Origin of the sequence: Proteiniborus sp. DW1, from assembly GCF_900095305.1 — a bacterium.
In the GTDB taxonomy this organism is placed as follows: domain Bacteria; phylum Bacillota; class Clostridia; order Tissierellales; family Proteiniboraceae; genus Proteiniborus.
In genome coordinates, this window is record NZ_FMDO01000052.1 from 1 (window position 1) to 57671 (window position 57671).

General features: G+C 33.0%; 55 protein-coding genes, 1 tRNA gene, 1 riboswitch and 2 other annotated features (1 of these 59 running past the window's edge). Of the genes, 12 read left to right on the forward strand and 44 right to left on the reverse strand.

Features of this window, described 5'->3' with window-relative positions; all coding sequences use genetic code 11:
* From DW1_RS12690 to DW1_RS12780, 19 genes are all read right to left on the reverse strand, one after another.
* The coding region (locus DW1_RS12690) for a GTP-binding protein (RefSeq protein WP_242942501.1) at positions 1 to 204 on the reverse strand (204 nt) is incomplete at its 3' end.
* A gap of 146 nt (positions 205 to 350) precedes the next feature.
* Positions 351 to 426: transfer RNA gene (locus DW1_RS12695), tRNA-Thr, on the reverse strand.
* Between the two features lie 72 nt (positions 427 to 498).
* On the reverse strand, positions 499 to 1143 hold the full coding sequence (gene sigH / locus DW1_RS12700) for an RNA polymerase sporulation sigma factor SigH (protein ID WP_074351025.1): 645 nt from the start codon (positions 1141 to 1143) through the stop codon (positions 499 to 501).
* A 74-nt stretch (positions 1144 to 1217) separates the two neighbouring features.
* Positions 1218 to 1739, reverse strand: a complete 522-nt coding sequence (locus DW1_RS12705) for an NYN domain-containing protein (RefSeq protein WP_074351026.1) — start codon at positions 1737 to 1739, stop codon at positions 1218 to 1220.
* Between the two features lies 1 nt (position 1740).
* Positions 1741 to 2496 (reverse strand): 23S rRNA (guanosine(2251)-2'-O)-methyltransferase RlmB, encoded by a 756-nt coding sequence (rlmB, locus tag DW1_RS12710; protein WP_347499786.1) that lies wholly within the window; start codon positions 2494 to 2496, stop codon positions 1741 to 1743.
* 326 nt (positions 2497 to 2822) lie between these two features.
* Positions 2823 to 3587, reverse strand: a complete 765-nt coding sequence (gene thyX / locus DW1_RS12715; RefSeq protein ID WP_074351030.1) for an FAD-dependent thymidylate synthase — start codon at positions 3585 to 3587, stop codon at positions 2823 to 2825.
* A gap of 15 nt (positions 3588 to 3602) precedes the next feature.
* Positions 3603 to 4034 (reverse strand): Mini-ribonuclease 3, encoded by a 432-nt coding sequence (locus DW1_RS12720; RefSeq protein ID WP_074351032.1) that lies wholly within the window; start codon positions 4032 to 4034, stop codon positions 3603 to 3605.
* Between the two features lie 4 nt (positions 4035 to 4038).
* Positions 4039 to 5439, reverse strand: coding sequence for a cysteine--tRNA ligase (cysS, locus tag DW1_RS12725; protein WP_074351034.1), 1401 nt, complete (start codon positions 5437 to 5439; stop codon positions 4039 to 4041).
* Positions 5426 to 6097, reverse strand: a complete 672-nt coding sequence (gene cysE, locus DW1_RS12730; RefSeq protein WP_074351036.1) for a serine O-acetyltransferase — start codon at positions 6095 to 6097, stop codon at positions 5426 to 5428. The genes cysS and cysE overlap by 14 nt, the downstream gene beginning before the upstream one ends.
* 195 nt (positions 6098 to 6292) lie before the next feature.
* Positions 6293 to 6510 (reverse strand) — a binding site (T-box leader).
* A gap of 99 nt (positions 6511 to 6609) precedes the next feature.
* Entirely contained in the window at positions 6610 to 8091 is a 1482-nt protein-coding gene (gene gltX / locus DW1_RS12735; protein ID WP_074351038.1) for a glutamate--tRNA ligase, read from the reverse strand.
* 500 nt (positions 8092 to 8591) lie between these two features.
* Positions 8592 to 9539, reverse strand: a complete 948-nt coding sequence (locus DW1_RS12740) for an ROK family protein (protein ID WP_074351040.1) — start codon at positions 9537 to 9539, stop codon at positions 8592 to 8594.
* 171 nt (positions 9540 to 9710) lie between these two features.
* On the reverse strand, positions 9711 to 11435 hold the full coding sequence (locus tag DW1_RS12745; protein ID WP_074351042.1) for a proline--tRNA ligase: 1725 nt from the start codon (positions 11433 to 11435) through the stop codon (positions 9711 to 9713).
* A 325-nt stretch (positions 11436 to 11760) separates the two neighbouring features.
* Positions 11761 to 11976: a binding site (T-box leader), on the reverse strand.
* A gap of 63 nt (positions 11977 to 12039) precedes the next feature.
* Positions 12040 to 13215 (reverse strand): ABC transporter permease, encoded by a 1176-nt coding sequence (locus DW1_RS12750; RefSeq protein WP_083605676.1) that lies wholly within the window; start codon positions 13213 to 13215, stop codon positions 12040 to 12042.
* Positions 13205 to 13936, reverse strand: a complete 732-nt coding sequence (locus DW1_RS12755; RefSeq protein ID WP_074351114.1) for an ABC transporter ATP-binding protein — start codon at positions 13934 to 13936, stop codon at positions 13205 to 13207. Before DW1_RS12755 ends, DW1_RS12750 begins: the two co-directional genes overlap by 11 nt.
* Before the next feature lie 47 nt (positions 13937 to 13983).
* Complete coding sequence (gene ispF, locus DW1_RS12760) at positions 13984 to 14460, reverse strand: 2-C-methyl-D-erythritol 2,4-cyclodiphosphate synthase (RefSeq protein WP_074351044.1); 477 nt, start codon at positions 14458 to 14460, stop codon at positions 13984 to 13986.
* Between the two features lie 17 nt (positions 14461 to 14477).
* A complete protein-coding gene (ndk, locus tag DW1_RS12765) occupies positions 14478 to 14873 on the reverse strand; it encodes a nucleoside-diphosphate kinase (RefSeq protein ID WP_074351115.1) in 396 nt (131 codons plus the stop codon).
* Between the two features lie 66 nt (positions 14874 to 14939).
* On the reverse strand, positions 14940 to 15635 hold the full coding sequence (gene ispD / locus DW1_RS12770) for a 2-C-methyl-D-erythritol 4-phosphate cytidylyltransferase (RefSeq protein WP_074351046.1): 696 nt from the start codon (positions 15633 to 15635) through the stop codon (positions 14940 to 14942).
* Positions 15636 to 15735: 100 nt separating this feature from the next.
* On the reverse strand, positions 15736 to 16830 hold the full coding sequence (locus DW1_RS12775; protein WP_074351116.1) for a PIN/TRAM domain-containing protein: 1095 nt from the start codon (positions 16828 to 16830) through the stop codon (positions 15736 to 15738).
* A 192-nt stretch (positions 16831 to 17022) separates the two neighbouring features.
* Positions 17023 to 17499: a CarD family transcriptional regulator gene (locus DW1_RS12780; protein WP_074351048.1), complete on the reverse strand. Its 477-nt coding sequence runs from the start codon at positions 17497 to 17499 to the stop codon at positions 17023 to 17025.
* 260 nt (positions 17500 to 17759) lie between these two features.
* Here DW1_RS12780 and DW1_RS12785 point away from each other — a divergent pair, with 260 nt between their 5' ends.
* Positions 17760 to 18155 carry a nucleoside triphosphate pyrophosphohydrolase family protein gene (locus DW1_RS12785; protein WP_074351050.1) on the forward strand — a complete coding sequence of 132 codons (396 nt, stop codon included), beginning with the start codon at positions 17760 to 17762 and terminating at the stop codon, positions 18153 to 18155.
* A 62-nt stretch (positions 18156 to 18217) separates the two neighbouring features.
* Here the strand turns inward: DW1_RS12785 and disA are convergent, their stop codons facing one another.
* From disA to fusA, 8 genes are all read right to left on the reverse strand, one after another.
* Positions 18218 to 19297, reverse strand: a complete 1080-nt coding sequence (gene disA / locus DW1_RS12790) for a DNA integrity scanning diadenylate cyclase DisA (RefSeq protein WP_074351052.1) — start codon at positions 19295 to 19297, stop codon at positions 18218 to 18220.
* 8 nt (positions 19298 to 19305) lie between these two features.
* Positions 19306 to 20664, reverse strand: a complete 1359-nt coding sequence (radA, locus tag DW1_RS12795; protein ID WP_074351054.1) for a DNA repair protein RadA — start codon at positions 20662 to 20664, stop codon at positions 19306 to 19308.
* A gap of 109 nt (positions 20665 to 20773) precedes the next feature.
* Positions 20774 to 21232: a hypothetical protein gene (locus tag DW1_RS12800; protein WP_074351056.1), complete on the reverse strand. Its 459-nt coding sequence runs from the start codon at positions 21230 to 21232 to the stop codon at positions 20774 to 20776.
* A gap of 102 nt (positions 21233 to 21334) precedes the next feature.
* Positions 21335 to 23761, reverse strand: coding sequence for an ATP-dependent Clp protease ATP-binding subunit (locus DW1_RS12805; protein WP_200800529.1), 2427 nt, complete (start codon positions 23759 to 23761; stop codon positions 21335 to 21337).
* Between the two features lie 17 nt (positions 23762 to 23778).
* A complete protein-coding gene (locus tag DW1_RS12810) occupies positions 23779 to 24801 on the reverse strand; it encodes a protein arginine kinase (RefSeq protein WP_074351060.1) in 1023 nt (340 codons plus the stop codon).
* 1 nt (position 24802) lies between these two features.
* Positions 24803 to 25318, reverse strand: a complete 516-nt coding sequence (locus DW1_RS12815) for a UvrB/UvrC motif-containing protein (protein ID WP_074351062.1) — start codon at positions 25316 to 25318, stop codon at positions 24803 to 24805.
* Between the two features lie 18 nt (positions 25319 to 25336).
* Positions 25337 to 25795 carry a CtsR family transcriptional regulator gene (locus DW1_RS12820; RefSeq protein ID WP_074351063.1) on the reverse strand — a complete coding sequence of 153 codons (459 nt, stop codon included), beginning with the start codon at positions 25793 to 25795 and terminating at the stop codon, positions 25337 to 25339.
* Positions 25796 to 25939: 144 nt separating this feature from the next.
* Positions 25940 to 28009: an elongation factor G gene (fusA, locus tag DW1_RS12825; RefSeq protein WP_074351065.1), complete on the reverse strand. Its 2070-nt coding sequence runs from the start codon at positions 28007 to 28009 to the stop codon at positions 25940 to 25942.
* 521 nt (positions 28010 to 28530) lie between these two features.
* Here fusA and hisC point away from each other — a divergent pair.
* Positions 28531 to 29613: a histidinol-phosphate transaminase gene (gene hisC, locus DW1_RS12830; RefSeq protein WP_074351067.1), complete on the forward strand. Its 1083-nt coding sequence runs from the start codon at positions 28531 to 28533 to the stop codon at positions 29611 to 29613.
* Positions 29614 to 29885: 272 nt separating this feature from the next.
* On the opposite strand, the gene DW1_RS12835 is transcribed toward hisC, so the two are convergent.
* The 3 genes from DW1_RS12835 to DW1_RS12840 form a co-directional block, all read right to left on the reverse strand.
* Entirely contained in the window at positions 29886 to 30605 is a 720-nt protein-coding gene (locus DW1_RS12835; protein ID WP_074351069.1) for a beta-ketoacyl-ACP reductase, read from the reverse strand.
* A 186-nt stretch (positions 30606 to 30791) separates the two neighbouring features.
* On the reverse strand, positions 30792 to 31016 hold the full coding sequence (locus DW1_RS15595) for an N-acetyltransferase (RefSeq protein WP_347499800.1): 225 nt from the start codon (positions 31014 to 31016) through the stop codon (positions 30792 to 30794).
* Positions 30938 to 31210: a hypothetical protein gene (locus DW1_RS12840; protein ID WP_143474424.1), complete on the reverse strand. Its 273-nt coding sequence runs from the start codon at positions 31208 to 31210 to the stop codon at positions 30938 to 30940. Before DW1_RS12840 ends, DW1_RS15595 begins: the two co-directional genes overlap by 79 nt.
* Positions 31211 to 31570: 360 nt before the next feature.
* Between DW1_RS12840 and guaD the strand changes: the two genes are divergently transcribed.
* Entirely contained in the window at positions 31571 to 32866 is a 1296-nt protein-coding gene (guaD, locus tag DW1_RS12845; RefSeq protein WP_074351073.1) for a guanine deaminase, read from the forward strand.
* A 63-nt stretch (positions 32867 to 32929) separates the two neighbouring features.
* Here guaD and DW1_RS12850 read toward each other — a convergent pair whose 3' ends face one another.
* The 5 genes from DW1_RS12850 to DW1_RS12870 are packed head-to-tail and all read right to left on the reverse strand — an operon-like array spanning position 32930 to position 37684.
* Entirely contained in the window at positions 32930 to 33571 is a 642-nt protein-coding gene (locus DW1_RS12850) for a lactate utilization protein (RefSeq protein ID WP_074351074.1), read from the reverse strand.
* Between the two features lie 13 nt (positions 33572 to 33584).
* Positions 33585 to 34445 carry a tRNA 2-thiocytidine biosynthesis TtcA family protein gene (locus DW1_RS12855; RefSeq protein ID WP_074351076.1) on the reverse strand — a complete coding sequence of 287 codons (861 nt, stop codon included), beginning with the start codon at positions 34443 to 34445 and terminating at the stop codon, positions 33585 to 33587.
* A 31-nt stretch (positions 34446 to 34476) separates the two neighbouring features.
* Positions 34477 to 36138: a hypothetical protein gene (locus DW1_RS12860; protein ID WP_074351077.1), complete on the reverse strand. Its 1662-nt coding sequence runs from the start codon at positions 36136 to 36138 to the stop codon at positions 34477 to 34479.
* Position 36139: 1 nt separating this feature from the next.
* A complete protein-coding gene (locus DW1_RS12865; RefSeq protein WP_074351079.1) occupies positions 36140 to 36925 on the reverse strand; it encodes an ABC transporter ATP-binding protein in 786 nt (261 codons plus the stop codon).
* 54 nt (positions 36926 to 36979) lie between these two features.
* Complete coding sequence (locus DW1_RS12870) at positions 36980 to 37684, reverse strand: RDD family protein (protein WP_074351081.1); 705 nt, start codon at positions 37682 to 37684, stop codon at positions 36980 to 36982.
* A gap of 59 nt (positions 37685 to 37743) precedes the next feature.
* Here DW1_RS12870 and DW1_RS12875 point away from each other — a divergent pair, with 59 nt between their 5' ends.
* Entirely contained in the window at positions 37744 to 38694 is a 951-nt protein-coding gene (locus tag DW1_RS12875) for a stage II sporulation protein M (protein WP_074351083.1), read from the forward strand.
* Here DW1_RS12875 and DW1_RS12880 read toward each other — a convergent pair.
* From DW1_RS12880 to DW1_RS12915, 8 genes are all read right to left on the reverse strand, one after another.
* Positions 38691 to 40004: a DUF58 domain-containing protein gene (locus DW1_RS12880; RefSeq protein WP_074351085.1), complete on the reverse strand. Its 1314-nt coding sequence runs from the start codon at positions 40002 to 40004 to the stop codon at positions 38691 to 38693. The genes DW1_RS12875 and DW1_RS12880 overlap by 4 nt on opposite strands.
* A gap of 302 nt (positions 40005 to 40306) precedes the next feature.
* Positions 40307 to 41272: an AAA family ATPase gene (locus DW1_RS12885; RefSeq protein ID WP_074351086.1), complete on the reverse strand. Its 966-nt coding sequence runs from the start codon at positions 41270 to 41272 to the stop codon at positions 40307 to 40309.
* Positions 41236 to 42300 carry a hypothetical protein gene (locus DW1_RS12890; RefSeq protein WP_074351088.1) on the reverse strand — a complete coding sequence of 355 codons (1065 nt, stop codon included), beginning with the start codon at positions 42298 to 42300 and terminating at the stop codon, positions 41236 to 41238. The genes DW1_RS12885 and DW1_RS12890 overlap by 37 nt, the downstream gene beginning before the upstream one ends.
* Complete coding sequence (locus DW1_RS12895) at positions 42284 to 42964, reverse strand: hypothetical protein (protein WP_074351090.1); 681 nt, start codon at positions 42962 to 42964, stop codon at positions 42284 to 42286. The genes DW1_RS12890 and DW1_RS12895 overlap by 17 nt, the downstream gene beginning before the upstream one ends.
* Positions 42965 to 42986: 22 nt before the next feature.
* A complete protein-coding gene (locus DW1_RS12900; RefSeq protein ID WP_074351092.1) occupies positions 42987 to 43943 on the reverse strand; it encodes a hypothetical protein in 957 nt (318 codons plus the stop codon).
* 284 nt (positions 43944 to 44227) lie between these two features.
* Positions 44228 to 45172: a DnaJ C-terminal domain-containing protein gene (locus DW1_RS12905; protein WP_074351094.1), complete on the reverse strand. Its 945-nt coding sequence runs from the start codon at positions 45170 to 45172 to the stop codon at positions 44228 to 44230.
* Positions 45173 to 45204: 32 nt separating this feature from the next.
* On the reverse strand, positions 45205 to 45792 hold the full coding sequence (lepB, locus tag DW1_RS12910; RefSeq protein ID WP_074351096.1) for a signal peptidase I: 588 nt from the start codon (positions 45790 to 45792) through the stop codon (positions 45205 to 45207).
* Positions 45793 to 45810: 18 nt separating this feature from the next.
* A complete protein-coding gene (locus DW1_RS12915; RefSeq protein ID WP_074351097.1) occupies positions 45811 to 46329 on the reverse strand; it encodes a GNAT family N-acetyltransferase in 519 nt (172 codons plus the stop codon).
* Between the two features lie 446 nt (positions 46330 to 46775).
* Here DW1_RS12915 and DW1_RS12920 point away from each other — a divergent pair, with 446 nt between their 5' ends.
* From DW1_RS12920 to DW1_RS12955, 8 genes are all read left to right on the forward strand, one after another.
* Positions 46776 to 48110 carry a hemolysin family protein gene (locus DW1_RS12920; RefSeq protein WP_074351099.1) on the forward strand — a complete coding sequence of 445 codons (1335 nt, stop codon included), beginning with the start codon at positions 46776 to 46778 and terminating at the stop codon, positions 48108 to 48110.
* A gap of 361 nt (positions 48111 to 48471) precedes the next feature.
* Positions 48472 to 48573: riboswitch (SAM riboswitch) on the forward strand.
* 84 nt (positions 48574 to 48657) lie between these two features.
* Complete coding sequence (locus DW1_RS12925; protein WP_074351101.1) at positions 48658 to 49935, forward strand: O-acetylhomoserine aminocarboxypropyltransferase/cysteine synthase family protein; 1278 nt, start codon at positions 48658 to 48660, stop codon at positions 49933 to 49935.
* 11 nt (positions 49936 to 49946) lie between these two features.
* Positions 49947 to 50837, forward strand: coding sequence for a homoserine O-succinyltransferase (locus DW1_RS12930; protein WP_083605679.1), 891 nt, complete (start codon positions 49947 to 49949; stop codon positions 50835 to 50837).
* Positions 50838 to 52097, forward strand: coding sequence for a homoserine dehydrogenase (locus tag DW1_RS12935; RefSeq protein WP_074351103.1), 1260 nt, complete (start codon positions 50838 to 50840; stop codon positions 52095 to 52097).
* Positions 52094 to 53296 (forward strand): aspartate kinase, encoded by a 1203-nt coding sequence (locus DW1_RS12940; RefSeq protein ID WP_074351105.1) that lies wholly within the window; start codon positions 52094 to 52096, stop codon positions 53294 to 53296. The genes DW1_RS12935 and DW1_RS12940 overlap by 4 nt, the downstream gene beginning before the upstream one ends.
* Positions 53297 to 53308: 12 nt before the next feature.
* Complete coding sequence (metF, locus tag DW1_RS12945) at positions 53309 to 54202, forward strand: methylenetetrahydrofolate reductase [NAD(P)H] (protein ID WP_074351107.1); 894 nt, start codon at positions 53309 to 53311, stop codon at positions 54200 to 54202.
* 19 nt (positions 54203 to 54221) lie between these two features.
* Complete coding sequence (locus tag DW1_RS12950) at positions 54222 to 54866, forward strand: vitamin B12 dependent-methionine synthase activation domain-containing protein (RefSeq protein WP_074351109.1); 645 nt, start codon at positions 54222 to 54224, stop codon at positions 54864 to 54866.
* Between the two features lie 5 nt (positions 54867 to 54871).
* Positions 54872 to 57259 carry a homocysteine S-methyltransferase family protein gene (locus DW1_RS12955; protein WP_074351110.1) on the forward strand — a complete coding sequence of 796 codons (2388 nt, stop codon included), beginning with the start codon at positions 54872 to 54874 and terminating at the stop codon, positions 57257 to 57259.
* A 328-nt stretch (positions 57260 to 57587) separates the two neighbouring features.
* On the opposite strand, the gene DW1_RS12960 is transcribed toward DW1_RS12955, so the two are convergent.
* Positions 57588 to 57671, reverse strand: the 3' portion of a protein-coding gene (locus DW1_RS12960; RefSeq protein ID WP_074351111.1) for a vitamin B12-dependent ribonucleotide reductase. Its footprint extends 2247 nt past the window's final position; only the last 84 of its 2331 coding nucleotides appear in the window; its start codon lies off the right edge, out of view — the gene reads right to left on this strand; the stop codon is at positions 57588 to 57590.

The window sequence follows — 57671 nt, forward strand, 5'->3', positions numbered from 1 at the left end:
GTGTGATGTTGATATTGTAATTCCTCTTTCTCTTTCTTCTGGTGCTTTGTCTATATTTGCATAGTCAATGAATTCACCTGTGCCGTATCTTTTGCTTAGTACTGCTGTTATTGCAGCTGTTAATGTTGTTTTACCGTGGTCAACGTGTCCTATTGTTCCAATATTTACGTGTGGCTTATTTCTTTCAAATTTTGCTTTTGCCATTTTCTTTTCCTCCTTAAATAAAGATTTAAAATACAGCTAATATGTATTAGCATTGATAAATAAATATACCCAAGATATCTATTATGTTAAAAATGTTTTTTAGCCTTAGTAAACTCATCCGGGTGTTTCGTGATGACATTTCTAATTGGAGCCCACGACCGGACTCGAACCGGTGACCTCTTGCTTACCATGCAAGTGCTCTACCTCCTGAGCTACATGGGCATTTATAGCCATCACTTAGATAATTTTACTATCAGCTTGATTTTATGTCAATAGGGAAAATATTGAATATGTTTATACATCTTTTACTTCTAAGTATCTCTCTAGCTTCCTCTTCACTCTTTGAAGAGCATTATCAATAGATTTTACATGTCTGTTTAAATCTACTGCTATCTCCTGATAAGATTTGCCTTGAAGATACGACATCAACACTTCCCATTCTAAATCACTTAGTATCTCACCTATTTTGCTTTCAATGCTTTCCAGCTCTTCTCTGCTTATGATCAGTTCTTCCGGATCAGTTATCTTAGCCCCTGTAATTACATCTAAGAGCGTTCTATCTGATTCCTCATCATAAATAGGCTTATTTAACGATACATAAGAGTTTAACGGTATATGTTTTTGCCTAGTTGCAGTTTTTATTGCAGTAATTATTTGCCTAGTTATGCATAACTCAGCAAAAGCCCTAAAGGAGGTGAGCTTGTCCTGATTATAGTCACGTATAGCCTTATATAGACCTATCATTCCTTCTTGAATGATATCCTCCTTATCTGCTCCAATTAAAAAGTATGATCTTGCCTTAGCTCGTACAAAGTTTTTATACTTTTTTATAAGATATTCTAGTGCCTCAGGGTCACCATCTCTAGCATCTTCAATTATTTTTTCATCATCCAAAGCTTCATCTGATAAGTCTTTATACATACTTAGTCCCACTAGCATCCCCTCCAGCAATTTGATAAAACCCTCTACGCATACAATCATTATATATTTATTTAGTATTGGAGTCAAGCTATTTACTTATTCTTTCTGAGTTTTTCAAGTTTTTCTAAAGTCTCTTTATCTAATCTTCCAATTAAAAGATCATTTGTCTCATTAGTTACTTTATTCTTTTTTCTAATCATCTCTTTGTAATGTTCCACTTCAAGCTTCAGTTCTCTAGCTGAAATTCGAGTTCCTCCTCTACCTATTACCACTTGTTGTTCGATCCAGTCAGATGTAGCCACTCGTACTTTTTTTGCCCTTCCAATTGCATCTAAAGTTCTTTCTATGTAGTGGTCTGCACTTTCCTTTTCCTTTGTATATACTATCTCAATACCTTTAAGAGTTTCTTTCTTTTCCATGCTTCCTTTTACAAGATGTGCATCAAAAACTATTATTACCTTTATACCTGTATATGACTGATACTCCGCCAGTATATCAATCAATTCATTTCTTGAAATCTCTAAGCTCTGCTTTGACAACTCTCTTAGATTGCTCCAGTTGTTTATGATATTATACCCGTCAACAAACAAATATTCCTTTGCGCTACCTCTCATGTCATTCTTTTAAGCCCCTTTGTCTCAGCACTTCATACATCATAACTGAAGCTGCAACTGAAGCATTTAAGGATGATATTTTTCCGTTCATCGGTATCTTAACTAAAAAGTCGCATTTTTCTCTTATCAATCTACCTATTCCCTTTCCTTCACTACCTATTACTATCGCTATAGGACCTGATAAGTCTCTATTAAAATAATCCTGCTCCCCATCCATATCGGCTCCGTATATCCATACTCCTCTCTCTTTAAGCTCTTCAATTGTAGAGGCAATATTAGAAACCTTTGCAATATTCATGTATTCTACTGCTCCTGCTGAAGCTTTTATAACTACTGGTGTTAGACCTACGGCTCTTCTCTTAGGTATTATAACACCATGAGCTCCTGCACATTCTGCTGTACGGATAATGGCACCCAAATTATGAGGGTCCTCTATTTCATCTAGTATTATTATAAAAGGGTCTTCGTTTTTGTCTTCTGCAGCTTTCATTATATCATCTACTGTTTTATATGAATATGGAGTTACTAGTGCTATAACTCCTTGATGGGCTTTGGTTTCTGACATTGCATCTAGTTTTGCTTTTTCTACATATTGTATCACTATTCTTTTTTCTTTTGCCATACCGATTATTTTTTGTATGGAGCCCTGTTCTGAGCCTTTAGCAATTAGTATTTTATCTATTTCTCTTCCGCTTTTTATGGCTTCTATTACTGGATTACGACCTTCTACATAGCCTTCTTCTCTCAATTTCTTCACCTCTTACCTTTATCCTTGAATTTTCACTAAAATACTAAAATATTGTAAATTAGAATCCGTATGTTGAAAAATTAGATAAAATACTAAGCGAACATTTGCAGGGCACGACTATAATTCTTAGCGAATAGAGGTGAAAAATCCGTTAAACAAACAAACTAAGGTAAGGTCAGCATACGCTGACATAAGGAGTTACGACGAAATCAAAGATTTCTGTAACTCCATTAACCGAAGCAAGTTTGCAAGTTGTAGGATTTTTTACCGGAATGAGCTATAGAATTATTCGTGACCGAAACCGTGAGCGTGTATTTTGTCTAATTTTTCCTAGCCTACAGATATTTAAATTTCTCCCTTACTTCTTTTATCTTCCCACAAGTCATTTTTCCCTCTGGGCATGGACCATTAACACAACCTGGACCTGAGTATTTAAATAATGATGGGGCAACTGCTTTTACTTGTCTTAGCATTTCTATAGCTAGCTGTCTTATTTCCCATTGTGCTCTATTGCAGCATCTTTTATTAAAAAAGTTAAATAATGCTCTTGCATTCATTGTAAATACAATCTTGGTTTCACAGGCATTAGGAAATACATACCTAGCATCTTCGATGGCCATTTTCTCTGCATCCTTTCTAGCCTTTACTTCACTATAACCTTCTTGAATCAGCTTTTCATAATGCTTAGTAAATAATAAGTCTGTCAACTCATTATAATATTTTTGGTCTTGCTCCATAGCTTCTATGAATTTTGCTTTTGCTTCGGGTATGGCTTCTATTGATGGTGGAATTATATACTCAAATTGCTGCAGTTTTACATATCTCTGAGATTGTTGAGAATACGATGCTCCAATTCTATGTCTCACTAATTGATGAGTCAAAACCCTACTTATGCCCTCAACTCCAAAAGTAAAAGAAACATGTTCAATTGGTGATTCATGACCTAACTCCATAAGCATTTCGATAAAATCCTGTGTTTTTCTATCATCTAGTTTTTCTTCAATATCTTCTACTCCTACTGCTGAATAACATAGCTTTGCAGCAGCAGCTATTAGTTTTTCTGCATCCTGTGTATATCTTAGCAGACTTACCCTAAGCATTTTCACTCCCCCTTATTATTTACATTCATTCTCGTTTATTATCATACTAAAAATCTCCAAAATTCTCTCGTTTCTTCCATTAAGATACAAAAAGCCTATAAGAGTTTCAAAGCCAGTTGCATATCTATAGTCTAGCAAGTTAGCATTCTTAGGTGCAGAACCTGATTTTGCATTTCTACCTCTTTTAACCATTTGCCATTCTTCTTCTGTAAGCTTATCCTCTAGAAAATGAGTTACATCTGCCTGTGCTTTAGCTTTTACATATTCAATAGCTTCTTTATGAAGCTCATTGACAGACATATTCTTAGTTCCTATTAAGAATGTTCTTATAAAAAGCTCATATACTGCGTCTCCTATGTAAGCAAGCTGTAAGGGAGATAGCATTTTAATGTCTACTCCCCAGCCTTTACATATATCTTTAAGTCCATTAAATAAATCTTTGCCCATTCTATTATCTAACCCTCTTCCACTTTACTCCATCTTTTGTGTCCTCTAGGATTATACCTTTTTCTTTTAAGTCATCTCTTATTTGATCGGCTAATTTAAAGTCCTTGTTTTTTCTAGCTTCTATCCTTTTCTCTATTAGCTCAGCAATTTCCTCATCCAATAGCTCTTCTTCTTTATTTAGTATATTTAATATCCCACTGAGCTCCATCAATACATTATGAGTATATACTACTAACTCTTTAGGTGAATCATGATTTAATTTAGTATTACCTACTTTTATTATCTCAAATAGTGATGATATGGCATCAGCTGTATTTATATCGTCCTCCATACTGTCAATAAACTTTTTCTTTAGCTCAATTATTTCTTCTTTGATTATATTATCTTCATTTGTTAATACTTTTTCTTCAGTATTGTTAATTAAATATTCTAGGTTTTTCTTTCCATTGTATAACCTATCTAGACCATTTTTAGCCTGCTCCACAAATTCTCTGCTAAAGTTTACAGGCTTTCTGTAATGAGCTGAAAGTATGAAAAATCTCAATACTTCTAAATCAAATTCCTTGCTAATTTCTCTTACTGTAAAGAAGTTCATTGAGGATTTTGACATCTTTTGATTTTCCACATTTATCATTGCATTGTGAAGCCAATAGTTAGCAAATGGTTTCCCTGTAAGGCTTTCGCTTTGAGCTATTTCATTTTCGTGGTGTGGAAATTGCAGGTCCTCTCCGCCTGCATGTATGTCTATAGTATCTCCTAAATACCTTCTTGCCATTACAGAACACTCTATATGCCAGCCTGGTCTACCTTTTCCCCAAGGACTATCCCATGCAGGCTCTCCAGGCTTAGCTCCCTTCCATAAAGTGAAGTCCATAGGATTTCTTTTGATTTCATTAACTTCTACTCTAGCTCCTGATACTAAGTCTTCAATGTTTTTCTTGGAAAGTTTACCATAGTCATCTAGCTTAGTTATATCAAAGTATACGTCTCCATTAGCACTATAGGCAAAATCTTTTTCTACAAGCTCTGTAATAAAGTCTATTATGTCTTTAATATGCTCAGTGGCCTTTGGATGATTTGTAGACTCTTCCTTTAATAATAATCCCTTTGCATCCTTTAAATATTCATCTATAAATTTTTCTGCAATTTCTTTTACAGTAGTTCCTTCTTCATTAGCCTTATTTATAAGTTTATCATCTATGTCGGTAAAATTCACTAAATAATCTACTGTATAGTTCTTATATTCTAAATATCTTCTTAATACGTCAAATACTACTAGTGGCCGCGCATTTCCTACATGAATATAATTATACACAGTTGGCCCACATACATAAATAGTAACTTTGTCTTGTTTGATTGGCTTGAATTCTTCTTTTTTTCTTGTCAGCGTATTATAAAGTTTCATTATTTTCCCTCCCTGTTAATTTGAATACCTGCTCTTCTAATTTATTTATTCTTTCCCTCAAACTTTCTAACTCCTGTGCCACTGGGTCAGGAAGTCTTATTTGATCAAGATCTATGCAGTTTTCTGCTAATGGGATCCTCTTGTTTTCCTTTACTACCACTCTACCTGGAACTCCAACTACTGTACAATTTGGCGGTACTTCTTTTAGAACTACAGAGCCAGCTCCGATTTTAGAATTATCACCTACTCTAAATGGTCCCAGCACTTTAGCTCCACTACTTACAACTACATTGTTTCCTATGGTAGGATGTCTTTTCCCTACATCTTTCCCTGTTCCTCCAAGAGTTACTCCTTGATATATTGTTACGTTATTCCCTATTTCAGCAGTTTCACCTATGACTACACCTATTCCATGGTCTATGAAAACACCTTCTCCTATTTTAGCTCCAGGATGTATATCTATTGCGGTTAGAAATCTAGCTATTGTTGATATAAATCTGGCAATAAAGTAGAGCTTTCTTTTATAGAACCAATGGGAAACTCTGTGAAACATTATAGCATGAAGTCCTGGATAACAAAGTAGTACCTCTAATAAACTTTTCGCTGCTGGGTCTCTTTCCATTACGGCTTTAACATCTGCTTTCAAATGTTTGAACATAGATTCTCCCTTTCCTTTCTAATACTTAATCTTAGTTGGACTAGGTCCTTTCACAGTCTTGAAACTCAAATCTGTTCTCTCCCATTCAGTCACATAAATTTGATGCTCGCCCAGTTTGACCTACCAGCGATTTTCCGAAAAAAGCGTTCGGAAAATCGGGTTAGGTCATAAAAATAACCGCCTCAATACTATTTGTAAAGAGACGGTATAATCCCGCGGTTCCACTCTAATTGAGCATATATGCCCCACCTTGTAAAAGCAATAACGGCGCTTCCCCGGCTAACCCTACTAATATTTCAGGCAACAGTTCAAAGGTGCACTTCAATCTAAAATTGACATAAGGCTTCTCTCAGCTTATAAAAGCCCCTCTCTGTATGTGTATTAGATTTACTTTACCTTATCATAACCTTTATCTCTAATTCAATGTTATGATGTTATTATAATAGTTTACTAAATGTAAGTAAATTTATCAATACTTAATCAATAATCTTAAACATAAAATTATTCAAGCATTATTTAATGTGGTTTTTTACATATTCTATGCGGCTAAGTATATTTTGTTTCCCTAAAATTAGAATAATCTTATCTAAGTCTGGTCCATGAAGCTGGCCTGTTAAAGCGGACCTTATTGGCATAAATAGATTTTTGCCCTTCACTCCAGTGCTTTTCTGTATTTTTTTCATTATTGTAGTAGAAAATTCTTCATCTATTTCGTCTATTTGCGATAGTTCTTCTTTAAATGCTTGTAGCAAAGAAGGAACTTGTTCTCCTTTAAGCATTTCAATAACTTCTTCATTTTCTGGTTTTATTTCATTGTCAAAATAGAACTGAGCTTTTTCTACTATCTCTCCCACATAAGATATTCTTTCTTGAAGTGTTGATACTATAAGCTTTATCCAATCATATCTGCTATCCACATCCTCTTCACTAATATAGCCTGCATTTAAAAGATGTGGTATAGCTAGTTTTGTGATTTCATCTATATCTGCATTTCTTATATAATGTCCATTTACCCAATCTAGCTTATCTTTATCAAAAATTCCACCTGTATTTGAAACTCTCTCAAATGAAAATTGTTCAATTAACTCATCCATTGTAAAGAACTCTTGATTACTCTCTGGACTCCATCCTACTAATGCTAGATAGTTTATAATCCCTTCTGGCAAATATCCTTTAGCTCTAAAGTCTTCTACTGAAACATCTCCGTGTCTTTTGCTAAGTTTTTTCTTTTCTTTATTCAATACTGTTGGTAAGTGTACAAATTCTGGTGTTTCCCATCCAAAGGCTTCAAATAAATATGCTTGCTTTGGCGCTGATGGAAGCCATTCTTCTCCCCTCACTATATGAGTTATTTTCATTAGATGGTCATCTACTACTACTGCAAAGTGATAAGTAGGAAATCCATCAGATTTAATAAGGACTTGATCATCTAAATCCTTGGTGTTTATTGTTATCTTTCCTCTTATTAGGTCATTAAATACTATATCTCTGTTCTTTGGAAACTTAAGCCTAATTACGTATTCTTCTCCTGCTTCTATTCTTTTCTTTGCTTCTTTGATGCTTATATCTCTACAATGTCCATCATATCCTAGCATTAGCCCCTTTTCCTTCTGTTCTTCTCTAATCCTTTCAAGTCTTTCCTTGTCGCAGAAGCAATAGTAAGCATGTCCTTTTTCTAATAACTCATTTATGTATTTCTTGTATATGTCAAGTCTTTCTGATTGAATATATGGCCCATATTCACCTTTTTGAACTATTTTACCGTCTTCTATAAAGACTCCCTCATCATGTACTACGCCAGCCCATAAAAGTGAATTTATTAAATTCTCAATGGCATCGTCTACATATCTTGATTGGTCTGTGTCTTCTATTCTAAGTATATATTTTCCACCCTTATTCTTTGCAAACAAATAATCATATAGTGCCGTTCTTAATCCTCCTATATGTAAATACCCTGTAGGACTAGGTGCATACCTAACTCTCACTTGAGACATACTAAAACCTCCTATATATTTTTCCTGTTCATATTTGTATATTATATAATACTAGCTTTTTAGTATCAAGAAATATTGTTTTCTTTGTATCTAATATATTAAAACCTCCTAATAAGGTAGAACACAAGTAATAATATAATAATATGTACCAACCACCATCCTACTGATAAAAACGAAAACCTGCTTCTATAATGTAACCTTCTCCTATTTCTCTCCATTTTTCTCCTCCTAATAACCTAATAGATAGTATTAGGATTTACAAAACAGATAATCTATATTCTCAGGTATACCAAAACAGTTGAAAAGTTAAGTAAAATACTAAGTAAACATTTGCAGGACATAACTATAATTCTTAGCGAATACAGATAGTCAATCCATTAAGCAATCAAATTAAGGTAAGGTCAGCATAGGCTAACATAAGGAATTACGACGAAACCAGAGATTTCTGTAGCTCCATTAATCAAACTAGTTTGCAAGTTATAGGATTTTTTACAAAAGCTTTAACTATATTTACATAACATTGCCGCCCCTATTATGCCTGCATCATTGCCATGTTTAGCTATGACAACTTTACTATGTGGCATGTCTTTAAATAAAATCTTATCATGGATTTTATTATTTATAAGCTCTAATAAATAGTCACCAGCCTTAGATACTCCACCACCTAGAGCTATTACTTCTGGATCTAGAAGATTTATTAAATTTGTAATGCCTATTATTAAATAATCCACTAATCTATTAACAGAGTCTAATGCTAGTTTATCTCCAGATTTAGCACAATCAAATATTAACTTGGCATTAAGTTTATCTAGGTCATCTCCAATATAATTTCTTATATTAGTATTCTCCTTTGTTTCCTCCATTAATTTTCTAGTATATTTTATCAATGCAGTTGCTGAGGTAAAGGTTTCAAAACAGCCATTCTTCCCACAATTACAATTATAAAAGTTCTCACCTATTACCATATGACCTATTTCTGAACTAAGATTATTGGTTCCACTATAAAGCTTTCCGTTAATAATAAATCCTCCACCTACTCCTGTACCAAGGGTTATTAAAATAGAGTTTTGAGTATCCTTTAGAGCTCCGTTTTCAAGCTCTGCTAAAGCAGCTACTGAAGCATCGTTATCTATATAAACTGGTTTATTGAGTTCCTTCTCTAGAGTCTTGCCCAATGGTACATCCTGCCACCCTAAATTTACGCAATTCATAACATTTCCTGTTTTGTTATCAGCTAAGCCAGGTACTCCTACACCTATTCCCATAACTTTTTCACAGTCTGGAGCTTGGTTAGAAACATCCTTAATCAACTCAATTATATCTTGTATCACAGTATTCCATCCTCTAAAAGGTAAAGTTTGACAGCTTTTCTGGAATAAAATATTCCCATCATTAGAGACTACTCCAGCAGTAACATTTGTTCCCCCTATATCTACCCCAATATACATAACCACATCCCCCTTATATAATTTTATTTAAGAATTATTTTATCATAAGAATATGTTGATTAATAGATATCTATAACATGAGTCTTCTCAACCTCGCAGCTTAATTTTTTTATTCTCTAACTCTTATAAATTTAATCATAAAAGCTACCGCCTAATACGGTAGCTTTTATTCTATAATTCTAGTCCTTGTTGTTTAAATTCTGCTCTTACCCTGTCCATTATCTCACTTGTGTTTACTTCAACTTTTTCTCCTTCTCTCCTTAATGAGAATTCTACTATTTCTTCGTTTGCTCTTTTACCAACTGTAATTCTAATAGGTATACCAATTAAATCTGCATCTTTAAACTTAACTCCTGCTCTTTCGTTTCTATCGTCAATTAATACTTCTAGTCCAGCCTTTGAAAGCTCATCATACAGTCTTTCACCTAGAACGACTTGCTCTTCACTCTTAACATTTACTACAGTAATTATTACATGATATGGGGCTACTGATAATGGCCATATGATTCCATTTTCATCATGACATTGTTCTATTACAGCAGCAGCTGTTCTGGTTACTCCTACTCCGTGTGAACCCATAAATATTTTTTGTTCTTTACCATTCTCATCTAAGAAGGTAGCATTTAGTGCGTTACTGTATTTTAGCCCTAGTTGGAATATGTTACCTACCTCTATTCCTCTATCCATCTTAAGTGGCTCTCCACACTTAGGACATTTATCTCCTTCTTGAACTAGCAGTATATCTTCTACTACCTCTCCTTCAAAATCTCTACCGTAGTTTATATTCTTAATATGATAATCTGTTTCATTAGCACCTACTATGAAATTGGTCATCTTTGTAACTCTTGAATCAACTATGATTTTAATGTCCTTTTTCAAATTCATAGGTCCAGCAAAACCTACCTCTGCTCCTGTAACTTCCTTTACTGTTTCTGCATCTGCCATCATTAGCTCGTGCTCTGGAATACCTAGTACTTTAACTAGTTTGATCTCATTAAGTTCTCTGTTCCCTGGGATAACTACTGCTACCACTTCGTCTTTTGCCTTGTATAATAATGTTTTTGCAAAGTTTTCATGAGATGTATTAAAGAACTTTGACACTTCTTCTATTGTTTTAGCATTTGGTGTATGAACCCTTTCCAATTGAAGCTTTTCTTCAGTAGTGGACTTAACTTCATATAGACAATTTGCTTTTTCATCTGTGGCAGCATAGTCACAACTATCACAATAAGCTATTGCACTTTCACCATACTCTGACATTGCCATAAACTCATGAGAGTCACTTCCTCCCATGGCACCAGAGTCACCTTCAACTACCTTGAATTTTAATCCACATCTTGTAAAGATTTTCTCATAAGCCTTCCACATATCATAGTAGGATTTTCTCATACCTTCTTCATCTATATCAAAAGTATATGCATCCTTCATTATGAATTCTCTTGCTCTCATAAGACCAAATCTTGGTCTTTTTTCATCTCTATATTTAGTCTGTATTTGATAAAGGCTAAGTGGTAGCTGCTTGTAAGACTTTATTTCATGTCTTATGAGATCTGTAAATATTTCTTCATGTGTAGGTCCTAGACAAAATTCTCTTTGATTTCTATCATATAATCTAAACATCTCAGGACCAAAATCGTCCCATCTACCAGACTCTTTCCATAGTTCTGCAGGTTGTATAGCAGACATTAAAACTTCTTGAGAATCTATGGCATCCATTTCTTCTCTTACAATTTGTTCAATCTTTTTTAATACTCTAATTCCAAGTGGTAAGTAAGAATATACTCCTGATACTAGCTTTCTAATCATTCCTGCTCTTAGTAAAAGCTGATGACTAGGAAGCTCTGCCTCTGAAGGAACTTCTCTTAATGTTGGCATATAAAGTTTTGACATTTTCATATATATCACTCTCCATTATTAAATTAAATTCAATGACTATTTGACGTACATAAACGGTCAGAAAATTTTTTGCAGTTACTTCTCACAAATTTATTTGTTCAACTGCCCTCCATAAATTTAGTGCTTGGTGCGTTTGACCTACCATCGATTTTCCGAAAAAAGCGTTCAGGAAATCGGGTTAGACATTTCGCAGTCAAGCTGCACAAATTTATTTGCTCGCTGTCGCTCACATAAATTTGGCGCTTGGTGCGTTTGACCTACCATCGATTTCCTGAGAAAAGCGTTCAGGAAATCGGGTTAGGTCATAAAAAAACCTTCATCCCAAAAAAGGGACGAAGGTTATATCCGCGGTACCACCCTAATAGATTATAAAATATATAATCCACTCGAAATAAATAACGGTAAAAAACCGTCTAGACTTTTATTTTCCCGTCTAGAAGCTCTGGGATGGGTTCAATATTCATTGGGTTAGAAATCTCTCAGCCTAGGACTTCCTCTCTGTATACCTTAAATATCTACTATTTCCCTTCAACGCTTTTAATATTTATTTATAAGATTAAAGCTAATATTACTAAAAAATATTTGCTTTGTCAATTATTTTTTATTATGCTCTAAATATTACAGACTCTTTCTTGAACATGTTTACTGTTAATAAAAGTGAAGCTATTATGTATACTAGTGTCCAACCTAATACTATTAGTATATGTACTGGATCGATTATCTGAACTAATGCTTCTTTAATGATGGCAATAGTATTTATTATAGGAATATGGAAATACACCTCGGGTATTGCTTTTCCATCTAAGTACATTGTCATATAAGCAGGTATTAGTAGTATTACCGATAATGGAGCCAAATATGTTTGAGCTTCTTTAAAGTTTCTTGCATAGAAACTTATAGTAAGTTCTAAACCACTAAATACTAAGTTTAATCCCGCACAAAATAGTCCTATGACTAATATATGACTTAACGGCAATACTACCCCTGTTCCTAAAAAACTAGGATTCATCTTAGACGCGATAAAAAAGCCTATTAATGATGCAGCAGTACCAATTACTCCTGATATAAATACTGCAATGAATTTTCCACCTAGTATAGATAATCTACTGGCTTGAGTAGTCAACAATGGTTCTAATGTTTGTCTTTCCTTTTCTCCTGCTCCTAAGTCTGTAGCAGCAGCTAATCCACCTATTGCAGAATATACAGTTATTAGCATAGGGAATATCATAGAAAAGATCATTACTCCCATTCCACCATCCTTAGAAACAGATGTATTCTTTATGGCTACTGCCTTTAATTCTTCAAGATCTATTCCTAAGGCATTAAGTCTTTCATTGGTAATAGATTGGGAATAGGCTTCTATAATACGGTTGAGTCTTGATGTAGCCATATCTGACTTTTGACTAGACTGGTCATAAATAACTTCTACATTTCCCATTGTTCCATTTTCAATTTTATTATCAAAACCTTCTTCAACTTTTACTATAGCTCTAACTGTTAACTCCTCTAAAGCTTTATCTGGGTCGTCAACATCAATTATGTTTATTTGACCTGTCTCTTTAAAGTACTCTTCTAGTTTCGTTTCACCATTGCTTATAATCGCAATATCTATAGGCTTCTGTTCATCATTTATCAGCTCACTAGTTCCAAATCCTAATGCAAATGCCATAATAGGAAATATCAATATAGGTATTATTATACTTGAAAATATAGTCTTTTTATCCCTAAAGGTATCTTTAAGCTCTTTTTTAAGCACAATCATAGCATATCTAATATTCACTTTTCTCACCTACCAACTCAACAAATATATCTTCTAGGTTATTACCTTTAAACTTATGTTTTAACTCATCTAGAGTGGAGACTTCAACTAGTTTCCCTTTATTTATTATTCCTACTATATCACACAATTTTTCAACTTCACTCATTGAGTGACTAGAGAAAAGAATAGTTTTCCCTTCCTTTTTCTGGTCTAATATAAATTCATGTACTATTCTTACAGATGTTACGTCTAATCCTGTTGTTGGCTCGTCAAGTAGCATTATTTGTGGATTATGAACTATACTCCTAGCTATAGATACCTTTTGCTTCATACCTTTTGAAAACTTTCCAACTCTTCTATCTATATACTCTTCCATTTCCAGCTTTTTAGATAACATATCTATTCTCTTAGATATATCCGATTTATTCATGCCATTAAGAAGTCCAAAATACTCAATATTCTCTCTAGCTGTTAATCTATCATAAAGCCCTGTATCTCCACCAAATAGTATTCCAATCTTCCCCCTTATATTATCTGGTTCCTTAATCAAGTCTTTTCCATCAATTAATGCTGTGCCTGATGTTGGCTTTATCATAGTAGCTATCATTCTTAGTGTAGTAGTTTTGCCTGCACCGTTTTCGCCAAGCAGACCAAATACAGTTCCTTGGTCTACTGTGAAAGAAATTCCTTTAACAGCCTCCACTTCTTTATATCTCTTGGTTAAGTTTTTAACCTGTATCAAGGTGATTCCTCCATTTCTAATAAATTTATATACTCTAAATGAAATCATTAGATTTTTACTAGAAGGCATACAGCTTGTGATGATATCCCCTCTTCTCGCCCCTCAAATCCTAGCTTCTCAGTTGTTGTAGCCTTTATATTTATATTATTTAATGAAGTATTAAGCACTGAAGCTATTTTCTCTCTCATATCATCTACATATGGTGCTAGCTTAGGTTTTTGGGCTGCAACTACACAATCAATATTCCCAACTGTATATCCAAACTCTAACATTAATTCATATGTCCTTTTAAGTAATTTCATACTATTTATATCTTTATAGGATTCATCTGTATCTGGAAAGTGCTTGCCTATATCCCCTAATGCCAATGCTCCTAAAATACTATCCATTATTGCATGTACTAATACATCTGCATCAGAATGTCCTAGTAATCCCTTTTCATGGGGTATATCTACCCCGCCAATTATTAACTTTCTTCCTTCAACTAATTTGTGCACATCATAACCTATACCTATTCTCACTATATTGCCCCCTTAAATGCTTAAAACCATATTGAAATTTCTCTCTCAGCAGATTCTGGTGAGTCTGATGCATGAACAATATTTTCAGTAATTGAATTTGCATAATCGCCTCTTATGGTTCCTGGCTCTGCTTCCATTGGATTTGTTTTCCCGTTTATATTTCTAACTAGTTTTATGGCATTATTTCCTTCCACTACCATTATTAAAATACTTCCCCTCATCATATAGGAAACTAATTCTTCATAAAACGGCTTTTCCCTATGCTCTATGTAATGTTTTTCAAGGGTGGCTCTATCTGCACGAAGCATCTTGCATTCTGTAATTCTTAAGCCTTTTCTTTCATATCTACTTATAACCTCTCCTATTAATCCTCTATCAACACCATCTGGCTTTACAATCACAAATGTTCTTTCCATAATTATAATCATCCTTTCTTCCTGTATATATATTTAATATCAGGACATTATACAGCCTTCTCTATATTATGATAATAACAACTGAGCTAATTTTAAATCCTCTGGTGTAGTGATTTTTATGTTAGAATAAGAACCTTCAATGATTTTTACTTTATACCCTAATTTTTCAACTAGCATACTGTCATCAGTGCCAATTATTTTACTTTTTATTGCATAATCATAGGCCTTTAGTATAATATCATAGGAAAATGATTGAGGAGTCTGGACTGCCCATAACGTACTTCGTTCAGGAGTATCTATGATATCTCCTTCCACATTGACTTTTTTTATTGTGTCTTTTACAGGAGTTCCTATGACACAAGCTTTGTGTTTAATTACTCCTTTAATACTATTTATTATATCTTCATCTCTTACAAATGGTCTTACTCCATCATGTATTAGAACAATATCACAGGACCCATTCACTGCTAAAAGTCCTTTATATACAGAATCCTGCCTTTCAGTCCCCCCTCCTACTATATTAGTTACCTTTCTAAATCCATATTTCTTTACTACTTCATTAAAACAATACTCTTTCTCTTCTTCTCTTGCTACAACAACTATTTCATCTATATATTCATTATTGTCAAATTTCTCTATAGTATAAGCTAAAATCGGTTTGTCTTTTAAGAGAATAAATTGTTTATTAATACTAGAATTCATTCTCTTGCCTATACCAGATGCTGGCAAAACCACCGATATATATTTCCCATTATAAGACAATCAAATCACCTCTATGACATTATAGCATAATATACAAAGATACAACAGGAAAACCCAGCACATGCCGGGTTTTAACTAGTACTTATCATAATATATTTTATTATACCGCTTTATCAGTCATTGACTTAGGCTTTGCGAATATCATTCTACCTGCTGAAGTTTGTAAAACACTAGTTACTAGTACTCCTATGGTATCACCAATATGTTTTTTACCTCCATCTACAACTATCATAGTACCATCATCTAGGTAAGCAACACCTTGACCCGATTCTTTTCCATCTTTTATGACTTGAACAATCATCTCTTCTCCTGGAAGAACAACTGGCTTAATAGCATTTGCTAACTCGTTTATATTTAATACCTCAACTCCATGAAATTCTGCTACTTTATTTAGATTATAATCATTAGTAACTACCTTCCCTTTAATGAACTGTGCCAGCTTCAACAGCTTAGTATCTACCTCTGCAATATCCTCAAAATCCTTTTCATGTATAACGACTTCTATGTCTAATTCCTTTTGTATTTTATTTAAGATATCGAGCCCCCGTCGTCCTCGATTTCTTTTAAGGGAATCAGAGGAATCAGCTATTCTTTGAAGTTCCTCCAATACAAATTCAGGTATTATAAGCGGTCCCTCTACAAAACCCGTTTTACATATATCTGCTATTCTACCATCTATTATAACGCTAGTATCTAGTATTTTAGGTAGTACAGGATTTACTCCCTTAGGAGCCTTTTCTTTAGCACCGCTTCTCTTTAATGAGTTTATAGCATTTGCAAAATCTTCTTTTTTCCTTGTTGGAACCATAACTCCAAAGTATGCCAAAACAATATAAAATAATATAGATAGTACAGGTCCTACATAAGGAATCATATGAAACAAAGGACTTACAAGATTAGCTATTAATAGTCCTGAAACAAGCCCTACTACCCCAAGGATTATATCTGATGCAGGAATCCTTTGTATTTCACCTTCCATAATAGATATAATTTTCCTACCTAGTTTCATCATCTTAGGAGAAGCAATAAAGAATATAATACCAAATATTAGTCCTAATCCCACGTAGCTATGAGGTTTTATCCCTAGCTTTTCTAGAAAGCCAAGTAATTTTAAAGATTCTAAAAGTGCCATTATTCCTACTCCAAGGGATATCCCAAGAACTGTTAAAATAGCTCTAATAATTCTACTTACTATTTTTGATTTATCTACCATTTATATTTCACCTCCTCCTTTAGTTATTACCACATTATTAGTTTACTATAACTAATTTACCACAAATTACAATAATAAATACATCTTTTCGTATTTTGTCATAAAAATTTAATAATATGAAGGCAACTTTTTCAAAGTAAAGAAAGAAAAAGCAAGCGTCTATGAATGAGACGCTTACTTTACAATGTTTTCAATCAAATCCTCAGCTTCCACTTGTTCTATATCTTTTGCCAACACAATTTCACTTACCAGCATTTGTTTTGCGTTATTAAGCATCTTTCTCTCTCCAGTAGACAATCCCTTCTCTCTATCTCTGATTATGAGGTTTCTCACAACACTGGCAATCTCATAGATGTCTCCGCTCTTAATCTTATCCATATTAGCTCTATATCGTCTATTCCAATTCTGAGGCATTTTAGTCTTATGGTCACCCAATACAGCAAGAACTTGCTCAATTTCCTGATCGTTAATCACTTCTCTTATCCCGATATCCTCAACACTATCTATGGGAACCATTACCTTCATGTCTCCCATTGGCATCTTCATTACATAATACTTTCTTTTCTTGCCTAATATCTCTTTTTCCTCTATTGCTACTATTATCCCTGCTCCATGCATTGGATAAACTATTTTATCACCTATATTGAACATAAAGCACACCTCCTAAAATGAAGTGATTATTAGCTAGGATGGGATTATATTTTATCCTGTAGCTAGTCAACTCTGAATCAAACCATAACGTCCTAATATACATTATACATTATTATCCATGGAATGTCAAATTAATTATTTTACCACATACTTAGAAAGCTTGTCAATACGATTTAGGTTATTCATGAGCGAATTGACAAAATCCTTATTATAAAAGTATAATAAGAATAATAGTATTTTCAAATAATTGAGGTGATTTAATGGAAAATGATAATGTATGCAATAATCTTCAAGAAGCAGTTTCTGATGTTCTAATAAGGCATAAGAGTATTTTAGATATAATAACTAAGCTTGAGGAATCAAACTCAAGAGTCAATAGGGCTGTTGTTAAATCGGCAACTTCCTGTGGATGCATATCCATAAATGCTACTAAGCAGGATTATAGTTTGGGATCACTTAAAGATGCTAAACTCACTATGAAAAGCCACATAGAAGGAGAACTGTGTGATAATTGCAAAGAAAAAATAGAAGAGGAAATTGGGAATCATATGTTTTACATAGCCTCATTGTGCAACACTTTTAATCTAGATTTAAGTAAAATTACTTTGTCCGAAATCAATAAGTTAAAAACTCTAGGTATTTATAGTTTATTATAAAAATCTATTATGAAAGTCAAAAACCACATTCATTACTATTGAATGTGGTTTGTTCGCTAAAACTATATATGCCTATCTACCATGGATTGCTCTTGCAATCTTCTAAGTCCTTCTTTAATAGAACGTGCTCTAACTTCTCCTATTCCATCAACTGCATCTAGTTGAGAAATAGAGGCTTTTAGTATCTCCTCTAGAGATCCAAACATCTGTATAGTGTTTTCCAGTACACCTCCAGGTATTCTAGGAATTTTACTAAGTATCCTATATCCCTTAGGAGATACTGTTAAATCTAATGTGTTTACTCCCTCATCATATCCTAAAAGCTTCGCTATTATAGCTAGGTCCAATAATTCTTCTGAATTTAATGCTTTTATTTGATTGATTATAGATTCTATACTATTATTATCCTTGCTAATATAATAATCTTTAATAATATTGATTCCATCTTCTTCTACCCCATTTGTCAGTTCCTCTAGCTGCATTTGGATAAGCCTACCTTCATTACCTAGCTCCAGAATATATCTTTCAATTTCTGCTGTAATTCTCATAACCATTTCTGTTCTCTGTAAAACCTTAGTAGCATCAAATACTGTAGCTAGATTTTCAAACTCTAAGGCACTTAAGTTAATCATAGCCTGTTTGAGCACTACCTTATACTTTTCAAGGGTTTGTATTGCCTGATTTGCTTTATTTAATATTTCGTTAACGTCTTTTAGAACATATTTATAATTGCCTTTATATAGCGAAATCACATTCCTTCTTTGCGAAATAGCTATAACCAATTCACCTGTTTGTTTTGCAACTCTTTCAGCAGTTCTATGTCTTGTCCCTGTCTCTCTAGATAAAATAGAAGAATCAGGTACAAGCTGAGCATTTGCTACAAGAATCTTTTTGATATCACTACTCAATACAATTGCTCCATCCATTTTTGCAAGCTCATATAGATTAGCAGGCGTTATATCGCTATTAATCTTAAATCCTCCGTCAACAATATTCATTACACCTTCTTTTTCACCAATAACAATTAATGCCCCTGTTTTTGCTCTTACAATATTTTCTAATCCATCTCTCAACGTAGTTCCAGGTGCAACAATTTTCAGTGATTCTGCCATAAAGTCCTTTTTTATAACTTCATCCCTCATATATAGCTTTATCCTCCTAATACATTATCTAAAGCATCTACAATGTTGGATACTCCTACTACCTCTATACTATTAATATTAACCAGTCCTTTAAGATTAGATTTAGGTATGATTGCTTTATTGAATCCAAGCTTACTAGCTTCTCTTAATCTGTTTTCTATAAAACTTACAGTTCTTAGCTCGCCTGTCAAACCTACTTCACCTATTGCTATAGTTTTAGAATCTATTTCTTTATCCTTGAAACTAGATGCCAATGCACATACTACTCCCAAATCTATGGCAGGCTCTCTTATCTGAATTCCTCCAACTATATTAATATATGCATCGTAGCTTTGCATTTCTAATCCTGCTTTTTTTTCTAATACTGCCATCATAAGAACTACTCTATTATAATCTATCCCTGTGGCTACTCTTCTAGGCATACCGAAGGCAGTGCGGCTTATTAGAGCTTGAACCTCTACCAGCATTGGTCTCGTTCCCTCCATACTAGGAACTACTATAGTACCAGCAGTATGTAGGGGCCTACCTGTTAATAGCATTTCTGAAGGATTTTTTACCTGAATAAGTCCTATATCCCTCATTTCAAATATACCTATTTCATTTGTAGACCCAAATCTATTCTTAACTCCTCTTAGGACCCTATAGGTATGATGTCTTTCTCCTTCAAAATATAAAACAGTATCTACCATATGCTCAAGAACCCTAGGTCCTGCTATGGAACCTTCCTTTGTTACATGTCCTACAATAAAGGTTGCCATGTCTCTAGTTTTAGCTAGTTTCATTAAGATAGCAGTAGTTTCTCTAACCTGACTTACGCTTCCAGGAGCTGATTCTAAGCTAGGATTATAAACTGTCTGTATGGAGTCAATTATTAACAAATCAGGGTTTAAGTTATCTATTGCACTTGTAACAATATCCATATTAGTCTCCGATAGTAAGTATAACTCCTTTGCCTGTACACTAAGCCTATCCGATCTTAATTTAATCTGCCTTGCTGATTCTTCCGCTGATACATATAAAACCTTTAAACCCATTCTAGAAATATTGTTTGCCACTTGTATAAGGAGAGTAGATTTGCCTATGCCAGGATCTCCTCCTACTAGTGTAAGAGAACCCTTGACTAGTCCCCCACCTAAAACTCTATCAAGTTCCTCAAGTCCTGTTGTAGTCCTTGACTCTTCATCAGTCTCTATATCTACTATTTTTTCAACCTTAGCTTCAATATTCATTTTAGGCGATTTAGTACTTCTATCTGAAACCTCTTCCAAAAAGGAATTCCATTCATTACAGGCTGGACATCTCCCGAGCCATTTATGAGCCTCATACCCACACTCTTGGCAAATGTATTTCACCTTAAGCTTCGCCATACCTCCCCCTACTTTCTTGTATATTTTATTATATTATGCCACTTTTTACATTTTATTATAGACAATGCAATTAAGGCAGTATACTTTTCAACTGTTCTATAAATAATTTCTAGTCTAAATTGTTTTTTAACATCTGATCTAAGTCAGCCTTTGAAATTATGCCTTTGCTAAGTAAGACTCTTTCTATAATTGAGAGTTTATTCTTTACCTGAGCCAATTCTGTTTCCAATGAAATCCCTTGACTGAGCTTAGTTTCCTTAATCTCTTCAAATTCTATTATTTCTAAAACATGAGTATAGTCTATAGTTTTGTCCTTAAAGGGATTTCCTTCTGTATAGCTATAGCTTATTTCTCCCCTTCTCGCAGTAAAGCTAAGCTTTTCATCTGGGATACTTAGTTCAAAGCTGTGATTTTCTAATAGCTTCTTAAGCTTATCATTCTCTTCGTCTTTTACGATTGTTTCACATTTTATTCTAATGAGATTTTTTCCTGATACTTCACTTTTTATATAATCCCTACTATATTTGTCAACTAAAAGCTCCATATTATCAATAAATATTTTTTTCATTTGCTTTCTCCTTCCTATACTGTGTTCTATGAAAATATTATCAGATTTCTGTATTTTTGGCTATCGGATTAGGTCATAAAAAATAGTAAGGGAAGGTCCTTACTATTTTTTATTGAATGTCAATTTTTCACCATTGAAATCAATTAATATAGTATCATCTCTGCTAATGTTGCCCTTTAGCATTTCCTCTGAGAGCTGATCTTCTACTAGCTTTCTAATGGCTCTTTCAAGAGGTCTAGCCCCAAAGGAAGGATCAAAGCCTTCTTTACCTATAAAGTTCTTTGCTTCTTCTGTTATATCAATGTGTAAATTAAGTCTCTCAAGTCTCTTCTCTAAATCTTTAACCATTACATCAACTATTTTATTAATGTGCTCTTCTCCAAGAGGATGGAACACAACAACTTCATCTATTCTGTTAAGGAATTCTGGTCTAAAAGTTCTCTTAAGCTCATCAGTGATATTATCCTTCATTTTCTCATATTCAGCCTTTTCTACATCTGTAGGTGCTGCAAAGCCAAGAGTTTTTTGTTTCTTTAATGTCGAAGCTCCTACATTAGATGTCATTATGACTACTGTATTCTTAAAGCTTACTACTCTTCCCTTAGAGTCAGTCAGTCTTCCATCATCTAGAAGTTGAAGTAGTACATTAAATACATCTGGGTGAGCTTTTTCTATTTCATCAAATAATAGCACTGAATAAGGTCTTCTTCTTACCTTTTCTGTAAGTTGTCCTCCCTCATCATATCCCACATAACCTGGAGGTGAGCCAATTAGTTTAGATACCGAATGTTTTTCCATATACTCTGACATATCAATTCTAATAACTGCATCTTCATCGCCAAATAAGGCTTCTGCCAAGGATTTTGCAAGATAAGTTTTTCCAACTCCTGTTGGCCCTACAAATATAAACGAACCTATAGGCTTCCCTGGGTCTTTAAGACCTACTCTAGCCCTTCTAACAGCACTAGATAGAGCCGAGACAGCCTGCTCCTGACCTATTACTCTTTTGTGTAGAATCTCTTCAAGGTTTAGAAGCTTTTCTGACTCTTCCACAGACATCTTTTTAACAGGAATTCCAGTCCATATGGATACTACATGTGCAATTTCTTCATAACCCACCTCACTGGAAGCAGATTGTTTTTGTTGCTTCCAACCATCCTGTTTTTGCTTTAGCTCCTCTCTTATTCTTTTTTCTTCATCTCTTATCTTAGCAGCCTTCTCATAATCCTGTGAACTTACTGCTGCCTCTTTTTCTTGAGATAACTCTTCTAGTTTTGCTTCTAATTGATTTAAATCTGGCGGAGCCGTTACTGTCTTTATTCTAACTCTGGATGCTGCTTCGTCAATAAGGTCTATTGCTTTATCTGGTAAGAATCTGTCAGTAATATACCTAGCTGAAAGCTCTGCAGCTGCTTTTATGGCCTCATCAGTGATTTTAACCATATGATGAGCCTCATATTTGTCTCTTAGCCCCTCTAATATTTTTATAGTATCTTCAACTGTAGGCTCTTCAACCATAATTGGCTGAAATCTTCTTTCAAGGGCAGTATCTTTTTCTATATGTTTTCTATATTCATCAATGGTTGTAGCACCTATGGTCTGTATTTCACCTCTTGCTAATGCAGGCTTTAATATATTTGAAGCATCAATAGCACCTTCTGCTGCACCAGCACCAATTATTGTATGCATCTCATCAATGAATAAGATTATGTTTTTAGCTTCTCTTATTTCTTCCATAACCTTCTTTAGTCTTTCTTCAAATTCACCTCTATATTTTGCTCCTGCAACCATAGAAGCTAAATCAAGAGTAACTACTCTCTTATCCTTTAGTAGTTCTGGAACCTCTCCACTATTGATAAGCTGAGCCAATCCTTCTGCAACGGCTGTCTTTCCTACACCTGGCTCTCCAATTAAGCATGGATTGTTCTTAGTTCTTCTACTTAAAACTTGTATTACTCTCTCTATTTCTTTATCTCTGCCTATTACTGGATCTAGCTTTTCCTCACCAGCTAAGGCAGTTAAGTCTCTACCAAATTTATTTAGGGTAGGAGTATTACTTGCTTTATGAGGACCGCTTCCTTGCCCCTGTCTACTATAATTTCCATTTAGCATGTTGATTACCTCTTCCCTTACTTTATCTAAGTCTATTCCCATTCCTTTAAGTATAACTGCAGCAACACCCTCTGTCTCTTTCATTAATCCTAGAAGAAGATGCTCTGTTCCTATATAGTTATGTCCCAAATCCCTTGCTTCTACAAAGCTTAGTTCAAATACTCTTTTTGTTCTAGGAGTATATCCTTGAACTTCTCCACCTTGATTACCATATCCAATTATATTTATAACGAAATTTCTAACAGTTTCTAAGTTAACTCCCATATTTGTAAGAACATTTGCAGCAATTCCATCCTTCTCTCTAATTAAGCCCAATAGTAAATGCTCTGTACCTACATAATTATGTGCCAACTGTCTAGCTTCTTCTTGTGCTAGGTAAATGGCTTTTTGTGCTCTTTCAGTAAATCTACCAAACATAGACATATGCATCCCTCCTACATCTTGATCTTTTCTCTGATTATCTCTGATCTTTTTATATCCCTTTCAGTAACAGTCAATTCATGTTCTGACTTGTTTTGTATGTTTGCAGGCTGAGTCTCTATCATGAGATTATTGATAGTGTTTAAGTCCACACCTTTTAAAATGCCCATATTAATTCCCAATCTGACATTAGATAATAACTCCATGCTCTCTTTAGAAGAAATTATCCTAGAATTTTGTAGTATACCAAGTGATCTAAACACCTTGTCTTCAATTTCAACTTTTCTATTATTTAAGAGGCTTAGCATGGCATATCTTTCTTTTGTAATTATTTGAAGGACAATACCTCTAAGCTTCCCCATTATGTCTTCTTCACTTTCTCCCAGTGTAGTTTGATTAGATATTTGGAATAGGTTGCCTAGAGCACTACTACCTTCACCATAGAGCCCTCTAACTGTTAGACCTATTTGACTAACCGCTTGAAGAACTTGATTTATATAACCTGTTAATACAAGGCCTGGTAAGTGCACCATTACTGATGCCCTGAGACCTGTTCCTAGATTAGTTGGGCAGCATGTCATATAGCCATATCTTTCATCAAAGCCATATCTAATACTAGATTCTAGTATATCGTCTATTTCATTACCTATCTTCCAACCTTCCTCAATATTAAGTCCAGGAAGTAGTACTTGGATTCTTATATGATCCTCTTCATTCATCATAATAGTGACTCTTTCATCTTTTCTCAGCAAAAATGCACTTAAGTTAGGTTTTTCTAATAAACTTGGACTTATTATATGTTTTTCCACATATATACTTCTTTGCAGTGGAGATAATTTCTCTATTTCATATAATTCAAAATCATTGTCTGTATTATCAGTAATTATTGCATCTTTGACACTTTCTATTACCTTTTTTGCTTCTGGTACAGTCATTAAATGTGGAAATCTAATATCTTCCATATTTCTAGCAAGTCTTACTCTACTACTTAGGACTACATCCTTTTCTTTTCCTTCTCCTTCTAACCAGCTAATCATATCAATCACTGCTCCTCTCAAGTTTCATTTGAATATCTTTTATTCTATCTCTCAACTGAGCAGCTTTTTCAAACTCTTCTTTATTTACAGCTAAATCTAATTCCATTTTTAGTTTATCAATCATTTTCTTTGCATTAATATTTTTACCAGCTTTTTTCGGAATCTTTCCAGCATGAGAATCATGACCATGAATATTTTTGATTAAAGGAACTAGTTTTTCTCTAAAGGTGGCATAACATTTACTACAGCCAAACTTACCTATTTGTCTAAACTTCCCATATGTTAATCCGCAGTTATCACAGGCTAATGACTTAATCTGTTCAATCTTTATAGGCCCGTCATATGAGCTATCAATAAGCCCAGCCAAAATATTTTGTATGGAAAATGATGTGTCAAAACTAAAACTATTGTTCTTTTTAGCACACTCTTCACACAAATGTGATTCGGTTACATTATTATTGACTATTTTTTTCATGTGAACAGTCGCATGATTTTTTCCACATTCTTCACAAAGCATTTTCTTCCCTCCCATATCTTATTTTAATAATACAAGCAGCATATTTTTTAGTATATCCGCTCTAATAACATTTTTGTCACAGTTTACACTATTTAAAGTTCTATCGGAAAGAACGACCTTCATAATATTGTATTCTCTTTCAGTAATAATATCTTCCTCAAGAAAACTCTCAATTATTCCATATGCTTTGGACTTAGTTATAGAGTCTCCTATTATGTTTAGTATGAGATCTTGTATATATTTATCCCTATTAATATTTACTTTTACAATCTTTATATACCCTCCACCACCTCTTCTACTCTCAATAAAATAGCCTTTATCTGATGAAAACCTCGTAGTTAATACATAGTTTATTTGAGACGGGGCACAATCAAAATACTGTGCCAATTCATTCCTTTGTATCTCAACAACTCCATTATTAGCGTCTTCTAACAGTTTCTTAATAAAATCTTCTATTAGGTTACTTAATTTTGACATTGCTTCACTCCTTCTCTGACTTTGACTTTCTTTGTCCTTAATAATATTTTATCCTATTTTTAATTTTTTTCAATATTTATTTTGATTATTCACCAGAATTAGTACAGGAGCGCTACATGTAGCGCTCCTGTACTAATTCTAGCTTTATTCTTTTTCTGCCTTTGCTTCAGCTATTATTTTTTCACTTATATGTGGAGGTACTTCCTCGTATCTAGCAAATTCCATTCTAAAACTTCCTCTTGCCTGAGTCATTGACCTTAGGTCTATAGCATATTTGAACATTTCAGTTTGTGGAGCTTCAGCAGTTACAAGCTGATTTCCATCTTCCTGCTGCTCCATACCTAATATTCTACCTCTTCTCTTGTTCATATCTCCCATTATATCTCCCATATACTCCTCAGGAACAAGTATTTCGACCTTAACAATTGGTTCTAATAACACTGGCTTTGCCTGCTCCATTCCTTTCTTAAATGCAAGTGAAGCAGCAATTTTAAATGCCATTTCATTTGAATCAACAGGATGATATGAACCATCAAATAGTACTGCTTTCATATTAACTACAGGATATCCCGCAAGAACACCTTTTTCAATAGACTCTCTTAGCCCTTTTTCAACTGCTGGAATATATTGTTTAGGCACTGCTCCTCCAAATATCTCTTCACCAAATTCAAAGTCTAATTGTGAAGGCTCAAATCTTATATGAACATCACCATACTGTCCTGCACCACCAGACTGTTTCTTATGCTTTCCTTGAACACTTGACGTACCTTTTATAGTCTCCCTATACGCAACTTTTGGCTCCTTCAATTCTACATCAACACCAAATATATTCTTCAACTTGTTAGTAATAACTGCAAGCTGCATGTTTCCTTGACCACCTATTAGCAGTTGCTTTGTCTCTGTATTTCTTTGAACTATAAATGTAGGATCTTCTTCTGTCATTCTTTGAAGCGAAGAACCTATCTTTTCCTCATCACCTTTAGCTTTAGGCTCTACTGCTAAGAATAAACATGGCTCTGGATATTTAATTTTTTCATACTCTATAGGAGCATTTTTATCACAAAGTGTATCACCAGTCTCTGCAAATTGAAGCTTAGCTGTAGCTCCTATATCTCCCGCAACTAGTTGATTAACTTCTATTTGATTTTTACCTCTTAATAAGAATAGGCTACCTATCCTTTCTGTTTCGTCTTTATTCACATTTAATATATCCATATCTTTTACTAGTTTTCCTGAACATACGTTAAACAATGAAATCTTGCCCACAAATGGGTCCACTATAGTCTTAAATACAAATGCTGAAAACGCTTCGCTCTTGTCTATTTTTCTTTGAATCTTGTCTGTTGTGCCTGGTTTAACTCCTTCATAAACACCAATATCACTTGGTGAAGGTAAGTAAGCACTTATCACGTCAAGTAGAGTATGAATTCCAATATTATTTTGAGCAGAACCTATAATAACTGGCACTAAGTCGCAACTTATAACTCCCTTCCTAAGCCCAGCATGAATCTCTTCGGCTGTAAAAGCTTCACCTTCAAAGTATTTTTCCATTAATACTTCATCTGCTTCTGCTACTGACTCCATAAGCATCTCTCTAAGTGGTTCTATAGTGCTTTCCATACCATCTGGAACCGGTGCGTCTACACAGTCTTTTCCATTGTATACCCTACCAACTAAATCAACTATATTAACAAATCCCTTAAAGGAATCTGATTCGCCTATTGGAACTGCAAAAGGTACTATTTTATTTCCAAACTTGTCTCTAAGCTCATTAATAAGCTTATCATAGTTAATATTTTCCTTATCCATCTTATTTAGAAAAATAATTTTTGGCTTATTAGCTTTCTCTGTGTAACTCCAAGCCTTCTCAAAGCCTACTTCAATTCCTGATGATGCATCTGCAACTAGTACTGCACCTGATGACACTCTTAAAGCACTGTTCACTTCTCCTACAAAATCAAAATATCCTGGAGTATCTAAAATATTGTATTTCGAATCCTTCCATTCCACAGGGATTATAGAAGTTCCTATAGAAAATTGTCTTGCAATCTCCTCTTTGTCATAGTCGGAAGTAGTATTTCCATCTTCTACTCTACCCTTTCTCTTAGTAACTCCTGCTGCAAATAATATGGCTTCTGTTAATGTAGTTTTACCACAACCTCCATGACCTAAAAAAGCTACGTTTCTTATTTTGTCAGTTTGATATTCCTTCATCTAACTTCCCCCTTGCATGATTATAATTTTGACTTTTTCAGACAATTGTTAATATTTATAATTCTACACATATTTTTAAATACCTTCTTTTTTATTTTTTTAATATCATTAACTTTTATTACTTTCATATAGAAAATATCCCCATTTTCTTCATTTTTATTCTAAAATTTTTTTATTTTTAAGCAAGAAGAAAAGAGAAAAATCATTGATTTAATTTTTTAATTGATAATTGTAAATACTTAAACGGCTTTCTACAGGAACAAGAATGTATTTTTGTATACAAGCTTCATTAAATCAACTAAAAAAGTTTAGAAATGACATAGAACAAAGGCTAATTTTGATAAATCAATTTAAAGCAAATATATGTCAAGAACAATAATTAGCTTTATAGGTCTCTTATGATTGTTTGTCTATTTCATCTTGTTAATAAAATGAAATATCTAGAAAAACTTTTTCATAGTTATGTTATAATTATATTTAAATAAAACAAATTACTTTATTTATTAAAGGGGGCGTTGTATTTGTCAATCCAATTTAGAGAAGAGTTAGCTAATTTAAGTCCTTATAAGCCAGGTAGACCTATAGACGACGTAAAAAGAGAATATGGGCTACAAGATGTAATTAAGCTTGCATCAAATGAAAACCCGTTTGGTTGCTCTCCAAAAGCAATCGAGGCAATTAAAAATTCTTTGAATAACCTAGGTTTATATCCAGATGGCAACTGCACATTATTGAAAGAAGCTCTTTCAAAAAAACTAAACATTAGTGTCAATAATATAATCTTAAGTAGTGGTCTAGATGAAATGATGGACCTATTAGCTAAAACCTTCTTCAACAAAGGCGATGAAGCAATAATGGCTGATATTACTTTCCCTAGATACATAGCTACTACAATGATGATGGGAGCAAAGCCTGTTATAGTACCTTTAGTTAATTGGACTTATGACCTTAATGGAATACTTAATGCTATAACAGAAAAAACAAAGCTTATTTGGTTATGTAACCCAAATAATCCTACTGGAACAATGTTTACCGAAAAAGAATTAATTGACTTCTTAGATAAGGTTCCTGAAAATATAGTTGTTGTTTATGATGAGGCTTACAGAGAATTTGTAACTAGAGATGATTACACTAAAGACAGTCTTCCTCTGCTAAAAAAATATGCTAACTTAATTATTTTGAGAACGTTTTCCAAGATTTATGGGCTTGCTGCATTGAGAGTAGGATATACTATGGCAAGTGAAGAAATAATCACGAACATCAATAAAGTAAGAGGACCTTTCAATGTAAACACTTTAGCACAAGTTGCGGCTATTGCAGCTTTAGAAGACGAAGATTTTCTAAGAAAAGCATATGAAGCAAATGTTGAAGGTAAAGAGTATCTATATAAAGAATTTGATAAGTTAAACCTAGAATATGCTCCGTCTGAAACAAATCATATATTTGTAAATGTTCAAAAAGATGGAAGCGAAGTCTTCGTTGAGCTTCAAAAAAGAGGAGTTATTATAAGACCTCAATTTGGTCAATGGATAAGAGTTAGTATAGGTACTATGGAGGAAAACAGAGTATTTATTGAAAAGCTAAAAGAGGTTTTAGGAAAATAAATGAAATAATATGAATTTTATTCGAAAAGCCTGTGCAAACATTTTTTGTACAGGCTTTTTCATGACTTATTTAGAATTTGATTGTTTTTAATATAAACCCTGATATTATAGATTCTGTTCTATGTTAATGACTCCTATACAAGGTTTACAAAAAAACATATGTCTCTCACATATTAGTGTGTGACTATACATTAAATGGCCTTTTTGTTACTGTCAAATAGAGATGATTTGAAGTAAAGACTATAGTAACATTTCAAAATTAAGATTTATTATTATAATCTCATTCCACCATTTACGCTTAACACATGACCTGTTATATATGAAGCTTCATCAGAAGCAAGGAATAATGCTGGATATGCAATTTCTTCTGGTTGTGCTAATCTTCCAAGCATTGTCTGCCCTGCAAATTTATCTAATAAATCTTGTGGAACTGTCTTTAGTATATCAGTCATTGTATATCCTGGTGCAATTGCATTAACTCTTACATTGCCACCCTTCATAGCGAATTCTTTTGCCCAGGTTTTAGTAAGTCCGATAATTCCAGCTTTTGTAGCAGCATAGTTAGCCTGCCCTATGTTCCCATACTCGCCTACAACTGAAGAAATGTTTATTATAGAGCCACCACCATTTGCTTGCATATGTGGTCCTACATGTCTAGTTAAATTAAATACCCCCTTTAAATTAACATCTACTACTAAATCCCACTGTTCATCAGTCATCTTTCTAGTCAATGCGTCTCTAGTAATTCCTGCATTATTTACTAGCACATCAATCTTCCCATACTTCTCAACAACATAATCAAAAAACTCTTTACATTTTTCGGTATCTGTAACATTTAAAATATATCCTTCAACATTTGGATTAGAATATGTAAGCTCTCCCATATCTACTGCTATAACTTTTGCACCTTCTTTAGCAAATAGCTCTGCCATAGCCTGACCTAATCCTCTTGCCCCTCCTGTTACTATAGCTACCCTATCCTTTAATCTCATTCATAATACCTCCTTTTAATTTATAATTATATTTTACTATTATTTTATTAAAATGTCTCGGATTATTTAGCAAGCACAAGCTGTATGCCTAATACCTCTGAAATTATATTATTCGCTAGAACTACTTTTAATTCTATACTTATTTATAAAATGCAGGAAGACTCTTCTCTGATATTCTTTTAATGTTTATAAGTCTTTTTTGTAAATCCTATAGGTTTTATATATTCTTCCTCCAAACTTTTCTATATCCCTCTGCATTATTTTATTGTATTCCCAAACTGTAGAGCCTTCTCCATATTTATAGCCCTTCTTTTTAGCTGCATCAAAAAGTTTCATATATATTGCTGATGGTACTCCTTTTCTCCTAAATTCAGGTATGACAAATAGTACAAAAAGCCTTGCTCTATCAATCTTTTTCTTATAGTAATTGCTTTTTTATAGTCAGATATTAATTGTGGTACCCAGCATTCATCTCCCTTATATATTTTCCAAGGAAGCATAATGAAGTCTTTTTCCTGCTTTCTAGTAGTGACATTCTTTATGGTTATCTCACCCATTATCTTCTCCCCTTTTTGCCCAATACTGCTCCTGTTTATGGCTCTCATATTTTAATCATCAATTCCTAAATAAAGTTCATGATACTATAATAATAATGAATAGATAATATTTCATATATACTTAGTATAATTTCTACAACTTTTGCTATATTCCTTCAAAGGATAATTGTATATACAAAATAATAGGCCTCATTAAATGGCTATTAATCCGCAACAATGGCCTTTGTGCATATTTCACTATATTTTTTTGTACACTATGGTGAAAAACTTACATTTAATGCAAAACGGCTGTAGCTCAGTTGTTTCAAGGCTTTCATCCGAAACCTCCTTCCTTGCATCATTTGTGTTAAAAAGGGTATAATTAACATGAAAACGTGAACATAAATTTTTTTGTAAGGAGTTGATTTTATGAGCCAAAAACTAATTAAAGACAATATTAAAATATATAAAGGCCATATTATGTTTACAGAATCGCCTGAAAAGTTTAATATATTAGAAAACGGTTTCATAATAGTGGAAGATAATAAAGTTAAAAAGGTAGCTTCAGAATTACCTGAAGAATACAAGGATATTCCAGTAAAAGATTTTGGAAATAAAATCATAATCCCTGGATTTGTTGATTTACATTTGCATGCCCCACAATTTCCTAATGCTGGACTAGGTCTTGATAAAGAACTACTTCCTTGGCTTGAAGAGTATACTTTCCCAGAGGAAGCAAAGTATAAGGATACAGATTATGCAAGAAAAGTTTACTCTAGGGTTGTAGAAGAGCTTTGGAAAAATGGAACAACTCGTTCAGTTATATTTGCCAGTGTTCATAAGGAGTCTACTGCCCTACTATTTGATTTGCTAGTGAAAGCAGGGCTAGGTGCTTATGTAGGTAAAGTAAACATGGATAGAAACTGCCCTGACTTTATAAGGGAAGATACACAAGAATCTCTAAAAGCTACAAGAGAATACTTAGAAGCACATGTAGGTAAATCCGAACTTGTTAAACCTATCATTACTCCTAGATTCGTTCCTACTTGTACTGTAGAAGTCCTTGAGGAGCTAGGTAAAATGGCTAAGGAGTTTAATGTACCTATACAATCTCATCTTTCTGAGAATACAGGGGAAGTTGAATGGGTTAAAGAGCTACATCCAGAGCATAAAAACTATGCAAGCGTATATGATTGCTATAGCCTCTTTGGACAAAAGCCTACTGTAATGGCTCACTGTATATATAATACTGAAGATGAAGTTGGATTGATGAAAGATAATGAAGTCTATGTCGCACATTGTCCACATTCTAACTTAAATCTTTCAAGTGGTATAATGCCAGTTAGATATTTCTTGGATAAGGGTGTAAATGTTGGATTAGGCTCAGATATAAGCGGTGGACATAAGATTGGTATTCCAAGTGTAATGGCTGTAGCCGCTCAAGTTTCTAAGATTAAATGGCTAGAAACTAATAAAGAGCTTGCCCCTCTTTCAACTCCAGAGGTATTCTATCTAGGTACTAAAGGTGGCGGTAAGTTCTTTGGTAAAGTAGGTAGTTTTGAAGAGGGATACGAATTTGACGCTCTAGTAATAGATGATTCTAATTTCTTTGGTGATGATTTGACTCTTGAAGAACGTATACAAAGATTCATCTATTTAGGTGATGATAGAAATATTGTAGAAAGATACGTAGCTGGAAATAAAGTTGAAAAACCAAGCTTTTAATTAAATAATAATTCAAAGTCTGCAAATTGCAAAAGGCAAATTGCAGACTTTTCTATGCTTTCACTAGTATCCTAATTCTTTATTTATAATAATGACATGAATTCTATTCTTGTTATTTTGTCTTTTGATTACTGTGTATTCATTACATATTCTACCTTCTTGCTTACAATCCATACACTGACCTGTTTTAGCACAAGGATTGTCTCTGTTAAGTCTTACATTATTTGCTGGCGCTGCTGTTTCTTTAACTCTTAGGATTGCTTGGTCTATATCCTTCACTATTTTATTTCTACCTGCTAATACTATTACCTTGTCTGGACCATATAGCATAGCTGCAACCCTGTTGCCATTGCCATCTACATTATAGAGCTCACCATTTTCAGTAATAGCATTAGTTCCTGTAAAATACACATCTGCAAAAAAGCTTTTTCTAAATATCTCTTTTATTCCCTCAGGATTTAGTCCTTCTTCGTATCTATCAAGAAAGTTGTACTTTCCATTTCTGAGTAGGTCTATAACTCCTGTTTCAAAGAGAGTCATTGAACCTCCAACTGATACTGTATCCCCTTCTGATATTAACTCTTGAACTTTTTTAAGAGCCTCTTCTTCTGTCTGAACAAAATAGCCATTCATGTTGTTTTTTTCTAAATTCTCAATAGTTCTTTTTATCCTTTCCTCAATTACAAACAATGCATTTTTGTCCATAATCTGTCCCCCTTTACTCATAAAAATCTAAGTATGAGTGTTTTTCTCCATCCTTTTGCCAACCTAGTATTGAGTCTAGGTTTACATTTTCTGCTGCTTTAAATATTGATTTATCTACATTGACAAAATTCTTTTTAAGCTCTTCTATTAAATCCTTTATCTCATATCGTTTATTTCCTATTCTCTCAGCTGCTACCATACATGCACAGTTTAAAGGCCAAATTCCACTATATTCTATAAAGCGTCTAATGTTTACTTCCTCTATATAGTATAGGGGCCTTATAAGTTCTATTCCTTCGAAGTTAGCAGCTTTAAGCTTTGGAAGCATAGTCTTAAAATTACCTGCATATAAAACATTCAGCAATGTAGTCTCTATTACATCATTAAAATGATGGCCTAAGGCTAATTTATTGCAGCCTAGCTCCTTAGTCTTGTTATAAAGAGCTCCTCTTCTCATTCTTGCACACATATAACAAGGGTAGTCCTGAGCCATCTTATCAGCTATTTCAAATATGCCTGATTCAAAAATTTTAATAGGTATGTTCAAGTACTCACAATTTTCAATTAATAACTCTTTTATATCAGGATGATAGCCCGGATCCATGGCTATATATTCTACTTCAAAGGAAACATTTCCATGTCTATGAAGCTCTTGAAACAGCTTCGCCATTAAGAGACTATCCTTTCCTCCCGATATAGCAACTGCTACTCTATCTCCTTCGTTTATTAGATTATAGTCCTTTATTGCCTTAATAAATTTAGACCATATTGGCTTTCTATATTTTTTTATTATACTTCTCTCAATTTCTTCTAAAGTTTTCTTATCTGAAGACGGTATTACTGTCTCACAGCCTTTTCCAGCTATTTTACTCATTAAATCACCTCAAATTAAAGTTAAGTTAAAGTTAATTAAAGGCTTCCCAATTAACTTTAAAAACCTTCTTCCACATAATTAAAGTTACTATTAAAGCTATTGCAATATATCCATAGAATATGAAACTATTAAGCCTCGTAATCCAATGGAGTCCAGCAGTCAATCCAATAATCAGCAACGTTAATAGGAAGGAGCCTGTACTCTGTTTTTGAACTTTATCTGCATCTTGGCTAAAGGGTGGTCTTTTACTCCCATTTTTAAATACTATAGCCACTATAAACATCATATTAATAAACATAAGTACTACATCAAGTATTATACTAAACTTGTATAGAATTAGAAATATAAAACTTACAAATGTCAAAATACCTAAACAATATTTATATATATAGGCCTTAATAGCTCCTTTATAAATATGTTCAGGAGATTCTATAGGTAAAGTCTTATATATCCATGCACTCTTGTAATTTTCACTTAACTCTATTAGCATAACTGTAGAGCTTAACATAAGTATGCTTAAATATATACCTAGATATGCTTTGCCTTCTGTTAATGAGGTAAACATCTCAGTTAATGTGACTCCACTTCTCACGTAATTAAGCAGTGTTAAAAAAGGAAAAATAGCAGCAAATGCTAATGTTGGGTATATCTTAAGTTTTAGCTTTCTTTCATTAGCTAGTAAGTTTTGTGAAAATCTGAAAAAAGTTCTTTCTGTTTTGTTATAGCATAGTAAATCTGCTACTATTTTATTAAGTTTTTTCTTCCTTTCTGCTAAAGTTCTTCCCTTTTCTCCACTACTATTTAGCTTTAAAAGATTATTTTCAAAGTTAGGCATTACAATCTTTGTATGGATGAATAAAAACAGTATAGGTATTAGAAGAGCAAATAGGCTCAAATACAAATACCAACTACCATAATTACCATTTATAAAAACTTCAAATGGCGCTGCAAACCATGCAGGTGGCAACAGAAAATTCCACCACTTAGGATTTGCAGTAACTCTTATATCAATGAAATTAAACATACGTCCTACGAGCTGATATCCTACTATCATAACTATGGATAAAGCTATTTGAAAATAATTGATAATATCCTTTAATTTTTCTCCGTCAAAATATTTTAGAATAAGGCTATACAATAACGAAGCTAGAAAAACTACTAATCCAGCAATAAATATTAATTCAATAGTGTACACTAAAAAAAATACTACTCCGTATTTTATAGAACCTGCAATTAATGAAGGACCTGCCATTGCTATTGTAAGTGTGAACATATATATAAAAATATGAACTATTTTTGACATATTATAGGTTTTTTCATCTATAGGTCTCGAAAAAAGTATATTTTTACTCTTAATATCTAATAAGACTGATGAAAAATCTGCTATCATGGTTGTTAGCATCATAAATATCAATATTCCAAAGCTTATACTCATACTTGCATAGATTGGAATAGGTATAATTATGAAAAACATAAAGAATAGTCCCATTATTCCATAAGAAAATAAGTAATTTTTAAATAGATTATTTTCATTTTTTCCATTATTGGATGCACCTATGGCTACTGGTACTCTTCTTTCATCAATGCTTAGCTTAATTTGAAGTATTGAACGCATAACTTCATAATTTACTCCTACTCTTTCAAATAAAAAGCGAAATTTATCTAAAACTTTTAATGACATGAAATTTTTCATTTTATACCTCCTCTAGAAGAGATACAAACTCATCCGCAATTTCCTTATGTCTAGTAAATCCTGTAAGCTGGTTAAATATCTGTTCAAGTGAACCTTCCATGCTTTTTTCTTTTAATTCCTCAAAAGTGCCATCTGCAACTATTTGCCCGTTATTTATGAGAAGGATCCTATCACTTATCTTTTCTACAATCTCCATAATATGTGATGAATAGAATATTGTTTTTCCTTGCTTAGCTAATAGTGCCAATATCTCTTTAAATATCATAACACTATTTGCATCAAGTCCACCTAAAGGCTCATCTAGGAATAATATATCTGGATTATGAATCATACTTGAAATTATTAATAGCTTTTGCTTCATTCCTTTGGAATATGAGGATATTCTAGAATGATAGTGTTCCTCAATTCCAAATAGTTTCATGAGTTTTAAAGCTTTGGCTTCAGTTTTTTCACTATCCATCCCATATATATCCCCTAAGAAAGTCAAATATTCATGGGCAGTTAAACTTTCATATACTTCTGCCGTTTCTGGAACATAGCCAATTCTTCTTTTATAATCTATTCTATTCTCTAATATATTTTCTCCAAATATCTTTACTTCGCCTCTGTACCTATTTATTATTCCTAAAAGTATCTTAACTGTAGTACTTTTGCCTGCTCCATTAGGACCTATGTATCCGATTATCTGTCCTGGATAAACCTCTAGATTTATCCCTTTTAGTATATCTTCACCATCTCCATAGTTCATTCTCAAATCCTTTATTGTTATAATAGGCTCTCTATTCATTCCTCTCTCCCCCTTATAAAGTAAAATGTTCGCTTAGTATTTCTATTGTACTTCTTACTTTATTCCATTAAATAACTCAACCAATAGACTATTGTAACTATTACCTATCACTTCAATTTTATACTTCTCTATAAAATACTCTCCTAATTCCCTTTCTATTTCACTTGCTTTTTCCCCTAAGGAATCTTTTCTCGTGAAATATTCTCTTAATAGCTGAGTCTCTTCTTGAGTTAAGGAATACTTATAATTAGTTCTTTCATTTTCTAATCTTATATTATATATTTCTTCTCTCTTTTCCTCTATCACTACTATTGTAGATGCTAAATAATCCCCTAGTCTTTTATTTAGCTTTGTGAAAAATATTAGTATAACACCTAACCCATAAACATCTAGTATTCTTAGCAGGTTTCTTATAACTGAATGCTTAAATGCTATGGGCTGACCGTTATTTCTTATAGTTCTAAGACCAAAAATCCTTTTACCAGGTGTCCCTCCGTTCATAGTCATCTCGAATATTATGAAATAGCCATAATTAATTATAAAAATTAAAATTAATGATATTGCTATTGCCCAGCTTTTATATTCTTCATAAATTTCTGCTGGCGTCAGTCCCATAAATGCTACTATAAGAACTACTATTCCTATTAAAACTAGCTGCAATAAAGTATCAATACCAGTAGCTGCTGTACGTGAGCCTAATGCAGCAAGGGTATATTCTACTTCTATATTTTCTGGTGTGGTGATTTTGATTGTTTTCATCATTTCTCTCCTTTCTGTATTGGCTTTAATCTGATACAATGTATTTGAGGTGAAAAGTATTGAAACTGGAACAATTTATTGAAAAAAACTCTCCATTATGGTCAGAATTAAAATCTCTTACTGAATTGATAGATAAAAAAGGTATTAAACACCTGGATTCTAAACAGCTCAAACGCTACTTATACCTTTTTCGTATGTCCAGCCATCAGTTGGCTTATGCAAGAACTCACTATCCAGGCAGCGAAGTAATACCATATATTAATTCTTTAATAGCTATTTCTCATAATCATATATATTCAGTTAAAAAATATGATTTCTCTGAAGTAATTAGTTTTTTTAAATCTGGTCTGCCTAATGATATCATGAAGTACAAGAGCTATATAATAGCTGCCACAGCAGTGTTCTTATTTGGCTTTATCCTTAGTTGGCTATTAGTAGCTGTTAATCCTCAAAACGCTACATATTTCATGCCTGAAGATATGATACAAAATATTAACTGGGATATGGATACTTCAGGAGGATGGGATTACCCAGTTATGTCAAGCTACATAATGACAAATAATATTTCTGTAGCCTTTAAGGCTTTTGTCCTAGGTATTACCTTAGGAATAGGAACTATTTATATTCTCTTCCTTAATGGTGCATTATTAGGGGCTCTTACAGGCTTAGTATACCAAAATGGAAATCCGCTAGGATATTGGTCATTAATATTACCTCATGGAATATTAGAGTTAACAGCAATTTTTATAGCTGGTGGCGCTGGGTTTATATTAGCTCGTTCTATTTTAATTCCAAGGGAATATTCTAGAAAGCATTCTATTATAAAAGGTGCTAAAGAAGCTACAAGTTTGATCCTAGGTGTAATTGTGTTTCTAATTATTGCAGGAATTATTGAAGGCTTCTTTACTCCTATCAATATTCCACCTATATATAAGTTAATATTTGCAGGTCTTACACTAATAATGATAGCAATATATTTTGCAATACCATACTTTAAATCGGATGTTTAAAAGTGCATCCGATTTTTTATGTGTATGTATTTATTTATAACATCAGAAACGATTTTTTCAGGTTTACATTCTATACACATTATGCCCTTTGTGTTAAGAAGATTTATCAGTTTCCTTCTATCCTTAAGCATTTCAATAGCAATGGATTTTATATAAGCATCTTCCTCTTTTTTCACATTCATAGATGCTTTCTCCTCAAGCTTTTCATCCTTTATGAGTATTATTAAGACAATATTGTTTCTTGTCATTATTGGAAGCACTCTGAGCATATCCTCTGCTTCCTCTATAGTATCAAAGTCTGTAAACAAGCATATTAGGCTTCTACGCCTCTCTTTACCTTTAAAGAAGTAAAAGGCTTCTTCATAGTTTGATGTAGATTTACTGTGCTCTACATGGTATAGGGCATCCATTATTCTATTTCTATGTCCACTACCCTTGCCTGGAGGTATAAAAGCCTCTATATCTGTATTAAATGCCATTAGTCCTGATTGGTCACCATTTTGATTTACTATATCACATAGAAGTAAGCTTGTATTTATGGCCATATCGAGTTTGCTTTTACCTTTTATTGAATAGCTCATAGGTCTTCCTGTATCTATCATCGCATATACATGCTGGTTCTTCTCAGGCTCGTATTGGTTAACTATAGGCTTATTCTCTCTAGCTGTAGCATTCCAATTGATTTTCCTATATTCGTCTCCAGAAACATATTCTCTAAGACTTTCAAACTCCGTACCTTGCCCTAATATTTTCAGTCTCTTTCTACCATCTTTGTATATTAAACTATTGTAAGCTGCTAGCTTATATTTTCTTAGATCCTTGAGATTTGGGTATACTTTAAACTCTTTTTCTACATCTGAAACAAACTGTTTTCTACATAGACTAAGATTTCCGTCATATCTTATATGAACTTTACCAAATTTAAATGCCCCTCTTTTTTTCGGTACAACTTCATATTCAAATATTTCTTTTTCATGAGGAGCTATGTATTTACCTGTAGAAGCCTTCTGAATATGAAAGTGGAAGTCAGGCACTTCATCTTTTATTTCAACATATACTCTTTTATGACTTTTGTTGTATACACTTATTTTTATTTTTTCACTTTCGAATAGTGATAGCTTTTCACCGTCTAGTCTCTCTATTTCTAATGCATCATGTGAAGGTGAAATTATGTAGTCTACAACTAATAGGGAAAAGCAGATTATATTATATATAACAAATGTAGTTAGTGCTAAGCCAAAGAAATATGATGTAAAGGTCAATATAACTCCAAGCCCTACTAGTAATATGAAGCGTTTTGTGATGGTCATTTTGTTCACCTTCCTTTTTTATGTGTCTGACATACTGGACTTAAATAAAATACACACTCACGGTTAGCAGTCGGGCTAAGCAAATTTATTTGCTCGCTACGGTTAATGGAGTTACAGAAATCTTTGATTTCGTAGTAACTCCTTATGTCAGCGTATGCTGACCTTACCTTGATATGATTGCTTAACGTATTTTTCATCTACATTCGCTAAAAATTATAGTCACGTTCTGCAAATGTTCCTTTAGTATTTTTTAAAAATCCTGATTCTAATAAACTTATTGGTATGCCTACCTATCGTTGAGTTTATCTTGGCACCTTTATTTGAGTCAGAATACTCTCTATAACCTTATCTTCTTTAATTCCTTCTATAGTGAGCTCTGGTCTTAGGGAAATCCGGTGTCTGAGTACTGGGTAGGCTATTGCCTTTATGTCTTCCGGGATTACATAATCTCTTCCATTTATTACTGCATAGGCTTTTGCAGATTGTAATAGTGCTATAGAGCCTCTTGGGCTGCTTCCTACTTCTATGGAAGAAAAGTTTCTAGTTTCTCTAACAATTTGTATTATATAATCAAATATACTACTGTCTACTTGAACATTTTTGATTTCTTCTCTGCAGCTAAGTATGTCTCCCCCGCTGCAAACTGGCTCTACACCTGTACTATCTATGTCTATGGAATTAAATCCTTTATGATACTTTTCTAGTACTTCCTTTTCTGCTTGAGCAGATGGATAGTCTATGAGAACTTTCATTAAAAATCTATCTAATAATGCTTCTGGTAAAGGATATGTTCCCTCATATTCTAATGGGTTTTGTGTGGCAAATACCATATATGGTGATGGTAGATGGATATTTTGTCCATCGATAGTCACCGCTTGCTCCTCCATAGCTTCTAATAATCCAGCCTGTGTCTTTGGTGGGGTACGGTTGATCTCATCTGCTAATAGAAAGTTAGTGAAAATAGGTCCCTTCTTTAATTCAAATTCTCTAGTCTGCATATTGAATATCTTAGTTCCTGTAACATCAGAAGGCATTAAATCAGGTGTAAACTGAATTCTCTTAAAGTCTACATTCATAGTCTTAGCCAGTGTCCTAACCATAAGAGTCTTTGCAAGACCTGGCACTCCTTCTAAAAGTACATGTCCACCGCATAAGAGTCCAACCATACAGTATTTAAGCATTTCCTCTTGCTCAACTATTACCTTGTCTATTTCTTTTTTTATCTTATCTACTATATACTTTGTATATCCCTTTTCTGTTCTCTCCAATGAACTTCTCTCCCCTTGTCAATAATTTTTTTAAGGTGCTCAATTATCCCAACTATTTCAAGCATTTCCTTTGAGCTTATTTTTTTATTGTCATTCATAGTTCCAATAAAATCATACAGCTTCCTTGCTCTATTCATATCTGGTAGCTTTTCTTTCTCCCAAACACTTATCCAGCTTTCAGATCTATGATTATTTTTAGATCTCAAGCTATCTTCAAATGAATATAAAAAATCATCATATAAATTTAAAATCACATCTTCTCTAAGCTCTCCTCTCTTAAATAAAGAAGCTGCAGAATATATATATTCATTCTCTACTCTCTCTACTTCTTCGTATAGAGGAATCACTTTTCCAAACCGCTTTCCATAATAATAAATCACAATAGCTATGACTATAATAACCTGATATATAGTAAGCTTAATACCTACTGGTATATCTCTCCACAATGAAGGCTTGTGTCCTTCGAAATAGTGGTAAAATTCATTAAAGCTAATATTTCTTATACCTAAATTATTAATCTGAGTGATAAGCCAATATGCTCCTTCAGTATTAGTGATTAATGTTTTATTGTTTATAATCTCTGGATCTCCGATTACTAATAAGCCCTTATCATAAGAATAAGCTTTGGCATATTTGCCTTCATTTAATGTATAATTATCTATTTCTGTTCCATAAGTAAACAGGATTTCGTCCCAATTGGGTGTTAAATATATAAGAACTCCACCATTCTTAATCCAATTTTTTATATTTTCATTGCCCAAGTCAAGCTTATAAGGTATTTTAGGTTCTATGACTATTTGTGCTGAGTTTATATCCTGTGATTCAACTTCTGTTAGTATGAAATTAGCTGTATATCCTAACTCTTTAAGGGTTTCATATATTACACTAACTCCCTTCTCTCCCTTATTTAAAACTGTATAAGGCTTGAAAGATTTTTCATTATCATCTGTAAAGGTTAAGGTCAACCATAGAAGCACTGGAAAAAATATTAGTAATATAATTAGATTTTCTTTATTCTTTGGCTTCAATGTTTAACACCCCATTCCACAGCTCATCCAGCTTTTCTTCCCATAGGTAGAATTCCTCTTCATGGATTTTTTTATGTCCAAACCAAGCTTCATTAAATAAATAGATAAGACTTTGAAAAATATCCACATATATAAAGTTCTTATTTCTAAGTATATTAGCCATTTCTTCATTAGTTTTTGTTGGATCTAGATATAATAAGTTCTTTTCATTCATTTTTAATAATAGTGAAATAAACCCGACTCTAATAGCCTCTCTGTAATCCCCATGTTCTCTATATTCTATTGCCTTATTTCTAAGGTCCTCAGATTTAGTTGAAGAGCTGATTTTCTCTCCATAAATTGTTCTAACTGTTTTGCTCTTCCCTATAACTTTTTTCATAGATAAGAAAAATACAATGACTAAAATTACAAGAAGTATTAAGCAAATAATAACTATTCCGTTAGATATTCCAAATGCAGATGTACCTAGTTTAGCTTCCATGCTAAAGAGCTTTTCAAGTATAACTTCTAGCCACTCCATTATGGTGTTTCTTACCTTTTCAATTATATCTATATAGTCCTTCTGTAAACGTCTATATTCAGCTTTTTTAAGCACTTGTCCAACTACCCTATCAAATTCCTCTTTTTCCAGAAGGTTAGCATTTATGTAGTAGATAAATTTCATATTCTTATTCCTCTCTAATACACTATGAATTCTTTAGCCTTAAAATATTAAGTTCCATATCATAGCCTTCTTTTTCAAAGCGCATGTTATAATACAAAATAGTCATGAAAATTCCACCTATTGGTGATACAAAAAGCGAGACTAATAACTGGAGTGGAGTTCTCGCTAAATTCCCTAGCATTAAAAGCATGGCTAGAAGTTCAGAATCAAGATTTGAAGCTCTTATAATTGCATATATAATTCCTCCAATTAATAAAAAAATAGAGTATATGGAAAAACTAATAGCTGATACAGAAATATAGGATGACATGGCACAGCCTAATGTTTTCCAAAATCTACCCTTTACTAGTTCCCTGCTCTTTTTGAGAGCATTAAAAAAATATGTTTTTTCAATTATGGCTATTTGAATAGAAAATGCATGGATAGTCATAAAGTATATAAATGAAGCAAGGAATATGACTGAAATTAAAGTAATTAATATATAAACTACCCATTTATCATATATATAGCTAGACAAAATTAAGACAGCAAGCCCACCACATGCAAAAAGTACTGGTAGAAATAAAATAGCCCCAGCTATTACAACACTTAATACTCTGTGTATATTTTTTAAAGCGCTCATTATGGCATCTGATACGTCTACTCTTCTAGCTAAAAATCCATTTGAACCTATTGTTATAATACCACTCTGTCTAATTGCATCTAATAAATAGTAAAGCACTGCCATAATCAATATAAACATAAACATTGATATAACAAATCCTACTTCAAATGTACTATTTCCTAGCATAAATCCACTTGCTATTAATACACTAAAGGGTAAAATAATTATTATAGCTAAAATAAATCCAATAACCAAAATTAATATACTCATAACAAATAAGTACAAGGCCGATGTTCCAATGTTTCTTTTATGTAAATAAACTGATTTGTCTAGCATCTGGGCAATGGACATCTTTCCATATCTTTCTCCATTCATTAAAGCATCCCTCTCAAACTTAAATTTTTTTTAAATAATTTTTTAAATTATACAGATTATTTTATCATAAATTACCTTTTTTTCATAATTTGATTGTAAGAAATACCGCAGTCTCGCCACACAAATTTATTTGCTCGACTGCCCTCCATAAATTTGGTCCTATCGGACACTCCTATCATAAACCTACATTAAGGTTGGTGCACGCCCAGTTTGACCTACCAACGATTTTCCGAATGTTTTTTTCGGAAAATCGTTGGTAGGTCATAAAAGAGGATAGAATTTTTCTATCCTCTCGGGTTAAATGTGGAAATTTCCTGTAACTGTCTGTATAGTTCTTTTTCTTTGTTAGTTAGATGGATTGGGTTTACAATTTTAATCCTTACGTACATATCTCCTTTATTCCCATTCATATCTCTATAGCCTAATCCCTTAAGCTTGATTTTTTCATCTGTTTGAATTCCTTCTGGGACTTTTATCCTAACTTTATCCTTTAGGCCTTTTACTAATACATTACAACCTAAAGCTGCTTCCCATGGTGCAAGCGGCAAATCCTTTATTAAGTCAATGCCATCTAATTTTAAATCCTTTTCATCTCTTATCTTGACTTTTAGTAATAAGTCTCCATTTTTACCACCCTTTAAGCCCTTACTGCCTTGTTCTCTAATCTTTATTTTCTTTCCTGGAAGTATGCCTGCGGGTATCTTTACTGAAATAGTTCTGCTTTCACCTAATATATTTATACTAATAGTCTTACTTAAACCCTCATATGCTTCTAATAAGCTTATTTCTATTTCTGATTCAACATCTTGACCTTTTGTACTTTTGTTTCTCTTATTAGAAAATATACTTCCTATGTCAAAACCCCCAGTCCTGCTTCCACCTCCATGTCCTCCAAAAAACATATTAAAGAAATCACTAAAATCAGAAGAGCTCCCTGTAGAATAGTATTGGTATCCACCATTGCCAAAGCCAAATTGAGAAGGGTCAAAGTCTGCACCATTTTGAAAATTATAGCCTTGACCAAAGGTATCATACTTCTTCCTTTTCTCCTCGTCTCCTAAAACCTCATAGGCTTCATTTATTTCCTTAAACTTCTCTTCAGCAGATTTATCTCCAGGGTTTAAATCCGGATGGTATTTTTTGGCTAGTTTTTTGTAAGCCTTCTTTATATCATTACTGGTAGAGTTTTTTGAGACTCCTAGTATTTCATAATAGTCCTTATATTTCATTGTATCTTCACCTCTTGACTTTAAGGTTTACTCTATAGCAAACTAATTTTATTAAAAGGAAATAACCTGATAACTACCTTTCCCCTTACATTTTTTAGAGGAATAGGTCCTATGGATCTACTGTCTCTGCTATTATTTCTATTGTCTCCCATAACAAATACATGATCCTCTGGAACTGTTATTGTTCTATCAACCATAATCATCTCTTCTAAAATATATTCTTCTTCTAGAAGTTCTCCATTTCTATATACTCTATTATCTCTAAATTCTATTACATCACCTGGAACTCCAATAACTCTTTTTATAAGTATATCTCTATTTTGTCTTCTTAATATAGTACTAACTATAGCACTGTCTTTAATTTCGTCCAACAGGGTCCTCTCTCTCCTAACATTTGCATCTACTATTACTATGGAGTCGTATTTAGGGACCTGTTTGAATACTTGGTTAATCTTTACTGCGAATAACCTATCTCCGTGTTCCAGAGTCGGATGCATAGATTCTCCATCTACCCCTGTCATTTCAAAAATAAATAGGTTTATAAGTAAGGCCAAAGCAAATGCAATTCCTATACTTTTTATCCAAGATAGTATCTCTGTTGCTAAAGTATTTTTAGACATTTAAAACCCTCCCGTTTATCATTTGGAAAATTTATTGTAGTTTTCTAGCCTCCAATAAATATACCTTTTGTCATGCCCTTGTATTTTAAAGCCTGCTCTTATAAGAACCCTATGTGAAGGAATATTGTTATTTAGTGTCACTGCTATTATAGCACTAATATTAGGTTGTGAAAATGCCCATTTTGTAAGTGCTATTAATGCTTCTGTCATATATCCCTTTCCTCTATACTCTTCTTCTAGGGCATAGCCTACTTCAATTTCTCCATGACTATTAGGCACATCCTTGAATCCTATTTCACCTACTATACAGTGTTCATCTTTGAGCACTATTTGCCAGTAAGTATAATAAAGTAGATTTTCTTTATCTCTGTTTATATAATCTACTTTAATTTGATATATTCCTCTCATCTTTTCAGTAAGTTGTTTTCCTGATACTCTTAACCCCAGTTTTCTTTCCATTTTAGATTTGTTTTCTATACAAAGTTTAAGGTCATCAGCAGTTAAAGGAATTAGCTTTAATCTTTCTGTAGTTAGCATATCTATTCTCCTTACCCCCATTTGTACTTATGTATATAATTGCTTTGATATAAAGTATAATATGCTACATGAAAGCTTTTAGCACTTAATATTCTCTATTTTATTTCACTTACCTTTTTTATGGGGATTCCTAGAAATAACTTTATGTCATCTTTATGCTACATGAGAAGAATTACATCTATAATGAGTTTTATTTGAACAGATACTGACAATAATGATTATAACATGATAGCAGCTATTTAGTGAAGCTTTTTAATTAGTCCCTTATAAATCCATATATCTATCATACTTCATAGCAATAGAGTAAATGTTAGTGATATAATTACAATAGTAAGACAAAATGTAAATCAATCATTTATTTTATGTGTATCTTTAATATTTTTGATTTTTATGTTATTATTAATTCAGTTGTATTTTCGATTATGAAAGGAGTTTAAAATTAAAAAATGATGGAAGAACCTGAACCCTCGAATATAACTTCACAACTTATATTAATGGTCATATTGACATTACTCAATGCATTTTTTGCATCTGCTGAGATGGCTATAGTCTCATTAAATAAAAATAAGATGAAATTATTGGCAGATGAAGGGAACAAAAAAGCTAAACTTTTAATTAAGCTAACTGAAGAGCCCACTAAGTTTTTATCTACTATTCAAGTAGGTATTACATTAGCTGGATTTCTAAATAGTGCTTTTGCAGCTACTGGAATATCTGACGACTTAGCTCAATACCTAAAACAGTTTAATATTCCTTATAGCAAAGAAATAGCTTTAGTATTAGTTACTATTGTTTTATCCTATATTACACTAGTATTTGGAGAGTTATTTCCAAAGAGAATAGCTTTACAAAAATCAGAAGCCATAGCAATGTTTGCAGTAAAACCTATATTCTATACTTCTAAAATAGCTGCACCATTTGTAAAGCTATTAACTGTATCAACTTCTATATTGATAAAAATAACAGGACTTGAAAAAGATGGCTTAGATGAAAAGGTATCAAGAGAAGAAATAAGGTCCTTAGTAGAGGCTGGACAAGAGCATGGTGCAATTAATGCCATTGAAAAGGAAATGATAAATAGTATATTTGAGTTTGACAATAAATCAGCCTATGAAGTCATGACTCCAAGAACCGAAGTATACTTAATTGATATAAAAACACCATTAAGTGAATACTTAGACGACCTAATAGAAGAAAGATATTCTAGAATTCCTGTGTATGAAGAGGATACTGATAATATTATTGGTATTTTATATATGAAGGATTTTCTAGTAGAAGCTAGGAAGCATGGCTTTGAAAATGTCAATATAAGAGGTATATTGCATGCACCTTACTTCGTTCCTGAAACTAAAAATATCGATGAATTATTTAGAGAACTTCAGAGTTCCAAGAAGCACATTGCTATATTAATCAATGAATATGGTGGATTTTCAGGAATAGTCTCTATAGAAGATCTTATTGAAGAAGTCATGGGGAATATTGAGGATGAATATGATGACGATGGACCAGAAATAAAAAAAATTGACAATAATACTTATTTAGTAGATGGTATGCTTCAATTAAGTAAATTTAGTGACTTTTTTGATTTAGATATAGAAAATAAAGACTATGAAACCATAGGTGGATTAATTATTGACCTACTTGGACGAATTCCAAAAGATGTTGAGGAAGATGTTATTGAGTACTATAACTTAGTATTCAAGATAGAGAAAGTAAAAGAAAAAAGAATTGAGAGAATTAAAGTATATGTAAAAGATAAAGTTGAATTAGATGATATTTAATTGAATGTACTCTACTTAAGTATTTTCGCTTACTGTTCTTCTATTTTGACTTTTTTCCAAAAGTATCAAACGATATTCCTTGTCTTGTAATAATTAAATTATAAGGTTATACAGCTTTCAATTTAATTGTTTAGTAAAAAACTATGTAGATTTTTAAAAAATTAATGTTGACATATTTTATCTATGATAGTAATATATTAATCACAAGTAAATATTTATTATCAAGAGTTAGGGTAGAGAGTTAGCTCGTTGACCCTATACCAACCTGTTGGTATCCAATAAGGTGGTTCTGCTAACATCGATAATACGGATTAAGATCATAATCCTCCCTAAAGATGTTAGGGAGGATTTTTTTATATCATTCTTATCAAGAGAGGTTGAGGGACTGGCCCAATGAAACCCAGCAACAGCCAGTATACTGGAAATGTGCTAATTCCTGCAGCTATAAGCTGAGAGATAAGAAGGCTAATCAATATATGCTTATATCTATATTGAAAGCACTTCTTATCATTAGAAGTGCTTTTTATTATGAAAAGGAGGAAAATGTATGAACAGAAATTGGAGAAAGTCTACCCTATGTGTACAAGGAGGATACTCCCCAAAAGTTGGAGAACCTAGAGTTCTTCCTATCTATCAAAGTACTACCTACAAATATGATGACCCTGAAAAACTTGCTCATATCTTTGACTTAAAAGAAGAAGGTCACATATATTCTAGAATCAGCAACCCTACAGTCAGTGCTTTTGAAGAAAAAATTGCTCAGCTCGAAGGAGGAGTTGGGGCTCTTGCAACTTCTTCTGGTCAAGCAGCCATTACTTTAGCAATACTTAATATTTGTAGCCAAAATGAGCACATCCTTGCATTATCAACATTATATGGAGGAACCCATACTCTTTTTTCAGCAACATTAAAAAAATTAGGTATAGAGGTGACATTTGTAGAGCCAACACTTAGTATTGAAGAAATACTAAGCTGCGCCAAGCTAAATACAAAAGCAATTTATGCAGAAACTATTGGAAACCCTGCTCTTAATGTACTTGATTTTGAGAAATTCTCCAGTGTTGCAAAAAAACTTGATGTACCATTAATAATAGATAATACTTTTGCAACACCTTACCTATGTCAACCTTTTAAGTACGGAGCAAATATAATAATTCACTCTGCAACAAAGTACATTGATGGCCATGCAAATAATGTTGGTGGAATCATTGTTGATGGAGGCAATTTTAATTGGAACAATGGAAAGTACCCCGAATTAACTGAACCTGACCAAAGCTATCATGGAATAAAATACTATGAAGAGTTTAAGGAAAAAGCTTTTATTGCTAAAACAAGATCTCAGTTGCTAAGAGATATAGGCTGTACCTTAAGCCCATTTAATGCTTTCATGTTAAATATTGGCTTAGAAACTCTTCACTTAAGAATGGAAAGGCATAGTGAAAATGCATTAAAACTTGCAGAGTATTTAGATTTACACGAAAAAGTATCTTGGGTAAATTATCCTGGGTTAAGGACTCACTCAGACCATAAATTGGCTCAAAAGTACTTACCTAATGGAGCAAGTGGTATACTTACTTTTGGCCTAAAAGGCGGGAAGGATGCAGCTAAAAAACTTATGACTAAACTAAATCTGGTTGCCTTAGTAGTACACGTAGGAGATGCAAGAACATCAATACTGCATCCTGCCACAACTACTCACAAACAGCTTAGCTATGAAGATTTGAAAAAATCTGGTGTATCAGAAGATATGATAAGAGTATCCGTGGGCATAGAAGCTATCGATGATATAATAGATGACTTCCAGAGAGCACTAAATTTGGTTTAAAGGTGATAAATATGAACAATTTTCAAAGAAAATTAAATAATCCTTTAAGTGATATTTCAGAAAAAAGGAATGCTAGAAGATCACATATCAATGTGTTAGAAAAAATACATATAGGGATTTTAAACCTAATGCCCAATAAAATTGAAACTGAGCATCAGTTTATAAATATTTTTTCTCAGGTCCCATTTAATGTAGGTCTTCATTTTCTTAGGTTAGAATCCTATATACCAAAGAATTGTAGTATTGAATATTTGAGAAACTATTACTTGTCCATAATGGATATAGATGAAGATACCTTAGATGGTTTGATTATAACGGGTGCACCTCTAGAAAATATGAAATTTGAAGAAGTCAAATATTGGGATGAACTTACATCAATTATTGATTTCTCCAAAAAATATATAAAATCAACTATATACATATGCTGGGGAGCCATCGCAGGACTTTATTATAACTACAATATACCAAAGCATAATGTAGAAGAGAAAATATTTGGTGTTTTTTCGCATGAAGTTCTTGATAAGAATAACAAGCTTATGAAAGGATTTGACGATGATTTTCTAGTTCCCCATTCTAGATACTTTTCAATTAATGAACAAGATATCAGGAGCAAAGAACAAAAACTTGATATTCTATCATCTAGCAAGGATTCAGGAACGCTTTTAGTTGCAAATAAGAATTTATCAGAAATTTATATAACTGGTCATTTAGAATATGGTGCAGAAACATTAAAAAAAGAATATGAAAGAGATATAAGGCTTGGAAAGGCTATTAAGGTTCCAGTGAATTATTTTAATAATGATAATATAAATTCACTTCCCAAAATGAAGTGGAATGCACACAGAACCCTTTTCTTTACAAACTGGCTATGTGAATGTCTAGTAAGGAGTGTGAATCAATAAATGATTAATATTGGACTTATGGGATTAGGTACTGTTGGATCAGGTGTATATGAGATTATCAGTAGAAAAAGAACTATTTTTGAAGATAAATTCGGTCACAGCATAAAAATCAAAAAGATATTAGTCAAAGATGTAAACAAAAGTAGACAAATAGACTTTAATAAGAGCTTACTTACAATAAACCCAAGTGACATATTGGACGATCCTGAAATTGATATAGTTGTAGAAGTAATGAGTGATAAAAGGCTTGCTTATGATTATTTGAAATATGCGTTGAAAAAAAGAAAGCATGTCGTTACCGCAAACAAGGCAGTAGTGGCTTCCAATATGTATGAGTTTCTGAACCTAGCAGAAAAAAATAAAAGAGCCTTCCTTTATGAAGCTAGTGTCGGTGGAGGAATACCAATAATTAGACCACTAATCCAAGAAGTTAATATAAATGATATTTGCGAAATTGAAGGTATATTAAATGGCACTACCAACTATATTCTCACAAAAATGTATGATGAAGAAGTTTCTTTTCATGAAGCCCTAAAAACAGCACAGAAAAAGGGATATGCTGAATTCGATCCTACTGATGATATAAAGGGATACGATACTTCTAGAAAACTATCCATAATATCAACTATTGCATTTCATCAAGTAGTTAGTCCTGATTACATAGCTTGTCGAGGAATAGATAAGATAAGCATAGCAGACATAAGTGCCTTTAAAGAACTTAACCTGGTTCCTAAGCTCATTGGTAAAGCTAAAATCGAAAATAATATTATTCATGCAAGTGTGGAACCAGTGTTAGTAAATAAAAATTCTTTCTACTTTAACGTAAGGGATGCCTTTAATATTATTTCTCTAAAGGGTGCAAACACAGGTGAACTACTTTTCTACGGGCTTGGTGCTGGTAAGGCTCCAACTGCCAACTCTGTAGTTCTAGATATACTAAATATTGTAAAGAATACGCACAAAAACGAGAAAATCACTCTAAAGAATTCTTCTAGGAAAAGTACATATCCAATTTTTGATGGTAGTTACTACTTTAGGTTTTCTTCGAATAATGAAAGGGATCTTGACTACATATTAGATGGGATATCCTCGTCTTGTTCAAAGTATAACATAGTCAGTAAATCTAAGGACCTAATTATTATTTTTGATTGGATCTCTAAGAAGGCTATAAGTAAAATCATCAGAATGACTAAGTCTAAAGTGCATATGAGTTGCTTCCATTCAAGAATAGAAGCAGGAGAGGGGCGCTTAGTACAATGAATTTAATCGTACAAAAATATGGGGGTTCTTCAATAAGTACTATTGAAAAAATTAAAAATGTTGCAAAAAAAATAAAGTCAAAAAAGGAAGATAACTACCATATAATCGTTGTAGTCTCAGCCATGGGTAATACTACAGATAAGCTAATTAAATTATCTAAGCAGATATCTCCTTTACCTGATAAAAGAGAACTAGACGTACTATTGTCAATTGGAGAGCAAAAAACCATAGCTTTATTAGCCATGGCACTAAAGGAGCTAGGCTTAGATGCTATTTCTTTAACAGGAGCACAAGCAAGGATCATAACAGAAGGTGAACATACTAACTCAATAATTAAGGACCTGGACAAAAACATTATTCTAGAATACCTGCAGGAAGGAAAAGTTGTTATAATTACAGGCTTTCAAGGAGTAAACAGTAAAGGTGATATTACAACACTAGGCAGGGGAGGTTCTGATACATCTGCTGTTGCAATAGCAGGTAAATTAAACTGCCCTTGCGAGATATATACTGATGTTGACGGAATATATTCTATAGATCCAAGATTATATCCTAATGCAAGGCAAATAGACTACATAAGTTATGATATGGTTCTAGCCTTATCAACCTTAGGTGCAAAAGTCTTGGAAAAACGGGCCGTTCAATTAGCAAAACAACTCGAAGTTCCTATATACTTGGCATCTAGTATTACTGGTAACATTGGAACTACTATAAGGGGGGCAGAAACTGTGGAAGAATCAAAAATAGTTGGTTTAGCAGTGGATGAGAATTGTGCCATAATCACTATTGAAAGTACAAATAGCAATAAAGAAGAAATAATGAGCATCTTAAATTTATTGACACATTTAGGTATCGATATAAATACTATTAGTATTTCAAATGTTTCTAATGGATATATGAGTATGTCCTTTATGTGCTCAAGAGATGATTATGGAATTGTTGACAGTATAGAAAAACTAATATGTGTACCAAGCAAGGACTTGAAGATTACAAAAGATGAAAATTCCATGAAAATCTCACTCATAGGCTCAGGAATTAACAAGATAACTGATTATCATTCTATTCTACTCAAAATATTCTATTCCAATAATTTAATGATTAAACACATAGCAAACAGCGAAACTTATACATCATATGTTGTAGACAAAGGTGATAAGAACAAGGTTATTAGTGATATAGCAACAGAATTCAATCTATAAGGGGGAAGTACATTGTTCATAAGGGATATTTTTTCTAAAAAGAGACCTGTATTGTCTTTTGAGGTTTTTCCTCCAAAGAAGGGTTTACCCGTTGATATAGTATATGATACTATTGAAGGAATAAAAGTACTAAATCCAGATTTTATTAGTGTTACTTATGGTGCTGGTGGTAGTAGCAAGGATAGAACTGTGGAAATAGCTTCTACAATCAAAAATAAGTATAAAATTGAAGCCCTAGCTCATTTAACATGTTATAGTTCTACTAAAAAAAATACAGAAGAAATTCTAAAAGAGTTAAAAAGAAATAATATAAAAAATATCTTGGCATTAAGAGGAGACCCACCTATCGATGCGCATAGTGAAGAAAGAGAATATATATACGCTAAAGATTTAATTAATCACATAAAACAGGTTGGTGGCTTCTCTATAGCTGCAGCCTGCTATCCTGAAGGGCATATTGAGTGTAAAAGCTTGGCTAAGGACATTGGATATCTTTCAGAAAAAGTACATGCTGGTGTAGATTTTCTAATTACTCAACTGTTTTTCGATAATGAAAAATTGTTTCAATATAAAAATAAATTAGCAAAGAGAAATATCAATATTCCAGTAGTGGCGGGCATAATGCCTGTCCTTAATAAAAATCAAATAAACAGAATGGTTTCTCTCTCTGGAGCTACTCTGCCCAAAAAATTTGTAAGGATTCTAGATAAATATGAACATAATCCTAAAGCTTTAAAGGAAGCAGGAATAGCTTATGCCACAGAGCAAATAATCGATTTACTATCATGGGGAATAGATGGTATCCATCTATATACTATGAATAAACCAGAAGTAGCTAATACTATTATTAGGAATCTCCTTGAAATACGAGATGCTGTTACAGAGGAAAAAATATCTAATGAGTAAATTGAATTAGGTGGTATACATGTATATAGATAAAAAAGAGGTTTTAAGATATTTAGGTATTAGTATAAGCAATATCATCCATAGACATGATGATTATATTCAGGACTGCATTGATGAAATATTAAAGATTGCCAACCCTAAGCATATATATAAATTTTATGATATAAGCCATGAATGTGATTATATATCAATCAATGATACGAATATGAAGTTAAAAGGAAAAAGTATAGCAAAACATCTTAATAACTGTACAAGGTGTGTCCTACTAGGAATTACTTTAGGAATTAGCATAGACAAGAGAATAGAATACTACAAAACACATGATTTAACTAGAAGTTTAACACTAGATGCCTGTGCTACTGCCTTAATAGAAAATATTTGTAACCATATTCAAGAAGAAATCAGAAAAATAGCTAAAGAAAACTATGGTTGTAATATCACTTCAAGATATAGCTCTGGCTATGGTGATTTACCATTAAGCCTTCAATCAACTATGCTAAGAGTTTTACAGGCTGATAAAATAGGGTTAACAGTTACTGAGCAATTTATAATGATACCTAGAAAATCTATAACAGCCATTATAGGTTTAAGCAATAATAACTATTCTGAAAAAGGATGTATGAGTTGTGACAGATATGAAGACTGTAGATATAGAAAGGAGTAATACTTTTGAGTATAATGGATATTCTTAAGGACAGATTAGTATTTTTTGATGGTGCTATGGGAACCATGCTTCAAGAAGCTGGACTTCAAGCAGGAGAAGCACCAGAAAGATTGAATATTGAAAAGCCGGAGCTAGTGATGGATATACATAAAAGATATTTAGAAGCTGGCTCTGATATAATAACAACTAATACATTTGGAGCAAATAGACTAAAGCTAAATAACACCTCCTATTCTGTAAAAGAGGCAATTGTAGCTGGGGTTGCTATAGCAAGAAATTCAGGAAAAAACCATTATGTAGCGCTAGATATAGGCCCTATAGGTCAGATTCTAGAACCTACTGGTACTTTATCATTTGATAAGGCTTATGAACTCTTCAAAGAACAGATAGTAATTGGAACTAAAGCAGGAGTTGATTTGATTCTTATAGAGACTATGTCTGACTTGTATGAAATGAAGGCAGCTATTTTAGCTGCTAAGGAAAATTCAAATATACCTATTTTTGCAACTATGACTTTTCAGGAAAATGGCAGAACCTTAATGGGAACAGATCCAAAAACCATGGTCTTCGTCTTAGAAGCTTTAGGAGTAGATGTATTAGGCATTAACTGTTCTTTGGGGCCTAAGGACCTTAGCTCCATAGTTGACGAGGTACTAAAGTATTCTTCAACTCCAGTAATGGTCAAACCTAATGCAGGACTACCATACTACGACAAAGGAAAAACCATCTATAATTTTGGACCAAAGGAATTTTCACAAGAATTAGTTCACATGGCAAACAAAGGAGTGGCTATTTTTGGTGGCTGTTGTGGAACCAATCCTGACCATATACGTTATATGATTGAGTCATTAAAGAACAAGACCCCTATAAGGCTTTCTTCTAAAGAATATACTACTATTTGCTCTGGAAGTAAAACTGTTTTTATTGATGACAGTATAAAAATAGTTGGAGAAAGGATAAATCCTACTGGAAAAAAAGAACTTAAAAACGCTTTAATATCTATGAATATGGACTATGTATTAAATGAAGCCATTAATCAGCACAAACTAGGAGCAGATATTTTAGATATTAATGTTGGTCTACCAGAAATTGACGAAGCAAAGACTATGTCTACAGTTATAAAGAGAATACAAGGCATCCTAGATATTCCTCTCCAGATAGATAGTACAAAGCCACAGGTTATTGAAGAGGCTGCTAGAATCTACAATGGTAAGCCTATTATCAATTCAGTAAATGGAGATATAAAGTTAATGGAACAAGTATTCCCTATTGCTAAGAAGTATGGTGCTAATATAATTGGTCTCACTATAGACGAAAAAGGGTTACCAAAGACCTGTGAAGAAAGGATAAAAATATGCGAAAAAATAATAGGCACTGCTGAAAAATATGGCATTGATAAAAACAACATTATTATTGATTGTCTCACTCTTACTGCATCTGTAGATCAAGCCCAAGTTTTCGAAACACTAAAAGCTATAAAAGAAATCAAAACTAGATTTGGGGTAAAAACTGTACTTGGAGTTAGCAACATTTCCTACGGCTTGCCTCAAAGAGAACTTCTTAATAAAAGCTTTTTAATCATGGCTTTAACCTATGGACTTGACCTCCCTATTATAAACCCTAATGATAAGGAAATGACAGATATAATAAGAGCATTTAGAGTATTATCTAATACAGATAAAAATGCTGAAAATTACATAAAAAATTATAAGAATGTTTCTGAAGATTCTAAAAAGCATGTAAGCCTAACTACATATGAAAAAGACATTGAAACCATTATATATAACGGGCTTAAGGATGAAATTATAACTGCTACTGAAGAACTACTAAAAACTGTGGAACCTATGGATATTGTCAACTCTCATATAATTCCTGCCCTAGACTTGGTTGGAGAAAAATATGAAAATGGAGACATCTTTCTACCACAACTAATACAATCTGCAGAAACTGTAAAAAAATCCTTTGAGATAATTAAAAAACACCTAAATAACAACAAGCAACATAGCATAAATAAAGGTAAAATTCTATTAGCAACAGTTAAGGGAGATATTCATGACATTGGAAAAAACATTGTCAAGGTGCTTTTGGAGAACTATGGTTATGAAGTCATTGACTTAGGCAAAGATGTATCTATTGAAGATATTCTTACTTCCATAATCAAGCACGATATAAGGCTTGTCGGATTAAGTGCTCTAATGACAACTACAGTAGCAAATATGGAGAAAACAATATTAGAAATAAAACAAAAGGGACTACAGTGTAAAATCATGGTAGGTGGTGCAGTTCTTACTGAAGAATACGCTCAAATGATTGGAGCTGACTACTATGGCAAAGATGCTAGGGAAGCTGTTAGAATCGCTGAAGCTGTTTTTGATAAACAGATGATGTTATAAACGTATATATTCATTATTGCTCCTGATTTCCTATATATAAACTTACTAGCACCTATTTAATAAATGAGGAAACTAAATACTTAACTTTTAAATAAAACTATTTCTATATATTAAGCAATACACCTCATAGCCTTATTTTGATTTAAGACTTTTAAGTATACAATTTTTAAGTTTAAAAAGGCCATCTAGAATATAAAATCATTTATATGTCTAGATGGCTAATATTGTTTTATATCAAATTATCATAATCTTTTATTAGAAAAACTATACTTGAACCTCAGTATAAAACTCTATCAAGCAGTTATTAAATGAATTATTTAGCTATAGTCTAACCACATTTAGAAAAACCACAGCTACGGCAGATTACACAACCACCCTCATGTTCTACCATATTGCCACATTCAGGACAAGT

Coding starts and splice junctions, on each gene's coding strand:
- DW1_RS12920 (WP_074351099.1), top strand. CDS start 46,776: ATGATGGAAGAACCTGAACCCTCGAATATAACTTCACAACTTATATTA.
- guaD (WP_074351073.1), top strand. CDS start 31,571: ATGAGCCAAAAACTAATTAAAGACAATATTAAAATATATAAAGGCCAT.
- DW1_RS12860 (WP_074351077.1), bottom strand. CDS start 36,138: ATGAAAAATTTCATGTCATTAAAAGTTTTAGATAAATTTCGCTTTTTA.
- DW1_RS12940 (WP_074351105.1), top strand. CDS start 52,094: ATGAATTTAATCGTACAAAAATATGGGGGTTCTTCAATAAGTACTATT.
- cysS (WP_074351034.1), bottom strand. CDS start 5,439: ATGAAACTTTATAATACGCTGACAAGAAAAAAAGAAGAATTCAAGCCA.
- DW1_RS12705 (WP_074351026.1), bottom strand. CDS start 1,739: ATGAGAGGTAGCGCAAAGGAATATTTGTTTGTTGACGGGTATAATATC.
- ndk (WP_074351115.1), bottom strand. CDS start 14,873: ATGGAAAGAACATTTGTGATTGTAAAGCCAGATGGTGTTGATAGAGGA.
- DW1_RS12930 (WP_083605679.1), top strand. CDS start 49,947: ATGAACAATTTTCAAAGAAAATTAAATAATCCTTTAAGTGATATTTCA.
- DW1_RS12935 (WP_074351103.1), top strand. CDS start 50,838: ATGATTAATATTGGACTTATGGGATTAGGTACTGTTGGATCAGGTGTA.
- DW1_RS12740 (WP_074351040.1), bottom strand. CDS start 9,539: ATGTATATTGGGGTAGATATAGGGGGAACAAATGTTACTGCTGGAGTA.
- DW1_RS12925 (WP_074351101.1), top strand. CDS start 48,658: ATGAACAGAAATTGGAGAAAGTCTACCCTATGTGTACAAGGAGGATAC.
- fusA (WP_074351065.1), bottom strand. CDS start 28,009: ATGAAGGAATATCAAACTGACAAAATAAGAAACGTAGCTTTTTTAGGT.
- DW1_RS12780 (WP_074351048.1), bottom strand. CDS start 17,499: ATGTTCAATATAGGTGATAAAATAGTTTATCCAATGCATGGAGCAGGG.
- DW1_RS12895 (WP_074351090.1), bottom strand. CDS start 42,964: ATGAAATTTATCTACTACATAAATGCTAACCTTCTGGAAAAAGAGGAA.
- DW1_RS12900 (WP_074351092.1), bottom strand. CDS start 43,943: ATGAATGGAGAAAGATATGGAAAGATGTCCATTGCCCAGATGCTAGAC.
- gltX (WP_074351038.1), bottom strand. CDS start 8,091: ATGTCTCAAGTGAGAGTTAGGTATGCACCTAGTCCTACAGGGTATTTA.
- DW1_RS12810 (WP_074351060.1), bottom strand. CDS start 24,801: ATGATTAGCTGGTTAGAAGGAGAAGGAAAAGAAAAGGATGTAGTCCTA.
- DW1_RS12800 (WP_074351056.1), bottom strand. CDS start 21,232: ATGAAAAAAATATTTATTGATAATATGGAGCTTTTAGTTGACAAATAT.
- DW1_RS12835 (WP_074351069.1), bottom strand. CDS start 30,605: ATGAGATTAAAGGATAGGGTAGCTATAGTAACAGGAGGGGCAAGAGGA.
- DW1_RS12850 (WP_074351074.1), bottom strand. CDS start 33,571: ATGGACAAAAATGCATTGTTTGTAATTGAGGAAAGGATAAAAAGAACT.
- DW1_RS12915 (WP_074351097.1), bottom strand. CDS start 46,329: ATGCTAACTACAGAAAGATTAAAGCTAATTCCTTTAACTGCTGATGAC.
- sigH (WP_074351025.1), bottom strand. CDS start 1,143: ATGCTAGTGGGACTAAGTATGTATAAAGACTTATCAGATGAAGCTTTG.
- cysE (WP_074351036.1), bottom strand. CDS start 6,097: ATGTTCAAACATTTGAAAGCAGATGTTAAAGCCGTAATGGAAAGAGAC.
- DW1_RS12950 (WP_074351109.1), top strand. CDS start 54,222: ATGTATATAGATAAAAAAGAGGTTTTAAGATATTTAGGTATTAGTATA.
- DW1_RS12840 (WP_143474424.1), bottom strand. CDS start 31,210: ATGAGAGCCATAAACAGGAGCAGTATTGGGCAAAAAGGGGAGAAGATA.
- DW1_RS12880 (WP_074351085.1), bottom strand. CDS start 40,004: ATGACCATCACAAAACGCTTCATATTACTAGTAGGGCTTGGAGTTATA.
- DW1_RS12870 (WP_074351081.1), bottom strand. CDS start 37,684: ATGAAAACAATCAAAATCACCACACCAGAAAATATAGAAGTAGAATAT.
- DW1_RS12865 (WP_074351079.1), bottom strand. CDS start 36,925: ATGAATAGAGAGCCTATTATAACAATAAAGGATTTGAGAATGAACTAT.
- thyX (WP_074351030.1), bottom strand. CDS start 3,587: ATGCTTAGGGTAAGTCTGCTAAGATATACACAGGATGCAGAAAAACTA.
- DW1_RS12855 (WP_074351076.1), bottom strand. CDS start 34,445: ATGAGTAAAATAGCTGGAAAAGGCTGTGAGACAGTAATACCGTCTTCA.
- DW1_RS12745 (WP_074351042.1), bottom strand. CDS start 11,435: ATGAAAATGTCAAAACTTTATATGCCAACATTAAGAGAAGTTCCTTCA.
- DW1_RS12805 (WP_200800529.1), bottom strand. CDS start 23,761: ATGTTTGGTAGATTTACTGAAAGAGCACAAAAAGCCATTTACCTAGCA.
- lepB (WP_074351096.1), bottom strand. CDS start 45,792: ATGTCTAAAAATACTTTAGCAACAGAGATACTATCTTGGATAAAAAGT.
- radA (WP_074351054.1), bottom strand. CDS start 20,664: ATGGCGAAGCTTAAGGTGAAATACATTTGCCAAGAGTGTGGGTATGAG.
- DW1_RS12815 (WP_074351062.1), bottom strand. CDS start 25,318: ATGCTTTGTGAAGAATGTGGAAAAAATCATGCGACTGTTCACATGAAA.
- disA (WP_074351052.1), bottom strand. CDS start 19,297: ATGAGGGATGAAGTTATAAAAAAGGACTTTATGGCAGAATCACTGAAA.
- DW1_RS12720 (WP_074351032.1), bottom strand. CDS start 4,034: ATGGGCAAAGATTTATTTAATGGACTTAAAGATATATGTAAAGGCTGG.
- DW1_RS12905 (WP_074351094.1), bottom strand. CDS start 45,172: ATGAAATATAAGGACTATTATGAAATACTAGGAGTCTCAAAAAACTCT.
- DW1_RS12785 (WP_074351050.1), top strand. CDS start 17,760: ATGGAAAATGATAATGTATGCAATAATCTTCAAGAAGCAGTTTCTGAT.
- DW1_RS12820 (WP_074351063.1), bottom strand. CDS start 25,795: ATGTCAAAATTAAGTAACCTAATAGAAGATTTTATTAAGAAACTGTTA.